Here is a 55,089-nt window from a genome sequence, read left to right on the forward strand (position 1 = left end):
CGTCCCCGTCCGTGTCGCTGAACCACCAGATCCACTCGCCGTCGGGCGTCAGCACCCCGTCCGTGGTCCCGTTCGGCCGGTCGGTGGCCTGCCGCTGCGCTCCGGTCGCCCGGTCCCAGGCGTACAGCTCGTACGTCCCCGTCGCGTTGGACACGAACAACGCGCGGTCCGGCGCGTCCTCGGCCCAGTCGGGCAGCGAGACGCGCGGCGCCCTGAAGCGCTTCTCCCAGTCGGGTATGGACATGGCCTGTGCGGACCCGGTGCTCTCAGTCATCCCCCCATTCTGCGCCGCCCCAGAACAGGTACACACAACGCATCAGGGCCACCTACTCTGTGAGTAGATGACCCTGATGCTCAGCTGTCGGGGTGGCGGGATTTGAACCCACGACCTCTTCGTCCCGAACTAGGTACGGAAAGATCGTTGACCTGCGTCCTCTAGCTTCAACGCAGGTCAGGGCCTTGGTATGAGTTGGTCTCGCGAGGCGTTGGAAGGCTCGCCTCCCAAGATCCACTCCCCGTTCACTCCCAGCGCTCCCCACGGTTGCCCGCCAGTCCTAGCACGGCTGTCCCTCTCGATGCGAACTCCGGGCGGGCGGTCGCTGAGGTCTGCTGGGCTGGAGACTCGGCTCTACAGGCGTGCTTTCAGTCGGTTACGGCCGCCGTGGTTGCTGTACTCCGCTGCTGTACAGCACGGCCGTTGAAGCGTCGGAGTCTTCTGAACGCCAGGACCGTTCAGTGGCTGGCCGCTACCTTGAGAACTGCATGGGGAGAACCCACGAATCGGAGGGGCTGTGAACAGCGCACACCGGGCGGACCATCAACTGATCGCTGAGGCAATCGAGGAAGATTGGTTGGACAGGGATCGGCTCCTTGTGCACCTTGCTCGCGAGCACGGCTTCAAGGTGGGTGATGTCGCGAACTACGGCATGGTTCCGCTCACCGAGATGCACAACGGAGCGCACATTGCCGAGGATGCCATCCCGTATGTGCCTCCGCTGCAACGCATCTCCGACGCTCTGGCTGCCCGCATTGACGGTGGCGAGATCGCCCCAGGCTCCACGCTTACTGTGGAAGTGGTCTCGGAAACCTACGAGATCGACCGCCGGCGGGCCAAGCATGTCCTCGGGAACCTGAGGGCAGATGGGTTCTTGCGGAGCGACAGCGACGTAGTGGAGCTTCCGTCTGCCTCCCACTAAGCCGGACAGCCCGTCGAGGGGCGAGCGTGACGACAGGGGAACCGACCTGGATAGCTTCGTCAGTCGCCCTGCTCATAGGCTGCTCACACCCCTCCGGAGGCCCCGTGCACCCCACGTATTGCTGTTGACCGTGGCTTACCGACCTCACGGGTCGGGCACGGCCGGCGGATGAGCACCGTCTTATAAGTTCGGCCCGTTAAACCTTACTTGCAGCACCGACGCTTAGCGCCATCCGATACCGCAAAAACTGGCGCAATGAACGTATGTTGACCTGTGTGGCAAAACCATTCACACCGCAAATTACTCTTGAGGCGCAAATTTTCTGGGGTGCGACTTGCGTCCTTAAGGCACTGAATGAACCTAGCAGCTATGTGCGGCCGAAGATCTGCCAATGATTCATGGGGCGACGCCATGGAACGGGCAACGTTATTGTCGTTAACGCCTTGCCGATGGCAAGCGTGGCAGCCGGAACCGTTGCTCCTGTTGCGTATCATCGTTTGCCATACGTGTTGACACTTGCTGCACTGCCATTCTGCTACGTCAAACGAGGATGGCGAGCACAGCGTCAGGTCATAATCGAGGCGGGTAAGGTTTCTCTTAAACTCGGGGATAAGGTCGGGGTACTTTTGAGCAGTGGACTCAAACCTTACCCGCCCCTTGACTGAGGCCCAGGTGTCCGCAGCTTGCGCGAGAGCGTCCTTCCTTTGTGCTGCATTGAGAAGTTTGAAGTTCAGTCCGCGAGCAACCATGGCAGACTGGAGAGAGGCTGTCCACGTCCATGGGTCTATACCGTCCTTGGTATTGTCGCTTACCTCTATGTGTTCGCCGGGAATGCCGGGGAGTCCTTTAGCGCGAAGCCGCACGTAATCCAGATCCTTCAGGGACGTGCTTTTTCTGGCGTCCTTTTCTTGGTGGCGAGCTGCGTTGTGGGTGTAGAACGGATCTAGATCGACATGAAGCTTAACTGATGGCACGAAAAGGTCGACTCTGAATAGGCGCCCAGACTTGCCGCGTGCATTCTCTACAACGTAGTCGCATATGACGTCTACCCCTGTCGCAGCTGTAAGCAGAGATTGCACCTCAAGCTCGAAACGTGACCTGCCTGCTGAGGTGCATTTGGGGCACCCGGAACCATAGGTTCGGGATAGGACATTAGTCTCCCACTCATGTCCGTTTTTACATCTCCACAAGCAGCGGTCATTGCTGCGAACCCTCAAAATGAGGGGCCCTGCTCCTGGCGTTGTCAGGTTTCGCACGAAGGATTGACTTATTTGCGGATAGCGCTCTGCGAGTGATTCACCTTCCTTGGGAGCTCTGCGACGCGCGGAGATTCGACGGTCGTAACACTTGCGACATCCGGACCCATCTCGATTTCTGTGAGAACGCACGCGTGAGTTGACTGTAGCTATCCAAGTGTGCCCGCACTTCGAACACTTCCAAGTACATCTGTCGCTAGAACCAGGCCGCAGCATGGTCAAATCGAATCCCGGCGACGTCTCATTGCGCACAAAATCAATTGCAACGCTTCCAAGTGCCTCATGGGCAGTTTGTGACCCTCGGCGGGGTCGTCGCTTTCCTTCGCCACGCCGAGCCTCGAAGCAAGCTGGACAGCCTGTCTCTCCGGACGTGCGATTGTTCAAAGCCGCCACCCATTCGTTGCCGCATCTGTGGCAACGCCATCTGCATTTATAGCTGCTGTGCGGCCTTAGTTGCGATGGAAGCAAATCGTTATCCAGATTCTCGACGAATTCCGCCGCTACTTCTGGATGCATGTCGGCTAGTGACTCGCCGGCGCGAGCCGTTCGGCGGGCGTTGATGGTGCGCTGGCGTGCACACTTTGGGCAGCCGCTTCCTGAATTGGTTCTCGCATTTGGGGTTGTCCGCCATTGATTACCGCAGTGGAGGCACTGCCAAAGGCACATCTTATTTGAGCTAGCGTGCAATTCGGCTGCGGTGCGACCTGGCTGTCCGTCTACTGCGACAAGCTCGCTTGCAACATCAGTAAAAAGGTCCTGAAGGGACCTACCGGGATCCGGTTTCTTCCACGTGTTACCCATCGAAGTGTTCGAATTTCGCTGCATTCGCCCCCCTGCCCATTCGCCCCATAAGGCGAACACCATCGTATGGCCAATGTGCCGTTTTCACCCACCACTCACCTCAGCTCCCATCCCGTCTGCCGTCGACCCACACACCGTGGAGCGGGCGTGGTCCCTGGCGTCCAGATGGAGCACGCCACCGTACGAACGATCTGGACGCCAGGGACTGCGTCTGCTCGGCTCTGCCTGGGTCGACGGCAGACGGGATGGGAGCTCCCTCCCCACGCACGTCATCACTTACCGGCACTCGTCTACGGCGCCCCGTCCATCCTGGAGCCTGAGCGCCCCCCGCCGGAGGCATCCTTTCGAGGTCTGGTGGCTGATCGCTGTAAGCGCGGGGCGGCCCTCGGCCGGGCTGAGCGGGGCGAAGACAGGAACTGCAGCCCGGCCGGGGGCGCGGGGCGCGCGGCAGCGAGCCGCACTTGTTTGAAGTGGGGAGGCTCTGTTCGTGTTGAGTGGGCCCGCTCAAAGGGGGCACGAGCCGAAGGCAACCCAATGACGCGAGGGGCCCGGACATACCGTCCGGGTCTCTTTGTTTGGGATCGCCCATCCTCGTTCTAGGCCGGTGCGCACGGCGAGACCACCTGTCCGCCCTGTGACCGGCTCGATACCGTGAGATTGGCTCCAACTCCCAGGAGGGCAACACGTATGCGTGGTCTTGGAGATCACCTCAGCATTGGGGAACGGATCGCCTTCTACCGCAAGCGACGGGGCTACACCCAAGAGGTGCTTGCCGGTCTCGTGGGGCGTAGCACGGACTGGCTCGCGAAGGCGGAGACTGGCCGGCGGCAGCCGCCCCGAATCGACATGCTCGCCGAACTGGCGCGCGTCATGCGCGTCCCGCTCGGGGACTTGATCGGTCAGACGGTCCTCATGGAGGACGACAAACAGCAGGATGACGTACCTGCTGTTCGTGACGCCCTCATGAGCCCCCGCCGCCTCTCCCGACTGCTCTTCGGACCGCAGGCAGAGGCACAACTCCCCATGCCCGGTACGGTCCGGCCGATGGTGGAGCGGAGTTGGGCCGACTACCAGGGCGGGCGGCTCGGCAACGTAGTGGCTGCGCTTCCCGGATTGCTCCAGTCCGCCCAGGAACTGGAGGACCGTGCGGCGCGCTCAGTACAGCAGCGAATGGACTGCTGGGCAGTCTCCGCCCGGACGCATCACCTCGCCGCTACCACGCTCGCGAAGGTGGGCGAATCGGATATCTCGTGGCTGGCCGCTGAGCGCGCGATGCGGGCGGCGGATGAGTCAGGTGATCCGCTGGTACTGGCTTCCGCCGCCCGCTCCGGCACGCATGCGCTACTCGCCAACGGGCGGTACGACGACGCAATGGAGCTGGGCGAGACTACGGCGGCGTGGCTGGCTTCCCGCATCGAGGAGGACGATCCCGAAGCGCTGAGCCTGCTCGGCATGATTCACCTGCGCGCCGCTATCGCGGCGGCTCGCCATCAGGACCGGCCCACCGCGACGAATCTGCTTGGTCGGGCCGAAACGCTGGCCAACCGCCTCGGCTCGGACGCGAACCACTGGCAGACCAGCTTCGGCCCGACGAACGTCATGCTGCACAAGCTGTCGGCTGAACTTGACCTGGACAACGTCTCGTACGTCGTCGAGAACGGGCAGGTCGACGTGGACCACATGCAGCCCGAGCGCGGCGTCTCCCATCGCATTGACTACGCTCGCGCGCTCACCCTGGCAGGCCGTGGAGATGACGCCTTTACCGAGCTGCGTACGGCCGAGCGCACGTCCCCACAGCTTGTACGCAACAATCCCCGTGTGCGGGAGACGCTGCGGGATCTCATCAAGCAGTCACCCGTGAGCGGCGGCACCCGATCGTCCGAGATGTTCATCATGGCGCAGCGATGCAAGGCGGTGCAGTAAGTCGGTGATGACGAATACGCGCGGAGTGCTCGGCGTTGTTGGCACAGGGGCCGGCGGAGTGGAGAGCCTGCGGACCGGCCTGGTGGGGCCCGCCGTCCAACGCGGTTGGAGGGTCGCGGTGACCCTGACGCCGACGGCTGGCGAGTGGCTGCGGTCCATCGGGGAGGCCGAGGAGTTGGAGAAGCTGACAGGGTTGCCCGTACGGGACACCCCTCGGCTTCCGGGCGAAACGCGGCCACACCCTCCCGTGGATTGCTTTGTCGTCGCCCCGGCGAGCGCGAACACTGTGGCCAAGCTGGCTGCGGGTATCGCAGACAACCAGGCACTCACCCAGGTGGGCGAAGCGATCGGCATCCTGGACTTGCCGGTCATCGTCTTCCCGAGGGTCAACGCTGCCCACGCCCGCCATCCCGCGTGGCGGCGACACATCGAAACGCTTCGCGAGGCGGATGTACGGCTCGTGTACGGGCCGGACGTCTGGCCGCTGTACGAGCCACGCGAGGGGGCTCCTGGGCGCGGGCTTCCCTGGGATGCCGTTCTCGCCGCCGTCGACTCATTGACTTCCTGATGGGTCGTCAAGATGCCTGACCTGCAAGGAAAGAGGACCCGGACACTCTGTCCGGGTCCTTCGTGTTTCTCGGCCACATGCTCGTTCGCATGCCAAGGATCAACGAGCGATCGAACGAGTGGGACGGCCTCACGCCCGCTGAACTCGCGCTGATCAAAGCGAGTCTGAGCGAGGCGCGCGCCACGGCCACACGGTTACTGCGCCGCGCGGATGACCTCACTGCGAGGGCGGAGTCTCACGCCCGACAAGCTGCTCCAAGCGGTCGAGCCGGTCGCCGAGCTGCCGGAGCGTCTCGTGAATCACGCTGAGTTCCGAGGCGAGCGCGGTGAAGGCTGGACTGCTGCCGGCCTCCGTGCCGAGTGGCATGGCGGGGTCGCGGACGAACGTCCCGCGTCCCTGCTGGGTAACGACCAGGCCCTCGTCCCGGAGCTGTCGGATAGCGCTCTGCACGGTCATGAGCTGCACACCAAACTCCTTGGCCAGCTTGCGGGCTGGCGGGAGTTGGGCGTTGGGCCCGTAGGTGCCGTCTGCGATCTGCTCGCGCAGGTTCGTGGCGATCTCTTTGGCCGTCGGCTTGGGCGCTTCGGGGCTGGAATCCATGCCTCGAGCGTAGCTGTACTAGGTCAATTTCGGATTCTGCCTGAGTCTCCCTTGACAGTCAGATTGACCTAGGTCAATCTGAAGTCATCGCCCGGAGGGCCCCGTGAAACGGGTTCGAAGGAAGCGACCGTTCGTTGAGAACTGAACAGCGTGCCAATCGACGGGGTGAAAGTCCCTGTCCCCGTGACGACCGGGTGACGTCGTCGGCGGCCCCTTCTTTGCGTGCTGGCTCTGGAGAACACCCCTCGGGGTGCCACCCCGCGTGCGCCGCCCTGCTGGCGTCAGAGCAGTGACGATGACGCGCCCGATTCCCAGGCTCGGGACTGGAGCGCCGTGGCAACGGCCCGCCAGTGAAGCCCTTACCGCAGGACCGCCGCGCCAGAGGGCCCCGGCCCTAGTCCGGTGCAGCTCTCGCGCCACAGCCCATTCGTAGCGCTTTCACCGCTGCGGCCGGTTGCCTCCTCCGCCCGTCTCGTACGGGCGGGGCTGAGGGGAGCCGGATAGCTCGCGCTCTACCTATGGGGCTGGCTGCACGTTCAGCCCTTTCGACCTGCCGGAGCGGTGGCACTCCCGTGCAAAGGACATCGCCGCCGCTCCGGATCTCCCCGCCCGCTTGAGATCAGGAGAGCAATCCCATGAAGTCTTTCATCGCTGGCCATCAGGTCGTCACCGACGACGACCGCCTTGAACTGGCTCTCGGTACCCCGCTGGAGCTGTGGCTCGGGGTGGAGGGTGAGAGCGAGATGGAGCGCGCGGCCCGTCTGGACGCGGCCCGCGATATCCTCGCCGACGACCCGAGCCTGTTCGACACCGTGACGCGCCTCGCCGTGGAGACGATCGAGGCCCAGGCGCCGAACCTGCTGAACGTCATCCCGCTTACGCCGCCGCCCGCCCGTCGCCGTAGCGGCTCGCGCGCTTCGGGGGTTGCGGCATGAGTCACACCATGACGGCACTGGCCGCAGCGCTTCCGCTCACGGCCGGATGGTCTGTGCACAGCCTGTGGATGCGTCGCCGGATCGAGGCTGCCCGGCGCGATCCGCTGACCGGTCTGCTGACCCGCGACGCGTTCACCGAGCGCGCTGGCCGGGCCGTGGCGCGTGGCCAGAGTGCGGTCTACATGATCGACCTGGACGGCTTCAAGCAGGTCAACGACACCCACGGGCATGCCGCCGGTGATGCGGTCCTGACCGCGACCGCTGAGCGGCTGCGGAGCTGGGGGCTCATCAACAACCGGATCGTGGCCCGGTTCGGCGGGGATGAGTTCGCCGCCGCCACCAAGGTCCGTGATCGCGCGGAGCTGGAGCGGCTCACCGATGACCTGGCCCGGTCGCTGACGCGGCCCGTCCCGTTCGAGGGCGGCTCGCTCGCGGTGGGCGCGTCCGTCGGTGCGGTCGCTGTCTACGCCAACGAGGGCCCGGAGCTGACGGCGCTGCTGCGGCGGGCGGATGAGGCCATGTACACGGCCAAGCGCAACGGCGGTGGCTGCTCCCTCACCGAACACCTCAGCCCGATCCGGGCAACGGTCAACGGCCGACGCGCCGGCCGACGCGGCACCCACCACACCACCGGCCCGGAAGGGAGCATGCCGTGACCACCACAGCCGAAGGGGCCCCGCCGCTGAAGCGGGGCGAGATGGGGCTGATGGGCATCGGCGCGCTGGCCGCCGCCGGGGTCGGTGCGCTGGGGCTGGCGTCGTCGTTCGACGCGGTGTCGTCGGCTGCTGAACGGTGGGGCTTCGGTCAGCCGTGGATGCTGCCAGTCGGCATCGACGCGGCGATTCCCGCGTTCACCGTGGCCAACCTGATGTTGATCCGGATGAACATGCCGCTCGCCTGGGTGCGCTTCGTGCCGTGGATTCTCACGGGCGTGACGTGCTGGCTCAACATCGCGGCCGGACATGGCATGTCGGCGAAGCTCGCGCACGGCACGATGCCGCTGCTATGGGTGGTGTTCTCCGAGATCGCCGCCCACATCTACGCCGTCCGCATCGGGGCAGTGACGGGGACGCGGATGGAGAAGATCCGCCGCTCCCGCTGGCTGCTCGCCCCGGTATCGACGTTCGCGCTGTGGCGGCGGATGACGCTGTGGGAAATCACCTCCTACAGCGAAGCCCTTCAGCGCGAACAGCAGCGGCAGTTGGCCCGCGCGGAGCTCCGGGAAGTGCACGGCCGTCAGTGGCGCCGCCGCACCCCGCACCGCACCCGGGTCCTCTTGAAGATGGGCGACCTCACCCCGGCCACTGCGCCTGATGAGGAGCCGCTACGGGAGCTGCCGCCCGCCGATGCACAGCCGCCCAAGGCGCCGGAGCGCAAGCCGCGGGCCCCGCGCAAGACCGCGAAGGCGAAGGCGGTCCGCACGCCGGAGGAACTGCTCGCGGACGCACGCACCGCCACCGCTGGCTGGGCCGATGCGGACCTGAACGCGGACGCGATCCGCAAGGCCGTTCACACCTCCCAGGCCAACGCCCGGATGCTGCGCGACGCACTCAAGGCGGAACGCGCTGAGGCGGCCCGCTTCCGCCCCGAACCCCCCACCGACGACCAGAGCGATAGCGATGGACTCGACCAGTCCGAGAGTGACCAGAAAGAGGGAGAAGCAGCATGAGCGCTGAGAATCTGAGCCGACTGGAGTCCGCCGTTCACACCCTCGCTGAGATGTCCGGGGGGTTCGGGTACCTCCCCGTCACGGATGTGATGGTCCGGACCACTTACCGGCCGGACGAGTTCGGCCCCGTGATCGTGATCAGCGTGCACGAGGGGCTGGCCGACTTCGAGGCATGGCGCGAAGCCCTGGGCATCCTCCCCGAGGACGTGACGCACGCGCTGCTGCCCACGGCCGCCTCGCTCCGCGCCGAGACGGAGTGGGACGGGGTGTAGATCGAGGTCCACGGCTACGGCCCGCTGCCGGTCACCGACCCGGAGCCCGCGACGGCGGTGGCGGCATGATCGGCCCCATCACGCACTTCCCGTACCTGCTGGCGGCGTGAGCCGTGCGCTCCCCGATCGCAGGCGCGGAGCTGTTCAACGCGGTGATGGATGCGGCCGACTGGCGCTGCCAGTGCGAGGGCGCCTGTGGCCGTACGCACACCCGGGGCGGGATGTGCCGCGAGAGCCACAACCACCTCACCCGCCTGGTGATCGCGCCGAAGCAGCCGACCGGCACCACCGCCGACGCGGACGTGAGCGAGGCGAAGCACCTGCGGGCCTGGTGCCCTCGCTGCGTCGACCGGGTCAACGCCGCCGCGAGGGCGGCGGCCCTTGAGGAACAGAGCGAAGAACCACCGTCCCTTTTCTGAGCGCGCGGGGCCCGGTCACGACCGGCCAAGGACAGCGTCCGGGCCCCGCCGCTCCTCCCGTATCCGGAAGGAATCGTCAGTGAATCACGACGACGAAAGCGAACTGTTCAACCGACTCGAAGCCGACATGGCCGCCACCCCCGGACCCGACTCCGGGGCGGATGTGGTCGACCTCGACAAGGCACGGTCGGCCCGTACCCAGTCGGCCGACTCCAACGCGAGCGAGTCGGCCGACGTGACCCCGAAGGAGTCGGCTGGCGAGTCGGGCGACCCGGCCCCGACGCGGTCGGCTGCTGGGTCGGCTCGGGTGGTGGTGGATGGACCGGCCCCGGCGGGGCCCGGATTCATGGACCGCATCAAGGGCGCCAAGCGCCGCCCGGTCGTCCCGATGTGGCTGAAGTCCACGGCCGAGCTCAAGGCCGCCACCGGTTGGGTGGCTGGGCACTACGGCCACAAGGCTGGGTATCACGCCTTCCGCTCCCCGGTCTACGCGGCCCGTCTCGCGCTGCTGTCGCCGCGTGGGGGCGCCAAGTTCGTCGGTGGCACCCTGCGGTGGGTTGCCGACAAGGAGGGTGAGCCGGTTCGGCTGGCGGCGGTGGAGAAGGAGGACGCCGCCACCTACCTCAAGCTGTCCCGGCAGCGTGACGCGCGGGTGCGGCTGCGGACCCTGGTTGCCGTACTCGCCTCGCTGATCGGTATGGGCGCTGCCCTTGCCCTGTATGTGCTGGCCCCCGGGTGGCTTCAGGCCGTGTCGGTCAGCGCGCTGCTGCTGGCTCTGGGGCATGTGGGGCGGCCGGAGGATGCGCCGGTCATCACGCGTGCGGTGGACCTGCCGCAGGTGCAGCGCCTGACCTCGGACATCGTGGCCCGGGCGTTCGCCGCTCTCGGTATCGCGGAGATCAACAAGCAGGCGGCCAAGGGCAAGCCGGGTATCGAGTTCAAGGCCCCGATCCAGCGGGACGGCAAGGGCTGGCGCGCCGACCTCGATCTCCCGTACGGGGTGACCGTGTCCGATGTGCTGGACCGGCGGGAACGGCTCGCCTCGGGTCTGCGCAAGTCGCTGGGCTGCGTGTGGCCTGAGCCCGTGCCCGGGGAGCACCCGGGGCGGGTGATGCTGTGGGTGGGGGATCAGGACATGGCCCGCGCCCCGCAGCCTTCGTGGCCGCTGCTCAAGACCGGTACCGCTTCGCTGTTCAAGCCCGTCCCGTACGGAACGGACCCGCGCGGCCGGCAGGTCGGCTTCGACCTGATGTACGCGAACTTCCTGACCGGCGCCATGCCGGGCCGCGGCAAGACGTTCGCCCTGCGCATCCTGCTGCTGGCTGCAGCCATGGACCCGACCGCTGAGCTGCACACCTGGGAGTTCAAGGGCACCGGCGACTTCTCCTCCTTCCAGCCCATCTCTCACTCGTATGGGTCGGGCCCTGGAGATGACGCCACGGTCGAGGGCTGCGTGGAGGCCATGGAGTACGTCTACGGCGAGCTGGACCGACGGGCTCGGGTCATCAACAAGCTGCCCAAGGACATCTGCCCGGAGAACAAGGTCACCCCAGCCCTCGCCGCGAAGAAGTCGCTGGGCCTGCACCCGCTGGTGATGTCCATCGACGAGTGCCAGGAAGTCTTCACCCACGAGAAGTTTGGCAAGAAGGCCGCCGAACTGGCCACCGCCATCATCAAGCGGGGCCGCGCACTGGGCGTGATCCTGCTGCTCGGCACCCAGCGCCCGGACGCCGACAGCCTGCCCAAGGCCATCAGCGCCAACGTCGGCATCCGCTTCTGCCTTCAGGTCATGGGCCAGCCCGAGAACGACATGGTCCTGGGGACCTCGATGTACAAGAACGGCATCCGCGCCACCTCGTTCACCGCCGAAGACCTGGGCATCGGCTACCTGGTCGGGGCGGGGCCGAACCCGCAGATCGTCCGCTCCTACTACATCGACAACGCCACCGCCGACAAGATCTGCGAGCGCGCCAAGGCCGCCCGCGCGGCGGCCGGCACACTTCCCGACCTCGACGCGCCGAAAAAGGAGAAGGTCGCGGACACCCTGCTGGCCGACATCCTCGCGGTCATGCCCGCCGATGAGGCCAAGGTGTGGAACGAGACGATCGTGGAGCGCCTCGCGGAGCTGCGGCCCGAGCGCTACGGCGACTGGGCGCGCATGAGCGGCGAGGAGCAGACTGCGCACCTGACCGCAGCCCTCAAGCCCTACGGCATCGCCACCGGGCAGGTCGGGCGCCGCATCGACGGCAAGTTCGTCAACAAGCGCGGAATCAAGCGTGACGACATCACCACCGCAGTAGCGGAGCGTAACCGAAACCGGGACGCGAGCTGACCGCCCGGGGCTGCTATCGATAGCGGGCCGACCCGCTATCGATAGCAGCCCCGATAGCGGCCCATACGGGCCCTGATCAGGTAGCTAGCGCATAGCGGCCCACCTGCGGAAACCCCTGAAAGCCGCCCCTGGAGGCCCTTCATGCCCCCTGTCCTCCTCGCTATCGCCTGCTTGCTCGCCATCACGCTCTGTTATGGCGGGCTGTGTGCGGCCAGCCCGTTCGGCAACTGCCGCAAGTGCCGTGGCTTCGGCTACGCGCTCAAGAAGGACCGGCGCGGCAAGCTCCGGCCCGGCAAGACCTGCCGCCGCTGCCGTGGCGACCGCAAGCGCATACGCGTCGGCCGCCATCTGTTCAACGTCGCCGCCCGCATCCACCGCGACGGCACCCGCTGACCACGCAAACACAGAACGACCGGCGACCGCCCGTCATGAGACGGACCCCGCTCCGTGCAGGAGCTAGGCGGGCGCGGTCGCCGGTCAAGTCCCCAAACTGGCCAGCGCCCGGGGACCTGCGGATCTTAACCAGCCCTCCTCGCCCACCGAAAGCGAGATTCCACCGTGGCCATCACCATCTCCCTCGTCGCCCTGTTCGGACTCGTCCTGTTCTTCCTCCTCCGCTCCAAGTCCCTCGGCTACGGCTCCGCGTTCGTCGCCATGATGTTCGGCTTCTACCTCGCCTCCACCGGAGCGTCCGAGCCGATGAACGAACTCACCACCGCCGTCGTCAACGCCCTCAGCGACCTGTAGGGGAGGCCGTGATGAGCGAACCGATCGTCGCCCGCCACTGGCTCGTCCTCGCCGCACCCAAAGCGGCACCCGCCGTCGCCACCTCCACTGTGCTGATCCTCGGCAGGATCTGGAACGCCAACGGCGCCGAACACTCCGTGGGCAACGCGGCCTTGATGGTCGTGCTCGCTGCCGGGGCCGCAACGGCCGGCGCTTTCGCCTCCGCCGGACGAGCCGGGGACTCCGTCATCGCCGGTACCGCGTTCGCCGCCTCCGGTGGCCTCGCCCTCGCCGGGGTCGCCGGATACGCCGATGGCCTGCCGCTGCCGCTGCTGCTGTGGGCACTGGCCACCACCGTCGCGTACGCCATCACGGGCCGGTACTGGCGCACCGACCGACGCGAGAGCCTCGCCCACGAGCGGCAGACCGCCGTGCGGCGCGAGGAACACGGCCACGTCGAGCGCGTCGAAGCCCTGCGCGCCGGAGCACAGATCGAAGTCGCCCGCGAAGGCGCCGCCTACGCCCAGGCCCTCGCCCAGGCCCTCATCCACCGCGAAGCGCTCCCCGGCTTCGACCCCAGCGCACTCACCCGCGCCGGACTGCCCGAACTCCCCGCCATCGAGATCACCAAGGAGAACTGAGATGGACATCAACCCCGACGAGGTCGTGACCGTACGGCTGGGCTGCGGACGCTGGTCCATGCCCTACACCCGCGAGATCACCCTCCAGCACCTCGGCGAACTGCTCTTGCAGCTCGATGACATGGCCGCCGCGACGGCCGCAGAGAAGGAGGACGCCGCGTGAGTCGCCGCAGCCTGCCCCGGCTGCGATTCCGGCTGGTGCATGACCTGACCCGATGAACGCCCGAGGGCGGCGGCACTCCCGTGCAAGGACACACCGCCGCCCCCGGTCTCCCCGCCCTGCCCGAAGACAGAACAGGAGACCCCCAGCATGACACCTGAACCCGCCCCGGAGCAGTACGGCACCGTGGTGCCCCTGCGCGGCCCCGCCGCCACCGGCATGGAGCGCGTGCCGCCTCACGACCTGGAAGCCGAACAGGCCGTCGTCGGCTCCCTGATGCTCGCCCCCGACGTCATCGCCGAGGTGAGCGCCGCGATGGACCCCGCCGACCACTACCGCCCGGCCCACGAGACGATCCACCGCGCGATCCTCACCCAGCACGGGCAGGGCCAGCCCGTGGACCCGATCACCCTTGGCCACTACCTCGACCAGGTCGGCGACCTCAGCAGGGTCGGCGGCAGGCAGTACCTGTTCACCCTCGTGCAGGCGGTCCCCACCACCGCCAACGCCGCCTACTACGCCGAGATCGTCCACGGCAAGGCTCAGCGCCGCCGCAGCATCGAAGCGGGCACCCGCATCGTGCAGGCCGGAATGTCGCCGGACGCCACGGACGACGACCTGCGCGAAGCGCTGGCGCTCGGGGCGGAAACCGTGCCCGGGGTATGGCCGGAGCCGATCCCGCTCAACGCCCAGCCCGAGCTCCCGCCCTTCCCCGTCCGTGCTCTGCCGGGCTGGCTCGCGGACTACGTCGCCGCCGTCGCCGAGGAAACCCAGACTCCGCCTGACATGGCCGGGGCCCTGGCGCTCTCGGTCCTGGCGACAGCGGCCGGCGGTCGTGCGGTCGTGCAGGTGCGCGGACGCTGGCGCGAGCCCACGAACCTATTCGTCGTCGTCGCGCTCGGTCCGGCCAACCGGAAGTCGGCAGTGTTCGTGGCGATGACGAACCCGCTCTACCACTCCGAAGCGCTCATGGTCGCCGAGGCGTCCGGGCGGATCGTGGAAGCCGAACTCACCGCGAAGATGGCCCAGGAAGCCGCCGACAAGGCCGCAACCAAGGCAGCGTCTGCCGAAGGCCCCGAGAAAGACGGGCTGGTGGCCGAAGCCATCGGGCTGGCCCAAGCTGCCGAATCCCTCAAAGTGCCCGCTCGCCCCCGCCTCTTGGCCGACGACGCCACCCCCGAGGTCATCGCCACACTGCTGGCCGACCAGGGCGGCAGGCTCGCGGTCATGTCGGCCGAGGGCGGCATCTTCGACATCATCGCCGGACGCTACTCCGGCACCCCCAACATGGAGGTCTTCCTCAAGGGCCACGCAGGCGACCGGCTGCGCGTGGACCGCCGCAGCCGAGAGGAGTACATCGAAGCCCCCGCGCTCACGATGGGCCTCGCCGTTCAGCCCGCTGTGCTCGAAGACATCGGCAAGAACCGCGGATTCGACGGACGCGGACTGCTGGCCCGCTTCCTGTACTCGCTGCCCGAATCCCTGGTCGGCTACCGCAAGATCAACCCTGACCCGGTACCCGAAGAGGTCGCAGCCCGCTACGAGAACAGCGTCACCGCGCTGACGCTGTCGCTGGCCGACTGGACCGACCCCGCCGTCATCCAGCTCACACCCCAGGCTGACGCGGCCCTCATCGCGTTCGACAAGCGCCTTGAGCCGCAGCTCCGCGCCAGGGGCGGGCGCCTGGGACACGTCGGCAAGTGGGCGGGCAAGCTCATCGGCGCCACCGCCCGCATCGCCGGACTCCTCCACCTCGCCGACCACCTCGAAGACGGCTACGGCAAGCCCATCAGCGAAGCGACCATGGCCGCCGCAATCGAGGTCGCCGACTACTTCACCGCCCACGCCCTGACCGTCTTCGACCTCATGGGCGCCGACGCCACCCAGGCCCGCGCCCGCAGCCTGCTCGACGTCCTCGCGGCCAACCAATGGGAGAGCGTCACCCGCCGCGACCTGTTCGCCAAGCTGTCCCGCTCCGAATTCCCCACCGTCGCCGACCTCGAACCGACCGTCGCACTGCTGGAGGAACACGGCTACATCCGCAGCGACACCCCGCCCCGCACCGGCAAACGCGGACGCCCCCCGGCCCCCCGCTACCTCGTCCACCCCCACCTGAGGGAGGGCCGGACATGAGCACCTCCAAGGCCCCGCGCACAGGAATCCGCCCGCAGAAACCGCAGAATACGCAAAAATCCCCGGGCACCGCCGCTGACCAGCGGCGAAGCCCCAACCAGCTCCCTGCGCGGGGGCTGCCGCAAAAATCGCCGAAAGTCCCGCACAAATCCCAGCGGTCCTCAGGCCCCACCCCGGCACGGCCCACGACGCCTATTTCTGCGGCGATTCTCGCGATTTTTGCGGCACCCAGCCGTGCGCTGCATCGCCGCAGTTCAAACCCGCAATCCCGGGTTTCTGCGGATTCTGCGGTTTCTGCGGCGGCTAACCGTCCCGCGAACGGGAGGCGGGCATGACCAGTCACAGCCGTCGCGGCGCCGCTCCGGTCGCGCTGCCGCACCTGTTCCGTCCCGCAGAGGTCGCCGAAGCTCTCGGCTGTTCCGAGTGGTGGGTGAAGGAGCAGGCGCGTCGTCGCCGGATCCCGTTCGTAAGGAGCGGCGGTGGCTACCGCTTCACGGCGGAGCACTTCGCAGAGATCATCTGCGTCCTTGAGGAGCGCCCGCTCCGGAACCAGGGGCCAGCGACTGAAGAGGGGGCCGCCCCGCAACGCCGCCGTACGAAGCAGCCTGCGCCGACTGCCGGCCTCCGAGCGAAGCGCCCGCGTCGGGCAGTCCGCTCAGACTCTTCGGCGTCAGCGGCGTGAACCAACAAGAGGGAAGGAAGTAATGGGCTTCGGAGAGAAACGCGGCGACTACTACCGCGCTCGGTACTGGATCGCGCCCGGTGTACTCCGCACCGTCGTTGACCCCAATGGCGCCACGGTGCGCTACAGCACCAAGCGCGACGCTGCGAAGGCGGCGAACGACCACGAAGCCAAGGTCAGGCAGGTTGGCTGGCGCGACCCGAACGCCGGAAAGGAGACCTTCGGCGAGTACGTGAACCGTTGGTACGCGGCGCAGGACCTGGCCGCGTCCACCATGCAGAACTACAAGCGGCACATCGAGGAGCACCTTCTCCCTGAGTTCGAAGCGAAGGCCATTGCCGATATCCAATCCACGGACATCGGTGCCTGGGAGAAGAAGGAGAGGGCGCTCTACGCAGCGTCCAGTGTGAAGACCTGGCGCGGCACGCTGCATCTCATCCTCGCTGATGCGGTGGATGAGGGGCTTCGGGATGCCAACCCTGCAAGCAAGCGGCGGGGCCGGGGCAAGCGCGCCGGACGCTCTCGGAACCGAGGCCCCGAAAAGGTGGTGACCGACGCCCTCGGCATCCTGCTTGTTGCCGAGCGGGCATCGCTGCTGTCCGGCCGCGACGACGAGTTCGTGGCCACGGTCCTAAAGGGCTACACCGGTAAGCGCTGGGGTGAAATCGTCGGCCTGGAAACCGAGTTCGTACGCCCCGCATCGGTGCGGGTGGAATGGCAGCTCTACGAGCTGGACACGGGCGAGCTGCACCGCTGCCCGCCAAAGGACGACTCGTATCGGACCGTTGACACCCCCGCGTGGCTGTCTGGCTTGGTCGCTGGCCAGATCGCACGGACCAAGCCGAAGCCTTGCCAGTGCCACGGACTCACGTACGTGTTCCGTGGCCTGGGCCCGGCCAACGACGCGGCCCGGCAAGTGGGCGCGAAGCTGGTCGACGTCGCTCGCCGCGCTGGTGTCTCGACGGGAACGGTCTCGAACGTGCTGAACCGGCCGGCCTCCGTCGCCGAGCCGACGCGCATCAGAGTCGAGATCGCGATAGCGGAACTCGGCTACGTCCGTGGCGGCTCGTCGGGGGAGACTGCGGCGCACTGGCGCCGGAATGGATTCGCGACCTGGTTGTTCCAGCCCGCTGCGACGGGCTGGTACCCGAAGAAGGCACCGCAGGAAGCGCGGCCCGTGCCCGTGCTCGCCGACCCGTGGCCCGGTGTCCCGGCTCGGGGGAGAGGGGCACAAGCGCGGGCAGAGGCGTGCTGGGTGCCCATCGCGAAGGGGCTGACGCCTCACGGGCTGCGTCACACGCACAAGACGCTGATGGAGGGGTTCCGTACTCCGCCGAAGCTGATGGATGAGCGCATGGGGCACATCGACGGATCGGTGCAGGCCCGCTACTCGCACATCACTCGGCAGATGCGCGAGGACCTGATGGCGAACCTCACCGCCGTGTGGGAAGCATCGCTCGATGCTCGGCTGGCGATGTGCCCGACGTCTCCGGTGGCGGTGCTCAACCACCTCTTGCAGGAGCGTCTGCGAGCACGTCGGTAGGCGGTCTCCGGGGAGCGAATTTCCTTGATCCACTCCCCAGCCACTCCCCAGGCGCTCAGAAAAACAAATCAGACCCGGTCTCCGATGAAGGAGACCGGGCCTGACCTGGTGTTTCAGCTGTCGGGGTGGCGGGATTTGAACCCACGACCTCTTCGTCCCGAACGAAGCGCGCTGCCAAGCTGCGCTACACCCCGATTGTCGCGCGCGTTGCGGCGACATCGATTACTTTAGCGGACGCACGCCCGGAGGCGAAATCCGGTTTTGCGGCCTCGCAGGCCGGGCCGCAGGCCGGTGATCATGCGGGTGGTGCCGTCCGGCGTCGCCCCGCGGCGGGTCCGCTCCCTCAGGGGCGCGCCACGAGCGTCAGCAGGGTCGCCTCCGGCGGGCACGCGAAGCGGACCGGGGTGTAGCGGTTGGTGCCGCAGCCCGCCGAGACGTGGAGGTAGGCGCGCCGGCCCTCGGCGGAGTGCGTCGAGAGGCCCTTCGCCCGGTCCGTGTCGATGTCGCAGTTGGTGACCAGGGCCCCGTAGAAGGGGATGCAGAGCTGGCCGCCGTGCGTGTGGCCGGCCAGGATCAGCGGGTAGCCGTCGCCGGTGAAGGAGTCGAGCGAGCGCAGGTACGGGGCGTGGACCACGCCGATGGAGAGGTCGGCCGAGCGGTCCGGGCCGCCGGCGACCTCGGTGTACCTGTCCCGCTTGATGTGCGGGTCGTCGACGCCGGTGAAGGCGATCTCCATGCCGTCGAGCCCGCCGAGCTTGAGCCGGCCCCGGGTGTTGGTGAGGTTCACCCAGCCCGCCGCGTCGAAGCCGTCGCGCAGCCGCTCCCACGGGTTGTGCACGACGCCGACGGCCGGTGCGTTGCCGTTCAGGCCGTGCTTGCCCTGGACCTTCTCGATGAGGTAGCGCGCGGGGTTGCGGAGCTTGGGGCCGTAGTAGTCGTTGGAACCGAAGACGTAGACCCCCGGGAACTCCATCAGCGGGCCGAGCGCGTCCAGCACCTCCGGCACGCCCTCCGGGTCGGAGAGGTTGTCGCCCGTGTTGACGACGAAGTCGGGACGCAGGCCGGCCAGCGACTGGAGCCAGCGCTGCTTCTTGCGCTGCCCGCTCACCATGTGGATGTCCGAGACCTGGAGTACGCGCAGGGGCGGGGCCCCCGGCGGGAGTACGGGCACGGTCACCCGGCGGAGCCGGAACGAGCGGGCCTCGAATCCGGCGGCGTAGGCGAGGCCGGCCGCGCCAACGGCCGTGATTCCTGCGGTGACTTTCAGGGGTACCCCGTAACGTGCGCGCATGTGTCCATCGTCGCAGACGGCCCGGGCGCGCGAAATCGGTGGGCGTCAGCCGGTGCGTACCTGCCACACTTGGCCCATGACCACGCTCAAGTCCAAGCTCCAGGAAGACCTCACCGCCGCCATCAGGGCGCGCGACGAGCTGACCTCGTCCACGCTCCGGCTGACCCTCACCGCGATCACCAAGGAAGAGGTCGGCGGCAAGACGGCGCGCGAGCTCTCCGACGACGAGGTGCAGAAGGTGATCGCCAGGGAGGCGAAGAAGCGCCGCGAGGCGGCCGATGCCTTCACCCAGGGCGGCCGGACCGAGTCGGCCGAGCGTGAGCTGGCGGAGGGCAAGATCCTCGACGCGTACCTGCCGCAGCAGCTGAGCGACGACGAGCTGGACGCCGTCGTCGGGCAGGCGGTCGAAGAGGCGAAGGCCGCGGGCGCCGAGGGGCCGCGCGCGATGGGCGCGGTCATGAAGATCGTGAACCCGAAGGTGGCGGGCCGCGCCGAGGGCGGCCGGGTCGCGGCCGCGGTCAAGAAGCTCCTGGCGGGCTGAGCACGCCGTACGCACCCGTACACAGGCGCGGTACGGCGGAAGGGGCGCCCGGTGAAGACCACCGGGCGCCCCTTCCGCCGTATGTGACGCCGCTGTCTACGGCCCGTTCCCGCCCCGGCCGCCACCGTTGCCCCGGCCACCGTCGCCGTCGCCGTCGCCGGGCCTGCTGTCGCCGGGCTTGTTGTCGTCGTCGCCCTCGTCCCGCTCGTCCTTGTCCTTGCCCTTGTCGGGCTTCGGGATGTGGACGGTGTTGAAACCGGGCGCCGGCTTGCCGTCCAGCGCGCCGCTCATCGCGTCCTTCCAGATCGGACCCGGGACCTGGCCGCCGTAGACCTTCGGGTGGTAGACGCCGCCGATGGTGATGTTCTCCATCGAGACCTGCTCGGCGCCGGCCGCGCCGACCCAGACCGCGCCGGACAGGTTCGGCGTGTAGCCGACGAACCAGGCGTTGTGGCGGCTGTCCGTCGTACCCGTCTTGCCGGCGTTGTCGCGGCTGGTGAGCCCGGCCTCCTGGCCGGTGCCGGAGTCGACCACGCCCTGGAGCAGGGTGTTGATGGTGTCGGCGGTCTTCTCGGACATCGCCCGCGAGCAGGACGACTTGGGCACCGGCAGGCTCTTGCCCTGCGCGGTGGTGACCGCCTCGATGAAGACCGGAGTGCAGTACGTGCCGCGGTTGGCGAAGGTCGCGTACGCGTTCGCCATCGTCAGCGGGGACATGCCCTCCGTACCCAGCGAGATCGCGGGCACTTCCTTCAGCTTCTGTCCGTCGGCCGTGACGACGCCGAGCTTGCCGGCCATCTTCGTCACCGGACAGATGCCGATGTCCTCGATCATCTGGATGAAGTAGGTGTTGACCGAGAGGGCCATCGCCTCCTGCAACGGGTACGGGCCCACCTCGGACTCGGACTCGTTCGGCACCCGCTCGCCGTTGACGTTGACCCAGGGCCTGCTGTCGCAGGTCTGCACCGTCGGGTAGTCCATCTCGAACGGCGACGAGTAGGTCTTCGTCGGCGGGATGCCCTGCTCCAGGGCCGCGGCCGCCACGAACGGCTTGAAGGTCGAGCCGGTCGGGAAGCCGTAGGCCGATCCGCCCATTTTGCTGTCGGCGGAGAAGTTGATCGTCGTCTCGTTGCTGCCGAATCCGTACGGCCTGGACTGGCCCATGCCGAGGACCTTGCCGCTGCCGGGCTCGACGAGCGTGACGGCCGTCGCGACCTTGTCGGACTGGTAGACGTGGTTCTTGATCGACGCCTGCACCGACTGCTGTGCCTGCGGGTCCAGCGTCGTACGGATCTTCAGGCCGCCCTTGTTCCAGACCTTGATCCGGTCCTCCTTGGTCTTCCCGAAGACCGGGTCGGACAGGAAGACCTGGCGCACGTAGTCGCAGAAGAAGCCCGCGCCGCTGACGGCGGTGATGCAGCCGTTCTTGGGCCGGCTGACGTTCAGCTCGAGCGGGGTGGCCATCGCCCGGTCGATCTCGGCCTGCGGGACGGCGCGGACGTCGGCCATGCGCTGGAGCACGGTGTTGCGCCGCCTGGTCGCCTCTTCGGAGTCGTTGACCGGGTCGTAGCGGGCCGGCGACTGCACGATGCCGGCCAGCAGTGCGGCCTCCTCCAGCTTGAGGTCCTTGGCGGACTTGCTGAAGTAGCGCTTGGACGCGGACTCGACGCCGTACGCCTGCTGCCCGAAGAAGGTGATGTTGAGGTAGTTCTCGAGGATCTTGTTCTTGCCCAGCTCCTCCTCGACCTGGATCGCGTACTTGAGTTCGCGGACCTTGCGGCCGATCGTCTGCTGGGTGGCCTGGAGGACCTTGGAGCGGTCGTCACCGGCCTCCTCGACGAAGACGTTCTTGACGTACTGCTGGGTGAGGGTCGACGCCCCCTCCGAGACGCCGCCCGTCTGGGCGTTGCGGTTGGCCGCGCGCAGCACACCCTTGAGGTCGATCGCCCCGTGCTCGTAGAAGCGCGCGTCCTCGATCGCGATGATCGCCTTCTGCATGTACGGGGAGATGTCCTTCAGGTCCACGACGGTGCGGTCACGCGAGTAGACCGTGGCGATGGGTCCGCCCTGCGCGTCGAGGATGGTGGTGCGCTGGCTCAGCGGCGGCGTCTTGAGGTTCGCGGGAATCTCGTCGAATCCCTCGACCGTCCCCTTGGCCGCGAGACCCAGCGCTCCGGCCGCCGGCAGCGCGATGCCCGCCAGCACGGCTCCGGAGAGCGCGGCGACACCGATGAATTTGGCGGCCTGCTGGGCCTTGGTGAGACCCCCGCCCGAGCGCTTTTTTGGCATGGGGGCAGCCTACGTTCTCATTCGCCGGACACGCGTATAGGCCTTGGCCTAAGCTGCTCCCAACTGTCACAGCAGTGCGGTTTCGCATCAAGCCCCCTGACATCGCCGGTGTCAAATTCCGTCAGCTCCGGAATGAGGCACACACATGTCCGATTCCGCCTCATGCGTCACGTGGTTTCCGCTGTGGCAGGGCCGAACTCCCCCGCTTTGCCGGGTTGGTTACGTATGCCCTCGCATCACTCCGTCGGGTGATCTGTCGCTTACGCATAGTCCGTTCGGGCCATTCAAGATTGGGCCCGAAGGGGGTGTTGCGCTGTGCCTACCTTCCGTAACGTCCTCAACTGGCAGCGGTGAATATGCCGCTGTCGCCGTGGGGGAGCCTCGATTCGGGAGAGGACGGCGCCGGTATGGGCTGGGTAACCGACTGGAGTGCGCAGGCAGCCTGCCGCACTACCGATCCGGATGAACTGTTCGTACAAGGAGCAGCACAGAACAGAGCCAAGGCGGTGTGCACCGGATGTCCGGTGCGGACCGAGTGCCTGGCCGACGCGCTGGACAACCGCGTCGAGTTCGGCGTGTGGGGCGGCATGACGGAACGGGAGCGGCGCGCACTTCTGCGCCGGCGCCCCACCGTCACTTCCTGGCGCCGGCTCCTTGAGACCGCTCGTACTGAGTACGAGCGCAGTACGGGCATCCTGGTCGAGGACGACGAGACCGGGGCGTACATCGAGTACGCGGCTGTGGGTTAGTCCGACCGGACGGCCCCAGCAGGCTCGGCGGCCTCACCGGCGGCGAGCCGGTCAGCGATGGCCCGGAGTCCCACCAGGTCATGCACGTCGCCCGGGAGGGCGGCCACTTCGGCCACCGCCACCTCGGGGTGGAGTGCGGTGAAGCGGTCACGCGTGCGTTGTTCGCGCGCGAGGACGTGCATGCGCTCGGCATGCAGGCGCAGCAGACCCGCCGTCAACTGCTCCACGGCGCGGTGGGTGTCGCCACTGAGGGTGTCACTGCTGGGGGTGTCACTGCTGGAGGTGTCGCCGGGGCCGTGGTCCTGGGTGGGGTCCGGTGCGATTCCGGGATGGGTTTCGTCATCGACTTCCGCGTCGGGAGAGGTGGCCGAGGAGTCACGAGTACCAGCCTTCCCGGCCTCCTGATCCACAATGCGGCCCTCGTCAAGATTTTCCGCGGCGGCAAGCGCCCGCTCGGCCGAGAGCTGAGAAGCGCCGCTGCCGTGAACCCGGTTGAGTACGAGTCCGGCGAGCGGCATCTCCTCCGCCGCCAGCCGTTCGACGAAGTACGCGGCCTCGCGCAGGGCGTCCCGTTCCGGCGCGGCGACCACCAGGAACGCCGTGCCGGGCGCCTGGAGCAGCCGGTACGTCGCGTCCGCACGCGTGCGGAAGCCGCCGAACATGGTGTCCATGGCGGCCACGAACGTCTGCACGTCGCCCAGCAGCTGGCCACCCATCAGCTTGCTGAGAGTGCCCGTCATCATCGACATGCCGACGTTGAGGAACTTCATCCCGGCCCGGCCGCCCACCTTCGCGGGCGCCATCAGCACCCGGATGAACTTGCCGTCCAGGAACGACCCGAGCCGCTTCGGCGCGTCGAGGAAGTCGAGGGCGGACCGGCTCGGCGGGGTGTCGACGACGATCAGGTCCCACTCGTCGCGCGCCCGCAGCTGGCCCAGCTTCTCCATCGCCATGTACTCCTGCGTGCCCGCGAAACCGGCCGACAGGGACTGGTAGAAGGGGTTCTCCAGGATCGCGCGGGACCGCTCCGCGTCCGCGTGCGCCTCGACGATCTCGTCGAAGGTCCGCTTCATGTCGAGCATCATCGCGGAGAGCTCGCCGCCGGCCGACTCGTCTATGCCCTTCACCCGGCGCGGGGTGTTGTCCAGCGCGTCGATGCCCATGGACTGGGCGAGCCTGCGGGCCGGGTCGATGGTGAGGACGACGACCTTCCGGCCGCGCTCGGCCGCCCGTACCCCCAGGGCCGCCGCGGTCGTCGTCTTGCCGACGCCGCCCGACCCGCAGCACACGATGATGCGGGTGGCCGGGTCGTCGAGCAGCGGGTCGATGGCCAGCACGGGCGCCGCGTCCATCGCGTCCCTCGTGTCCGTCGCGTTCGCGGTCATGCAGTTCCCCCAGGGGCGATCCGGTTCCGCAGTTCCTTCGCCAGCCGGTAGAGCCCGGCGAGGTCCATGCCCCCGCCGAGCAGCGGCAGTTCGTACGCCGTCAGATCCAGCCGGGCCAGTACGGCGCGCTGCTCGCGCTCCAGCTCGACGCGTTGCGCGTGCTCCGCGGCCTGTTCGAGGAGCGGGTCGACGAGGCGCTCGGCGAGACCGCCGCGGCGCGCGCCGCCCAGTCCGGCCCGTGAGAGCGCCCTGGCGACGTCGGTGCGCCGCTCACCGGCCGCGGCGTGCAGCGCGTCCTCGTCGAGGTGGTGGGGCCGGACCATGTTCACGATGACGTTGCCGACGGGCAGCTCGGCGGCGCGCAGCTCGGCGATGCCGTCGGCGGTCTCCTGGACCGGCATCTCCTCCAGCAGCGTCACCAAGTGGACCGCGGTCTCCGGTGACTTGAGGACGCGCATGACGGCCTGGGCCTGGTTGTGTATCGGGCCGAACCTGGCCAGTCCCGCCACCTCGTCGTTCACGTTGAGGAAGCGCGTGATGCGGCCGGTGGGCGGTGCGTCCATCACGACGTAGTCGTACGCGTAACGGTTCTGCTTGTCCCGGCGGCGGACCGCCTCGCACGCCTTGCCGGTCAGCAGCACGTCCCTGAGGCCCGGTGCGATGGTGGTCGCGAAGTCGATCGCGCCGAGCTTCCTGAGCGCCCGGCCGGCTCCTCCGAGTTTGTAGAACATCTGGAGGTAGTCGAGAAGCGCGCGTTCGGCGTCTATCGCGAGGGCGTACACCTCCCCGCCGCCCGGTGCGACAGCGATCTTGCGCTCTTCGTACGGAAGCGCTTCCGTCTCGAAGAGCTGCGCGATTCCCTGCCTGCCCTCGACCTCCACGAGGAGGGCGCGTTTGCCCTCCGTCGCGAGGGCGAGCGCGAGTGCCGCGGCCACCGTGGTCTTTCCGGTACCGCCTTTGCCGCTGACGACCTGGAGCCTGCTCACGTCCTGGAGCCTAACCAGTCGGGGTCCGGCCTACGCAGGAGGCTGCCTGTGGCAGGCACTACAGTCGCCGTATGACCAAGTGGGAATACTCGACCGTGCCCCTTCTCGTGCACGCGACCAAGCAGATTCTGGACACCTGGGGCGAGGACGGCTGGGAGCTCGTCCAGGTCGTGCCCGGACCGAACAACCCCGAGCAGCTGGTGGCCTACCTGAAGCGGGAGAAGCAGGCATGACAGCCATGTCCGGTGTGGTGGAGGCGAAGCTCGCGGAGCTCGGCCTGACGCTTCCGGAGGTCGTTCCGCCGCTCGCCGCGTACCAGCCGGCCGTGCGGTCGGGCGTGTACGTCTACACCTCGGGCCAGCTCCCGATGGTGGAGGGCAAGCTTCCGTGCACCGGCAAGGTCGGCGCGGAGGTCACCCCGGAGGAGGCCAAGAACCTGGCGCGTACGTGCGCGCTGAACGCCCTGGCCGCCGTCAAGTCGGTCACCGGCGACCTGGACCGCATCGCGCGTGTCGTGAAGGTCGTCGGCTTCGTCGCCTCCGCCGCGGACTTCACCGGCCAGCCGGCCGTGATCAACGGCGCGAGCGAGCTGCTGGGCTCGGTGCTCGGCGACAAGGGCGTGCACGCGCGCAGCGCGGTGGGCGTGGCGGTGCTGCCGCTCGACGCGCCGGTCGAGATCGAGGTCCAGGTCGAGCTCACCTCCGCCTGAGGGCCCGTGTCCGTCTGAGGGCCCGTGTCCGTCTGAGGGGCCGGGTCTGCCTGAGGATCCGGGTCCCCTCGAACATCCAACCGGGAGCGGATAGCCTCCGGCCATGTCCAATGGTCAGTGGTACCCGCCCGAGTGGCCGGACCGGATCCGCGCCCTCGCCGGCGGTGAGCTCACCGTCGCGTCCCCCAGGCGGGCCGCCACCGTTATGCTGCTGCGGGACACGGCGGGCGGCCCTGTCGTGCACATGCTGCGCAGACGCGCCTCCATGGCCTTCGCCGGAGGCGCGTACGCGTATCCGGGCGGCGGGGTGGACCCGCGCGACGACGACCACCACGTGGGCTGGGCGGGCCCGTCGCTGGACGACTGGGCCGTGCGGCTGGGCGTGGACCCGGCGTCGGCGCAGGCCATCGTGTGCGCGGCGGTGCGCGAGACGTACGAGGAGGCCGGCGTGCTGCTCGCGGGCCCGACGGCCGGCACCGTGGTCGGCGACACCACGGGCGACGACTGGGAGGCGGACCGCCGGGCGCTGGTCGCCCGGGAACTGTCCTTCGCGGACTTCCTCCGGCGGCGGTCGCTGGTGCTGCGCTCCGACCTGCTGGGCGCGTGGGCGCGCTGGATCACCCCCGAGTTCGAGCCGAAGCGGTACGACACGTGGTTCTTCGTGGCCGCGCTGCCGGCCGGTCAGCGGACCCGCAACGCCTCCACGGAGGCGGACCGCACGGTGTGGATCAGCCCGGTGGAGGCCGCCGAGCGCTATGACAAGGGCGAGCTGCTGATGATGCCGCCGACGATCTCGACGCTGCGTACGCTCCAGCCGTACGCCACGGCCGCCGGGGCCCTCGCGGGCGCGGCGGACCAGGACCTGACGCCGGTGCTCGCACGGGCCCGCCTGGAGGGTGACGAGCTGGTGCTGAGCTGGCCGGGCCACGAGGAGTTCACGAAGCGCATCGGGAACACCGGGAACACCGGGAACATGGAGAGTGCCGAGCGGAACGAGAGCACGGGAGGCACCGCATGACCGACGCAGCAGCTCTTCCCGGACAGCCCCGCGGCGGTGTGCTCTCCGGGCCCGCCACCGCACGCGCCGTCAACGTCCTGGCTCCGAACGCCTCCGCGATGACCCTCGACGGCACCAACACCTGGATCGTCTCCGAGCCCGGCTCCGACCTGGCGGTCGTCGTCGACCCGGGGCCGCTCGACGACGTACACCTGCGGGCGGTGATCGCCACCGCGGAGGAGGCGGGCAAGCGGGTCGCGCTGACCCTCCTCACCCACGGGCACCCCGACCACGCGGAGGGCGCGGCGCGCTTCGCCGAGCTGACGCGTACGTCCGTACGGGCCCTGGACCCCGCGCTGCGGCTCGGGGACGAGGGGCTCGCGGCGGGGGACGTCGTCACCACCGGGGGGCTGGAGATGCGCGTGGTGGCGACGCCGGGGCACACCGCCGACTCGCTCTGCTTCCACCTGCCCGCCGACCGGGCCGTGTTGACGGGCGACACCGTCCTCGGGCGCGGTACGACGGTCGTGGCGCACCCGGACGGGCGGCTCGGCGACTACCTCGACTCGCTGCGGCGGCTGCGGTCGCTGGCGGTCGACGACGGGGTGCGGGTCGTGCTGCCCGGGCACGGGCCCGTCCTGGAAGACGCGCAGGGCGTGGTCGAGTACTACCTGGCCCACCGCGCGAACCGGCTCGCGCAGGTCGAGACGGCCGTCGAGGACGGGTACGTCAGCGCGTCCGAGGTCGTCGCCCATGTGTACGCGGACGTGGACCGGTCACTGTGGCCGGCGGCCGAGCTCTCGGTGCGGGCGCAGCTGGAGTACCTGCGGGACCACGGCCTGATCTGACCAGGGCTCCTCGCGCTTGAATCGGTGGGCGGGGAGAGGGGGACCGTTGCCCCGTCCGCCGGGCGCAGGATGACGGTCTCACCGTGTGCGAAGGGCTCACGCGCCGCGCAGTCGCTGCCACGGGCGCGGGTGAGCAGGGTGCGCCCGCTCCCGAAGGGGCCGACGATCAAGCAGGCCGGTACGCCGCGGCCACTGACACCCGGGCCGGGAACGCGGAAGGGCCGCCCCACCGAGGGGCGGCCCTTCCGGCAGTCGTACGGGCGCCTACTAGCGCGAGCGCTTCGCCAGGCGCTCCACGTCCAGCAGGATCACGGCCCGCGCCTCCAGGCGCAGCCAGCCGCGGCCCGCGAAGTCGGCGAGGGCCTTGTTGACCGTCTCGCGGGACGCGCCGACCAGCTGGGCCAGCTCTTCCTGCGTCAGGTCGTGCACGACGTGGATGCCCTCCTCCGACTGCACGCCGAAGCGGCGCGACAGGTCGAGGAGCGCACGGGCGACCCGGCCCGGCACGTCGGAGAAGACCAGGTCCGACATCTGGTCGTTGGTCTTGCGCAGCCGGCGGGCGACGGCCCGCAGGAGCGCCGTGGCCACCTCCGGGCGGGCGTTCAGCCAGGGCTGGAGGTCGCCGTGGCCGAGACCGAGCAGCTTGACCTCCGTCAGGGCGGTCGCGGTGGCGGTGCGCGGGCCCGGGTCGAAGAGCGACAGCTCACCGATCAGCTCGCCGGGGCCGAGGACGGCCAGCATGTTCTCGCGGCCGTCGGGGGAGGTGCGGTGCAGCTTCACCTTGCCCTCGGTCACCACGTACAGGCGGTCGCCGGGGTCGCCCTCGTGAAAGAGGGCGTCGCCGCGAGCGAGCGTCACCTCACTCATCGAGGCGCGGAGCTCCGCGGCCTGCTCGTCATCGAGCGCCGCGAAGAGCGGGGCGCGCCGCAGAACGTCGTCCACGAGTTCTCTCCTTGTCGACCTGCTCACAGGAACCGTGGTCACCATGATGCCGGACGGTAAAACAGTGCGATCAATCACAAGTTTGACGTACCGGCGTGCCTGACCGTGCGGCAGGGGGCCGATTGGGTTGGCAATTGGCTGTGACCGGGGCGGATGTCAGTGCCGGGCTTTAGGCTGGCCGGGTGTCCAAATCGCCGGTGAGAGTGCAGGCCAAGGGGGCCGGACAGGTGACTGAAGCCCATAATTCCGCTGTGGGCGAACAAGTTCCGGTCCAGCCCAAAAAAGCTAAAAAAGAGGACAAAACGCCCCATCCTGTCAAAGCTGCCAAGCCAGTGAAGGCCGCCGGGCCGGAGTCGCGCCTGGCCATGGTCCGCCGCGCCCGCCGGACCAACCGCGAGCTGGCCGAGGTCTACCCGTACGCCCATCCCGAGCTCGACTTCGAGAACCCGTTCGAGCTGCTGGTCGCCACGGTCCTCTCCGCCCAGACCACCGACCTGCGGGTCAACCAGACCACCCCGGCCCTCTTCGCCAAGTACCCGACGCCCGAGGACATGGCGGCCGCGGTCCCCGAGGAGCTGGAGCAGATCATCCGGCCGACGGGTTTCTTCCGCGCCAAGGCCCGCTCCCTGCTCGGCCTGTCCGCGGCCCTGCGGGACAACTTCGGCAGCGAGGTCCCCGGCCGTCTGGAGGACCTGGTCACGCTGCCCGGTGTCGGCCGCAAGACCGCCAATGTCGTGCTGGGCAACGCGTTCGGCGTGCCGGGAATCACGGTCGACACCCACTTCGGACGGCTCGTGCGCCGCTGGAAATGGACCGGGCACGAGGACCCGGAGAAGGTCGAGGCGGACATCGCCGCGATCTTCCCGAAGAGCGAGTGGACGATGCTCTCGCACCGGATCATCTTCCACGGCCGCCGTGTCTGCCACTCCCGCAAGCCGGCCTGCGGCGCCTGCCCGATCGCGCACCTGTGCCCGTCCTACGGCGAGGGCGAGACGGATCCGGAGAAGGCGAAGAAGCTCCTCAAGTACGAGATGGGCGGCCACCCCGGGCAGCGGCTGAAGCCCCCGCCGGGCTTCCCGGGAGAGCCGGCGCCCCCCCTGGGGGCCGCCGAGTGACGGGCGTACGAAATGGCGCGGAACGAACAGGCCCGTTTCGGGCGTTGTAACGACGGGGGTGCCCATGGCGCGTAGGAGCGAGACGTACGACAGCGGGACGGCCGGGGCGGCCGGGACCGTGGAGGCGGGCGGCCTGCCCGAAGCCGCCGTGACGAGCACCGGACTGCCCGCGTGGCTCGATCCGGTGGCCGAGGCCGCCCGGTCCGTGCGCCCCGAGCAGCTCAGCCGCTTCCTGCCGCCCGAGAACGGCGCCGGGCGCCAGTCGGCCGTACTGATCCTCTTCGGCGAGGGCGAGGAGGGCCCCGAGCTGCTGCTCATGGAGCGGGCGGGCAGCCTGCGCTCGCACGCGGGACAGCTGTGCTTTCCCGGCGGCGCCCTCGACCCCGCCGACGGTGACCCGGAATCGGCAGGTCCGCTGCGTGCCGCGCTCCGCGAGGCCGAGGAGGAAACCGGACTCGACCCCTCGGGCGTCCAGATCTTCGGCGTACTGCCCCGCCTCTACATCCCCGTCAGCGACTTCGTCGTGACGCCCGTCCTCGGCTGGTGGCGCGAGCCGAGCCCGGTCGGCGCCGTCGATCCCGCCGAGACCGCGAGCGTGTTCACGGTCTCCGTGGCGGATCTCACGGACCCGGCCAACCGCGTGACGAGCGTGCACCCGCGCGGTCACAGCGGTCCGGCGTTCCTGGTCGGACCGGCGCTGGTCTGGGGTTTCACGGCGGGCGTGATCGACAAGATCCTTCACTACGCGGGCTGGGAGCGGCCCTGGGACCGCTCCCGGCAGGTCCCGCTCGACTGGCACGCGTGACAGGGTGGCCATGTGAACGTCCTGGACATCTTGTTGCTGGTCGCGGCGGTGTGGTTCGCGATCGTCGGGTACCGGCAGGGATTCGTCGTCGGCATTCTGTCGGTGATCGGCTTCCTCGGCGGTGGCCTCGTCGCGGTCTACCTGCTGCCCCTCGCGTGGGACCAGCTGACCGACGGATCGGAAGTCGGCTCGACGGCCGCCGTCGTCGCGGTCGTCGTCGTGATCGTCTTCGCCTCGGTGGGCCAGGCCCTCACCACCCACCTCGGCAACAAGCTCCGCAGATACATCACCTGGTCGCCCGCGCGCGTCCTGGACGCCTCGGGCGGCGCGCTGGTCAACGTCGTCGCGATGCTCCTGGTCGCCTGGCTGATCGGCTCCATGCTCGCGCAGACCTCGCTGCCCACGCTGGGCAAGGAGGTCCGTAACTCCAAGGTGCTCCTCGGCGTCTCGCGCGTGATGCCCGATCAGGCGAACATGTGGTTCACGGACTTCAGATCCGTCCTCGCGCAGAACGGCTTCCCCCAGGTCTTCAGCCCCTTCTCCGACGAGCCCATCACCGAGGTCGAGGCCCCGGACCCGGCACTCGCGGGAAGCCCGGTCGCCGCCCGCGCGAAGAAGTCCATCGTCAAGGTCGTCGGTACGGCCCCGAGCTGCGGCAAGGTCCTCGAAGGCACCGGCTTCGTCTTCGACGAACGCCGCGTCATGACCAACGCCCACGTCGTGGGAGGTGTCGAGGAGCCGACCGTGCAGATAGGCGGAGAGGGCCGCCGGTACGACGCCACGGTGGTGCTCTACGACTGGGAGCGCGACATCGCCGTACTGGACGTCCCGAACCTCGATGCCCCGGCGCTGGAGTTCACGGGCCCGGACGACGACGCGCGCAGCGGCGACAGCGCGATCGTCGCGGGCTTCCCGGAGAACGGCGCCTACGACGTCCGCTCCGCCCGCGTCCGCGGCCGGATCAACGCCGACGGCCCGGACATCTACCACCACGGCACGGTCCAGCGCGACGTCTACTCGCTCTTCGCGACCGTCCGCCAGGGCAACTCGGGCGGCCCGCTGCTGACGCCCGACGGCAAGGTCTACGGCGTCGTCTTCGCCAAGTCCCTCGACGACGCCGACACGGGGTACGCCCTGACCGCCGACGAGGTCCGCGAGGACATCCGCCTCGGCGGCGCCGCCAACCAGCAGGTCGACAGCCGGGGATGCGCGCTCTGACGGTTCCGACACGCTGACGATCACGAGAGGCCGGTTCACCCTCACATGCGTCTGACGATCCTCGGTGGCGGCGGTTTCCGCGTCCCCCTCGTGTACGGAGCGCTCCTGCGCGACCGCGCCGAGGGCCGCGTCACCCACGTCACCCTGCACGACCTGGACCGCGCCCGCCTGGCCGCCGTCGCCCATGTCCTCGCCGACCAGGCCGCCGGCGTCCCGGACGCGCCGGCCGTGGCCGTCACCACCGACCTCGACGAGGCCCTGCGCCGCGCCGACTTCGTCTTCTCCGCCATCCGGGTCGGCGGCCTGGAGGGCAGAGCCGCCGACGAGCGCGTCGCTCTCGCCGAGGGCGTCCTGGGCCAGGAGACGGTCGGCGCGGGCGGCATCGCCTACGGACTGCGTACGGTCCCGGTGGCCGTCGACATCGCGCGGCGGGTGGCGCGGCTCGCCCCCGACGCGTGGGTCATCAACTTCACCAACCCCGCCGGCCTCGTCACCGAGGCCATGTCCCGCCACCTCGGCGAGCGCGTCATCGGCATCTGCGACTCGCCCGTGGGTCTCGGGCGCCGCGTCGCCCGCGCGCTCGGCGTCACCGACCCGGCGCGGGTGCGGCTCGACTACACCGGCCTCAACCACCTCGGCTGGCTGCGCGGGGTGTACGCCGACGACGAGCCCGGCCGGAACCTGCTCCCGGCCCTGTTCGACGACGAGCGCGCCCTGACCTCCTTCGAGGAGGGCAGGCTCTTCGGAGCCGAGTGGCTGCGCTCGCTCGGCTCCGTCCCCAACGAGTACCTGCACTACTACTACTTCAACCGCGAGACGGTCACCGCCTACCGCGAGGCGAAGCAGACCCGTGGCGCGTTCCTGCGCGATCAGCAGGCACGCTTCTACGACGACATGGCGGACCGCACGTCGGCGTCGGGCGCCCTGGCCGCGTGGGACCGTACCCGGGCCGAGCGTGAAGCCACGTACATGGCGGAGAACCGGGAGGCGGCGGGCGCGGGGGAGCGCGCCGCCGACGACCTGGAGTCCGGCGGGTACGAGTACGTCGCGCTCGCGCTGATGCGGGCCATCGCCCGCGACGAACGCGCAACGCTCATCCTCAACGTCCGCAACCGGGGCACGCTGCCGCTGCTCGACGACGCGGCCGTCGTCGAAGTCCCGTGCCGGGTCGACGCCGCCGGCGCCCACCCCCTCGCCGTATCACCGCTGTCCGGCCACGAGGCGGGCCTGGTGGCCGCGGTCAAGGCGGTGGAGCGGTGCGTACTTCAGGCGGGGGAGAGCGGGTCGGCGCGGGCGGCGGTGAAGGCGTTCGCCCTGCATCCGCTCGTCGACTCGGTCACGGTGGCGCGAAGGCTGCTCGACGGCTACCGGAGCGCGCACCCCGGACTCGCCTATCTCAAGTCCGGGGTGCAGTAGCTCCAGTGACTTCGGCAGCTCCGGCAGCGTCAGGTGCGTGCCGGCGTGCCAGATGTGTCGTCGCGTCAGTCGCGGGGATGACGCAGCCGCGCCGAGACCCAACGGGCCCGGCGGCGGAGAATGCGGGGAATTCCGATCGTGCGGGAAGGCGGGCCGTGGCCGTGGCTCTGGTCCTGCGGACCGCCCCTTTCCTGGGTGCTCAGCGCGGTGGCCGAGCGGCGATTGCGTGCTGCGTCACCGTAGTCGTGCGTCCAGCCCATACCCGACCTGTGCCCGTGCCTCATGGTCCGTAATCGCGCCGGGGGCAGCCAATTGGCCTATGCGTCGGGCAATTGGCTGTTCTTAGGACAAGCGTTCCGGTGGCTCGGCGGCCGGTCAGCGGTCCGGCTCGGGATCCTTCAGCCAGTTGACCAGCTCGGTCGAGAAAGCCGCCGGGTCCTCCTCGTGCGGAAAGTGCCCCAGCCCGTCGAACAGCCGCCACCGGTACGGGGCTTCGACGTACTCGCCGGACCCCGCCGCGCTGCGCGTGCGCATCACCGGGTCCAGCGAGCCGTGCAGATGCAGCGTCGGCACCTGCACCGGCCGCTTCATGCGCCGGTTGAACTGGATGCCGTCCGGCCGCGCCATCGACCGCACCATCCACCGGTACGGCTCGATCGAGCAGTGCGCCGTCGACGGGATCGACATGGCCCGCCGGTACACGTCGATGTCCTTGTCGTCCGGCAGCCGCGGCCCCGACCAGTCGCGGATCAGCCGCCCCACCAACGCCGCGTCGTCCGCGACCAGCTGACGCTCGGGCAGCCACGGGCGCTGGAATCCCCAGACGTACGATCCGGCCCGTGTCTGGGACACGTCGGAGAGCATCGCCGAGCGCCAGCGGCGCGGATGCGGCATCGAGGAGACCACGAGCCGGCGCACCAGCTTGGGCCGCATCACGGCCGCCGTCCACGCCAGGTACCCGCCGAGGTCATGCCCGACGAGCGCCGCGTCCGGCTCGCCGAGCGAACGCACCACGCCGGTGATGTCGAGCGCGAGGTTCGCCGGGTCGTAACCCCGCGGCGTACGGTCGCTGCCGCCCACGCCCCGCAGGTCCATCGCGACGGCCCGGAACCCGGCGTCGGCGAGCGCGGTCATCTGGTGCCGCCACGTCCACCAGAACTGCGGGAAACCGTGCAGCAGCAGTACGAGCGGCCCGTCCCCGACTTCCGCGATGTGGAAGCGCGCGCCGTTCGCCGCGACCTCGCGGTGGGTCCACGGGCCGTCGGGGCGTACGGCTGAAGCGGGGGTCGGCGCGGGCACGGACGCGGGTGCGGGTGCGGGCGCGGGAGCGCCGGAGTCGGAATCAGGGGCCGTCATGTGGACGAGCGTGCCACAGCCACTGCCTTGTCACCGACCTGGCGGGGATGAGGCTTGGCACCCTGGAGCACGGCTGCCGTCTGCTTGGCCGAGGCGATGCTCTTCTCCGGCGGCTTGACCTTCTTGAACTTCGACACGGCGATCAGCGCCAGCAGGCCCGCCAGCAGCAGAAACGCTCCGCCGACGATCAGGAAGGACCAGGCGAGACCCAGCCCCAGGTTGTGGATGCCGTACGCCGCGGCGAAGCTCAGCACCGGCAGGGAGAAGAGCGCGAACACCCCCGCGACACCGATGGCGCTGCCGCCGATGCCGACGCGCCTGACGTCCTGCCGCAGCTCGGCCTTGGCCAGCGCGATCTCGTCGTGCACGAGCGCGGACATCTCGGCGGTCGCCGAGGCGACCAACTGGCCGAGGCTGCGGTCGACGGTGTCGGCGGTGCGGACGGTGTCGGCGGTGCGGACGGTGTCAGCGGTACGGACGGTGTCAGCGGTGCGGACGCTGTCAGCGGTGCGGGCGGGGTCACTCATCGCTCTCTCCCTCTTCTACGTCTGCTGTTTCGATGGATCTGATGTCAGATCATGCCGGACCGTCGCCCTTACTGCCGGATGCCCCCGCGAGTTCCGCGAGCTTGCGGTGGGCCGCGGCCTTCTCCTCGTAGATCGCGGCCATCCGCAGGTGGTACTCGGGCTGGTCGAGCTCGTAGACGTCCGGGATGCCGTCGTGGTCGTCGTCGCGCTCCTCGTTCTCGACCATCGCGCGGTACTTGCGTACCCGGAGCTTGAGCAGGATTCCGGAGACCACGGCAGCGATCAGCGACCCGATGAGCACGGAGGCCTTGACCTCGTCGGTCAGCGCGGCGTTCCCGGTGAAGGCGAGTTCGCCGATGAGCAGCGAGACGGTGAAGCCGATGCCGGCCAACGAGGCGACGGCGAAGATGTCGGGCCAGGCCAGGTCGTCGTTGAGTTCGGCCTTGGTGAAGCGGGCCGCCAGCCAGGTGCCGCCGAAGATGCCGACGGCCTTGCCGACCACCAGGCCGAGGACGACGCCGAGGGTTTCGGGCCGGGTGAACACGTCGCCGGCCGTCTTGCCGGAGACGGAGACACCGGCGGAGAAGAGGGCGAACAACGGCACGGCGACCCCCGCCGAAAGGGGACGCACGAGGTGCTCGATCCGCTCGCCGGGGGAGTGCGCCTCGCCGTTCTCGTCCCGGGTGCAGCGCAGCATCAGGCCCATCGCGACACCGGCGATGGTGGCGTGCACGCCGCTGTTGTACATCAGGCCCCAGATCACCAGGGCGAGCGGTACGTAGACGTACCAGCCGCGCACGCGCCCCCGCAGCAGCAGCCAGAACACGACGAGACCCACGGCCGCGCCGCCGAGGGCGACGAAGTCGAGGTCGCTGGTGAAGAAGACCGCGATGATCAGGATCGCGAACAGGTCGTCGACGACGGCCAGGGTGAGCAGGAAGGCGCGCAGTGCGGACGGCAGCGAGGTGCCGATCACCGCGAGGACGGCGAGCGCGAAGGCGATGTCGGTGGCGGTCGGGACGGCCCAGCCGCCCAGGGACCCGTCCCCGAGGACGTTGACCAGGACGTACACCAGGGCCGGCATCACCATGCCGCTGAGGGCGGCTATGACGGGCAGTGCGGCGGCCTTGGGATCGCGCAGTTCACCGGCGACCAGCTCGCGCTTGAGCTCGATGCCGGCGACGAAGAAGAAGACGGCGAGCAGGCCGTCGGCCGCCCAGTGCTGGACGGAGAGGTCGAGGCCGAGCGAGGCGGGCCCCAGATGGAAGTTGCGTATCGACGCGTAGCTGTCGCTGAGCCCGGTGTTCGCCCATACCAGTGCGGCTATCGCGGCTATGAGGAGCAGTACGCCGCCAACGGTTTCGGTCCGCAGGGCATCCGCCACGAACGTACGTTCGGGGAGCGGGAGCCGTCCGAGGAACTGGCGGGGGCCGGACGGGGTGGGCGAGCTGGGCGGGGGGGTTGAGGTGGACGTGGCCACGAGTGAAAACCTCCGGTCGGTGGGCAGCACGGAGCACATTGCCGACCAGACTTCCCGGCACACCTGTGGACTATTGACGCGTTCCTGACGCGGGCACCCACTCTACCGGGGGTGTGCAAGGGCGGCATCCGGTGATCATCACTTTACGAGCAGAACGGGCACCCGGCGCGGGGAGCCGGGTGCCCGTTCCAGGGACGTACTCACCTGGTCGGGACCAGGGGCCGACGGACCGGCGGGTCAATGGACCGGCGGGCCGAAGTGGTCCCGGGCCGTCGGACCGGTGGACCGGCATGGCTCGGGAACTCCGGACCGGCATGGCTCCGGACCGCCGGTGCCCGCTCTCAGTCCTCGCTGGAGGCGCTCGGCAGCTTGGTCTGGATCAGGTCCATCACCGAGGAGTCGGTGAGCGTGCTGACGTCTCCCAGCTGCCGGTTCTCGGCGACGTCACGCAGCAGTCGACGCATGATCTTGCCGGAGCGGGTCTTGGGCAGCTCGGCCACCGGGAGGATCCGCTTGGGCTTGGCGATCGGACCGAGGGTGGCGCCGACGTGGCTGCGCAGCTCGGCGACGAGGGTGTCCGTCTCGGACGCCGTACCGCGCAGGATCACGAAGGCGACGATGGCCTGGCCGGTCGTCTCGTCGTTCGCGCCGACGACCGCCGCCTCGGCGACGGACGGATGCGAGACGAGCGCCGACTCGACCTCGGTGGTCGAGATGTTGTGGCCGGAGACCAGCATCACGTCGTCGACCCGGCCGAGCAGCCAGATGTCGCCGTCGTCGTCCTTCTTGGCGCCGTCGCCCGCGAAGTACTTGCCCGGGAAGCGGGACCAGTAGGTGTCGATGAAGCGCTGGTCGTCGCCCCAGATCGTACGGAGCATGGACGGCCACGGCTCGGTCAGGACCAGGTAGCCGCCGCCCCCGTCGGGCACCTCGTTCGCCTCGTCGTCGACGACGGTCGCGCTGATGCCGGGCAGCGCGCGCTGGGCGGATCCGGGCTTGGTCGCGGTGGCGCCGGGCAGTGGCGAGATCATCATCGCGCCGGTCTCGGTCTGCCACCAGGTGTCCACGATCGGGCACGTGTCGGCGCCGATGTGCTTGCGGTACCACATCCAGGCCTCGGGGTTGATCGGCTCACCGACCGAGCCGAGGACGCGCAGCGAGGACAGGTCGAACTTGGCGGGGATGTCGTCCCCCCACTTCATGAACGTGCGGATCGCGGTCGGCGCGGTGTAGAGGATCGTGACGCCGTACTTCTGCACGATCTCCCAGAAGCGCCCCTGGTGCGGGGTGTCGGGCGTGCCCTCGTACATGACCTGCGTCGCGCCGTTGGCCAGCGGGCCGTACACGATGTACGAGTGGCCGGTCACCCAGCCGATGTCGGCCGTGCACCAGTAGACGTCGGTCTCCGGCTTGAGGTCGAAGACGGCGTGGTGGGTGTAGGCGGCCTGGGTGAGGTACCCGCCGGAGGTGTGCAGGATGCCCTTCGGCTTACCCGTCGTACCGGACGTGTAGAGGATGAAGAGCGGGTGCTCCGCGTCGAAGGCCTCGGGGGTGTGCTCGACGGACTGACGGGCGACGATCTCGTCCCACCAGACGTCCTTGCTGTCGTCCCACGCGGTGTCCTGGCCCGTGCGGCGTACGACCAGAACGTGCTCCACCTGCGGGCACTTGGCGACGGCCTCGTCGATGGCGGGCTTGAGGGCGGAGGGCTTGCCCCGCCGGTAGCCGCCGTCCGAGGTGATGACGAGCTTGGCGTCCGCGTCCTGGATGCGGGAGGCGATGGCGTCGGCCGAGAAACCGCCGAAGACGACCGAGTGCGCGGCGCCGATGCGGGCGCAGGCCAGCATCGCCACGGCGGCCTCGGGGATCATCGGCAGGTAGACGGCGACCCGGTCGCCCTTGCGTACGCCCAGCTCGGTGAGGGCGTTGGCGGCGCGCGAGACCTCGTCCTTGAGCTCGGCGTAGGTGATCGCACGGCCGTCGCCGGGCTCGCCCTCGAAGTGGATGGCGACGCGGTCGCCGTGGCCGGCCTCGACGTGGCGGTCCACGCAGTTGTACGCGACGTTGAGCCTGCCGTCGGCGAACCACTTCGCGAAGGGTGGGTTCGACCAGTCGAGTGTCTCGGCCGGCTCGGTGGCCCAGGTGAGCCGCCGGGCCTGCTCGGCCCAGAAGCCCAGCCTGTCCGCCTTGGCCTGTTCGTACGCCTCCGCCGTGACATTGGCGTGCGCTGCCAGCTCGGCGGGCGGCGCGAAACGGCGCTCCTCCTTCAAGAGGTTGGCCAGGCTTTCGTTGCTCACGACATCTCCCATTCCCAGGGCGTCCGATGTGTCCCGTGCCCTAGCTCATCAGTCTCGTGCCCGGGTGACAAGAGCTCTCCGGAAATTGGTTTAGACCTGTGAGCCGGGACGGACCGCATCCGGCCGGTGTTTGTGGCGGCGTGCGGCCCCTCCCCGCAGGCAGTGCGGGGAGGGGCCATACGGTCTCACGGACGCGGAGACGGATCGGTTCAGGCGCGCGACTCCTCAAGCGTGCCTTCTGCCCCGCCTTCCACTCCTCCTTCCGCCCCGCCTTCCGCCTCCGAGGGGCCGACCCGGTCGAAGACTTCTCCGGTCCCGTCGGCCCGGACACCGCCCTTCAGCAGATACGCCTGGGCCTCGCCGACATGGAAGTACATGCCGTGCAGTTCGAGCGTGCCCTCGGCGAGCCGTCGGCGTACCGCCTCGTGCGTGCGCAGATGCTCCAACTGCTGGATCACATTGGTCAGGCAGAGCTGCTCGATCGCGTCGGCCGGCATCCGTCCCGAGATCCTCGCCCAGGAGTGGCGCCTGCTCCTCATCCGCTCCAGGCTGGGCGCGCCGTGCCGCAGCCAGCGCCGCAACGGCGTCTGGGCCCCGTCCTGCGGTGCAGTGAGCAGAGCCTGCATCGCACCGCAACCGGAGTGCCCGCAGACGGTGATGGACTGCACCTCCAGTACGTCCACGGCGTACTCGATGGCCGCCGCGACCGAGTCGTCCGCGTTCTCCACACCGGGCGGCGGAACCAGGTTGCCCACATTCCGTACGGTGAAGAGGTCACCGGGGCCGCTGGACGTGATCATGCTGGTGACCAGCCGGGAGTCCGCGCAGGTGATGAAGAGCTGAGAGGGCGTCTGCCCCTCGCGGGCAAGCCGGGCCAGCTCCTCGCGCACCAGCGGCGCCGTGTTCCGCTGGAAGGCGCTGACCCCGGTGGCCAGTTGGCCGGCACCGACGCCGGCGCTCGCCCGGCCCGGCGTGAGGGGCGGCGCGGCGGCGTGGTCGTCGCAGTGGTGGTTGCGCCAGGGGGTCCACGGCCGACAGCAGGTGTGGGCGGAGCGGGTGGAGCGGGCGGGATGCGTGGAGTCGGCGGAGCCGGGGAGGCCGGCGGAGTCGGTGCCGGGGGCCGGCTCGGCGAACCGGTGGCCCGAACGCCCGGTGATCTCGACCCGGCCCCCCTGTGCGACATGCGAGTCCCGCCAGTGCTGGAGCGTTTCGTACGCCGCGTGGTCCATGAAGGACCCCTCCAGCTCGACGACCGCGCCCTCCCCCGGAGGCACCTGGTTCAGCGCACGGCTCAGCCGGGGCACCGCGAGGAAGGTCAACTGGCCCCGCACCCTGATGTGGTGGACGCCGCCCGCCGTCACCTCCGTGGTGACATGGGTCTTGGCCAGCCGGTGCAGTGCGACCGCGACCGCGACCGCGATCCCCATCGCCACACCTTCCAGTACGCCGATGAGAACCACCCCGGTGACCGTCACCACGTACACCAGCATCTCCCGGTGGCGGGAGGCACTGCGGATGTGCGTGATGTTCACCATCTGGAAACCGATGACCATCACCAGTGCGGCGAGCGCGGGCAGCGGGATCAGGTCGAGGACCGGGACGAGGAAGAGCGAGGCCAGCACGATCCACAGGCCGTGCAGCATGGTGGAGTGCCGGCTGACCGCGCCCGCCGACACATTGGCGACGCTCCGTACGGCGACACCGGCGACCGGCAGCCCGCCGAGCGCCCCGGACACGATGTTCGCGGCTCCCTGCCCCGCCAGTTCGCGATCGAGGTCCGAGCGCATCCCCTCGGTGCGCGGCTCCTTGCGTGCGGACACCAGCTTGTCGACGGCTACGGCCGAAAGCAGTGACTGCACGCTCGTGACCAGCGTGACCGTGAGTACGGCCGCGGCGATTCCGAGCACCGGCCCTTCCGGGAGTCCGGGCAGCGCATGGCTGCTCCAGGACGGCAGGTCGACGCGCGGCACCTTCATCCCGGTCAGTGCCGCGAGCGCGGCGGCGGTCGCCACCGCGACGAGGGCTGCCGGGACCGTGCGGGCGATCCGGCCCGTACGCCCCGGAATGTGCGGCCAGAAGAGGAGCACGGCGACGGTGAGGGCGCTCACCAGGATGGCCGGGCCATGGAGGTCGGCCAACTGGGCCGGCAGGCCGAGCGCGTTGTCGACGGCGGAGCTCTGCGGTGTGCCGCCGAGGACGATGTGAAGCTGGGACAGGGCGATGGTGGCGCCGATGCCGGCCAGCATGCCGTGCACGACCGCCGGGCTGACGGCGAGCGCGGAACGGGCCACACGTACGACTGACAGCGCCAGTTGGGCGGCGCCGGCGAGGACGGTGATGGCGCAGGTGGTGCGCCAGCCGTACTGCAGGATCAGCTCGGCCGTAACCACCGTGAGTCCGGCGGCCGGTCCGCTGACCTGGAGCGGCGCTCCGCCCAGCCGGCCGGCGACGATGCCGCCGACGGCGGCGGCGACGAGGCCGGCCTGGAGCGGGGCACCGGTGGCCAGGGCGATTCCCAGGGAGAGCGGCAGCGCGATCAGGAAGACGCAGATCGAGGCTGAGAAGTCGGCTCCCGCGATACGGAATCGGCGGGGGCGGTTGCCACCGTCCCCGGGTGGGGGGCTGTGGGGACGGCGGAATCGGGATGGGCGCGGGGTGCGCGAAGAGTGGTCGGTGCGGGTGGGGACGCAAGCGGACATGGTTCCCGTCTCCTCCGGGGCAGCGCGGTCGCGGAATGGGGGACGCGGCCGTGGGTCACGGCGTGCAGCAGCGGGACTTTCAACTCTCAGTAAACGAATGGTAATGCAGAGTAAAGAATCGAAGGGGTCATTAGGGGCAAATAGCTTAAGATTTCACCTGTTCCAGTGAATAAAGAATTTAAGCGGCTTGTCATACTTTTCTCTTCGGCGGGGCGTGCGAGGTTTGCCGCGCAGTGTCGGCACTTCAACGCAGGGAACCTGAGGGAAGAGGGTGGGCGGATGATGGCCGCCACGAAGAGGATCGCCTTCGGCGTCGCCGCAATGACCATGGCCGGCGCACTCGCCGCCTGTTCCGGACCCGCCGGCCCGGAACCTCCCGAAGCCGCCGGAGCCGGGGGAGGCGCCCATGGGGAGAAGAAGGGCTCCCCCGCCGCGGCGCCCGAGAACGCGGTACGCCTGATCGGCGACGGCTCCACGGCGTACACGGGCAGGCAGCCGCATCTGCCCGGGCCCCAGCGGCTGAAGGCGGGTCAAGAGCCCCCGCAGTTCGTGGTGTTCTCCTGGGACGGGGCGGGGGAGGACGGCCAGCGGCTCTTCTCCCACTTCCGCGAGGTCGGCAAGAAGTACGACGCGACGATGACGTACTTCCTCAGCGGTGTGTACCTGCTGCCGGAGGACAAGCGGCACCTCTACGACCCGCCTCAGCACTCACCGGGCCGTTCCGACATCGGCTTCAACGACGTCGCGGGAATCAGCGACACCGTGGACCAGCTGCGCGGCGCGTGGCTGGACGGCAACGAGATCGGCACGCACTTCAACGGCCACTTCTGCGGCAAGGACGGCGGTGTCGGGACCTGGTCCGAGGAGGAGTGGAGGAGCGAGATCGCGCAGGCCAAGGCGTTCGTGAAGCGCTGGAAGACCAACTCGGGCCTGAAGAAGGCGAAGCCGCTGCCCTTCGACTACGACAAGGAGCTCATCGGCGCCCGCACGCCCTGCCTGGAAGGGCAGAAGAACATGATGCGGGCCGGAAAGGAGCTGGGCTTCCGCTACGACTCGAGCGGTGTCGGCAAGCAGGTGTGGCCGAAGAAGACCCTGGGCCTGTGGGACATTCCGCTCCAGTTGGTCCCGGTGCCGGGACGGGCCTTCGAAACGCTCTCGATGGACTACAACTTCATGGTCAACCAGTCGGGAACGGTCAAGGGCGACCCGTCCCAGCACGAGTTCTGGGGCAACCAGATGCGTGACGGCTTGCTGGAGGCCTTCGACCGCTCGTACAATGGAAACCGCGCCCCGCTGATCATCGGCAACCACTTCGAGTCCTGGAACGGCGGCACGTACATGCGTGCCGTCGAGGAGACGATCAAGACGGTCTGTGTGCAGCGGGACGTGCGCTGCGTCTCCTTCAGGCAGCTCGTCGACTGGCTGGACGCGCAGGACCCGAAGGTGCTGGCGAAGATGCGCACCCTGGGGGTCGGTGAGGCCCCGAAGGGAGGCTGGGCGCCATTCCTGGCCGCCCGGCCCGCAGCCGCCCGGTCCGCGGCCACCCCGAGCGGTGCCCGGCCGGGCACCGCCCACCCGGACGGCCGCCCGCCCGAGCGCCGGGGCGACCTCCCCGCTCACGCCGGCTGAGTGGCACCGGCTTCCGCGAGACGCTCATCGAGTACGAAGGCGGGGTCGACCTGGGCAGCCAGGTCGGCGCCCGTCTTCGCGTTGCCCCAGCTCTCCGCGTTCTTCAGGTGGAAGTGCACCATCTGGCGCGTGTAGCGCTCCCAGTCGCGGTGCGCGTACGAGTCCTCCGCGGCGTTCTGCAGGGTCTGGAGGGCGAGGCGGTTGGCCGCCTCCAGCAGCTCGAAGCGGGAGGGGCGGCCCTTCTCCATCGCGCGGACCCAGTCGGACGCACGGACGGTCACCAGGAGGTCGTCGCCCACCTGCTCGCGCAGGAAGTCGATGTCGTCCTGGCCCTGCACCTTGTTGCCGACGACCTTGAGGGACACGCCGTAGTCCCGGGCGTACTCCTTGTACTGGCGGTAGACGGAGACCCCCTTGCGGGTCGGTTCGGCCACCAGGAAGGTCATGTCGAACCGGGTGAACAGGCCGGAGGCGAAGGAGTCCGAACCGGCCGTCATGTCGACCACGACGTACTCGTCCGAACCGTCGACGAGGTGGTTGAGGCACAGCTCGACCGCGCCGACCTTGGAGTGGTAGCAGGCGACGCCCAGATCGGACTCGGTGAAGGGGCCGGTGGCCATGAGCCGGATCTCGCCGTCGTCGAGCCGCACGGTACGGGCGCACGCGTCGTACACCGGGTTGTCCTCGCTCACCCGCAGGAGGCGGGACCCCTCGCCCGGCGGCGTCGTCTTGATCATCGTCTCGGCGGAGGCGATACGGGGGTTGGTGCCGCGCAGGTACTCCTTGATGAGGGGGAGGTGCGCGCCCATCGCGGGCAGTGCGGCGGCTTCCGTCTCGTCGAGGCCGAGCGCGGTGCCCAGGTGCTGGTTGATGTCGGCGTCCACGGCGATGACCGGGGCCTCGTTGGCGGTGAGGTGGCGGATGAAGAGCGAGGACAGCGTCGTCTTGCCGCTGCCGCCCTTCCCTACGAAAGCGATCTTCATGTTCACCAAGGGTAATCGCATGATTGCGTGCCGTGTGCATCCCGAGTGAAGAAGACCACTCCAAGGTGGGGCGAGTGCCAGGGATGCGTAGGCTCCTTACTTATGAGTACGAACGCTGATCCCCTCGCGGCGCTCGGCGCGCTGCCCGGTGTGCCCGAGGCCGTGGACTCCGTGCGCAAGGCCGTCGACCGGGTTTACGGACACCGCGTCATGCGGCGCCGCAGCAACGAGATCACCGCGGAGGCGGCGCTGCGCGGGGCGCGCGGTTCGGCGGCGCTCTCGGGCGCGGACTGGGCGCTGGAAGAGGTGCGTCGGCGTACCGACTTCAGCGTCGACGAGGAGTCGCGGACGGTCGGCGCGGCGCTGCGGCTGACCGCGGAGGCCGGACAGCTGCTGTCCATCTGGCGTCAGTCGCCGCTGCGGGTGCTGGCCCGGCTGCATCTGGTGGCGGCGGGCGGTGCGGGTGTGTCGGACGAGCTGGTGGGCCGGCCGCGGCTCGTGGGCGAGCCGGTGGACGAGCCCCTGGTCGAACTTCCGCTGCCGGGCGCCGACGAGGTGGCGGGCCGGCTCGAGGGGCTTTCGGAACTCGTCATCGCGGGCGGTTCCGCGCCGGCGCTGGTGACGGCGGCCGTGGTGCACGGCGAGCTGTTGGCGCTGCGCCCGTTCGGCTCGTACAACGGCCTGGTGGCGCGCACCGCCGAGCGGATCGTCCTGATCGGCAGCGGCCTCGATCCGAAGTCGGTCTGCCCGGCGGAGGTCGGGCACGGGGAGCTGGGGCGCGCGGCGTACGTGGCGGCGCTGGACGGCTACGCGTCGGGGACGCCGGAGGGCATGGCGGCGTGGATCGCGCACTGCGGGCGCGCGGTGGAGCTGGGCGTCAGGGAGTCGACGGCCGTGTGCGAGGCGCTCCAGCGCGGAGCTGCTTGAGTTCGCCCGCCGAACTCGCCCGCGGGCAAACGGAGAGCGGACGGGCGAAGGGTTGCGGCGGTACCGCTGAGCGGTACCGCCGCTGGCATGTCCGCCGGGTTACCAAGCGTCCTCGAATTTTGCCCATCAGGCCGGGAACTTTGCCCGCCACCTGGTGCGGCTGGCCCGTAATCGACGGGTCGACGTCGCGTGGGTGCTCGACTTCCATGCTCGGTCCGTGGGGCCTTCGTGCTTCAAAGGTCATCCTCTCGGATGTCCTTGGTCTCGCGGGCCGTTGAGTCCTTTGTACTCCTGGAGCCCGCGAAGGGAAACCCCTGGGTGTGCTTCTTTACTTTTTGGTCTAAATTCGGGCAAAGTTTTCGTATGGTTGGCCGTGCCGTGGTCGGCGGGCCCGCCGACCGGGTCTGCGGCTGACGTACCAGACCAGACCCGCGGTGGCGGCGGCCGCTCCCACCGCGGCCGCGGCGACGAGCGCGGGCCGGGGCGGCATGGCGAAGGCGGGCAGCCGTTGCTTGAGACGGACGGGCCGGTTGAAGACGAGAACCGGCCATCCGCGGGCGAGTGCCTCACGGCGCAGCGCCCGGTCCGGGTTGACCGCGTGGGGGTGGCCGACGGACTCGAGCATCGGGATGTCGGTCGCCGAATCGCTGTACGCGAAACAGCGCGCCAGGTCGTACCCCTCGGACGCGGCGAGCTCCTTGACCGCCTCGGCCTTGGTGGGGCCGTACGCGTAGTACTCCACCTCGCCCGTGAAGCAGCCGTCGTCGCCGACGACCATCCGGGTCGCCACGACCCGGTCGGCGCCCAGGAGCTCACCGATCGGCTCGACCACCTCGGCGCCGGAGGTGGAGACGATCACGACGTCGCGGCCGGCGGTGTGGTGCTCCTCGATGAGGGAGGCCGCCTCGTCGTAGATGATCGGGTCGATCAGGTCGTGCAGGGTCTCGGCGACGATCTCCTTGACCTGCTGGACGTTCCAGCCCTTGCAGAGCGCGGAGAGGTAGTCGCGCATGCGCTCCATCTGGTCGTGGTCCGCGCCGCCGGCGAGGAAGACGAACTGGGTGTAGGCGGTGCGGAGGGCAGCCCCGCGGCTGATCAGTCCGCCTTGATAGAAGGACTTGCTGAAGGTCAGCGTGCTCGACTTCGCAATGACGGTCTTGTCGAGATCGAAGAAGGCGGCTGTTCGGGGCAAGGAGTGGTTTTCCACGAGGCGAGCATAGGCGCCCGCCATTCGGCGTACGCTGTGGCGTGTGGGTTTGCCTGAGAAGGCTCTCGGGTACACCATGGAAGTCACGGATCGTTCGCGACCGTGCTACCCCGGTCCGACTCCTCCCCCCCCGAGTCGGCCGTGGAGACGACCCCCGTTCTCCCCCCCGACGGGGGTCGTCGCATGTCCGGATGCGTTTTCGCCCTCCGGTTCCGATCATTTCTCTCCCTCCGGACCGCCTTGGCGTCTGCCTCCTGTTCATAAGACTCGTGACGCTGCGTAGTGGTTCCGCCGCTCTCCGGAAGTCACTGGTATAGGTGAGCGGGATATTCACAACCGACGGGTTGTCCCCAGTTTTTTAGCAAGATCCACACGATTTCCCAGATCCCCGCACGGTGATTCCGTCCACGAAGTTCGCGGACCGAAGGAATCACAGTGAGAGGGGGCGGAGATCGTGGCCGGATCCATCACACCCGACCGACCGCCGGCCGCCGGAGCGCGGCAGGGCGGACCGTTGATCGTCACCGAGGACGTCGACCTGCTCGACGATCTGCTGCGGCTGTGTGCCGCGGCCGGCGTCGAACCGGAAGTCCACCACGCGGTGCCCGAGCGCAGGGGCACCTGGGAGAGCGCGCCGCTGATCCTGGTGGGCGACGACGCCGCCGGCCGGGTGCGCGGGGCGGTGCTCGGGCGCGGCGGCGCGCGCAGACCCGGTGTGCTGCTCGTGGGCAAGGATCAGGACGACCCCGGCGTGTGGCGGCGGGCGGTGGAGATCGGCGCCGACCATGTGCTGCGGTTGCCCGACGCCGAGAGCTGGCTCGTCGAGCGCATCGCCGATGTGGCGGAGGGCGTGGGGCGCCAGGCCCTGACCGTGGGGGTGCTCGGCGGACGGGGCGGGGCAGGGGCTTCGACTCTGGCCTGCGCACTGGCGGTGGCCGCCGCCCGGACGGGCCGGCGCACGATGCTCATCGACGGCGATCCACTGGGCGGCGGGCTCGACGTACTGCTCGGCGGGGAGGCGGCGGAAGGCATGCGGTGGCCGGATTTCGCCGAATCCAGAGGGCGGGTCGGCAGTGGCGCGCTCGAGGAATCGCTGCCGGAACTGCATGCGCTGCGTGTGCTGAGCTGGGACCGGGGTGACCGTGTGGTGATCCCGCCGGAAGCGATGCGCGCGGTGCTGGCCGCCGCGCGACGGCGTGGCGGGGTGGTGGTCGTGGATCTGCCGCGCCGGGTCGACGAGGCCGTGGCGGAGGCACTGGCCCAGCTGGATCTCGGACTGCTGGTGGTGCCGGCGGAGCTGCGGGCCGTCGCGGCGGCGAGCCGGGTGGCGTCGACGGCGGGCATGGTGTTGAGGGACCTGCGTGCGGTCGTACGCGGGCCGTACGCCGCGGGACTGGACGAGGAGTCGGTGGCGCGGCTGCTGGGGCTTCCGCTGGCCGGTGAGCTGCCGGTGGAGCCGGGACTGCTGGAGGCGCAGGCGTGCGGAACGCCGCCGGGCGGCAGCGCGCGCGGACCACTGGCCCGTTTCTGCACGGCCTTCTGGGAGCAGGCGCTCGCCGGGGGCGGTGTCTCATGAGCGCGGGACTGCTGGACGCCGTGAGGCAGCGGCTCGCGGAGAGCGGCGCCGAACCGACGCCGGCCCGGGTGGCGGCCGCGCTGCGGGCCCAGGGGCGGCTGCTGGGCGACGCGGAGGTGCTGGGAGCGGCCGAGGAGTTGCGGTGCGAGCTGGTGGGGACGGGGACGCTGGAACCGCTGCTCGCCGATCCCTCGGTGACGGACGTGCTGGTGTCCGCGCCCGACCGGGTGTGGGTGGACCGGGGAGGCGGGCTCGAACTCACCGGTGTCTCCTTCACCGACGCGGCGGCGGTCCGCAGGCTCGCGCAGCGGCTCGCGGCGGTGGCGGGACGCCGGCTCGACGACGCGAGGCCGTGGGTGGACGCCAGGCTGCCCGACGGGACGCGGATGCACGCGGTACTGCCACCGGTGGCGGTCGGATCCACGTGCCTGTCGCTGCGGGTGGTGCGCCCCAAGGCGTTCTCACCGGCGGAGCTGGTCGAAGCGGGGACGGTGCCGCCCGGAGGCGACCGGATGCTGCGGGCGCTCGTCGAGTCCCGGCTCTCGTTCCTGATCAGCGGAGGCACGGGCACGGGAAAGACCACGCTCCTGTCGACCCTCCTCGGCCTGGTCGGGGAGCGGGAGCGGATCGTGCTGGCCGAGGATTCGGCGGAGCTGAGGCCCGATCATCCGCATGTGGTGCGCCTGGAGTCGCGGCCAGCGAACCAGGAGGGCGCCGGGCAGGTCACGCTGCAGGACCTCGTGCGGCAGGCACTGCGGATGCGGCCCGACCGGCTGGTGGTCGGCGAGGTGCGCGGCGCCGAGGTCACCGAACTCCTGGCCGCGCTCAACACCGGGCACGAAGGCGGATGCGGGACCGTCCATGCCAACGCGGCGACGGACGTCCCGGCGCGGCTCGAGGCACTCGGCGCGGCCGCGGGGCTCGACCGGGCGGCACTGCACAGCCAGCTGGCGGCGGCCCTGTCGGTGGTGGTCCATCTCGCGCGTGACCGGGGCGGGCTGCGGCGGGTCGCCGAGGTCCATGTGCTGGAGCGGGACGCGGCGGGGCTCGTGGTGACCGTGCCGGCGCTGCGGTGGGGTGCGCGGGCCTTCTCGTACGAGCGCGGCTGGCCCCGGCTGCGTGAGCTGATCGGGGGTGCGCTGTGACGGGGGCCGGAGCGGGAGCGGTGCCGGTGTACGCGGCGGCGATGTGTGCGGGAGCGGCTGCCTGGCTGCTGGCCGGGCGCGACCGGGACCTGCGGCGGGCGCGGTTGATGCTCGCGGGCGGAGCGGTGGGCCCGGAGGGCGTGGACCCGGAGGGCGCGAGCGCGCTGTGGGAGCGGCTGGCGGCGCCGGTACGGGGGCGGCTGCGGCGGGAGTGGCTGTGCGTGCCGGTGGCGGTGCTCGTGGCCGTACTGGGCGAGTCGGTACTGCCGTTGGCCGCGGGAGCGGTGGCGGTGCCGCTGGTGGGGCGCCGGCTGCGGGCCGGGGAGCGGAGCCGGGAGCGGGAGAGGCGTACGGAGGCGGTCATCGCGCTGTGCGGGGCGGTGGCGGGCGAGCTGCGGGCGGGCAGGCAGCCGGGGCAGGCGCTGTTCGCGGCCGCGGCGGGCACCGGTGGCCTGGGCGGGGCGGAGGCCGACGTGATGGCGGCGGCGCGGTTCGGCGGGGACGTACCGGACGCGCTGAGGAGAGCGGCCCGGGAGCCGGGAGCGGAGGGGCTCGTGGGGGTCGCCGCGTGCTGGCGGGTGGCGGTGGACGGCGGCGCCGGTCTCGCGGCCGGGCTCGACCGGCTGGAGGGCGCGCTGCGGGCCGAGCGGGACCAGCGGGAGAACCTCCGGGCGCAGCTGACGGGCGCCTGGGCGACGGTGGCGCTCCTGGCGCTGCTTCCGGTGGCGGGGCTGCTCATCGGCAGCGCGCTGGGGGCCGGACCGCTGCGCGTGCTGCTGCACACCCCGGCCGGAATGGGGTGCTTGCTGGTCGGAGGGCTGTTGGAGGGCGCGGGTCTCTTCTGGGCCCGGCGGATCGTACGACGAGGGGAGGGCCCGTGTTGAGCGGGGATGTCGTCCACAGGCTGGGGGTGGTGGTGTCGGTCGCGGCCACCGCGGTGTGGCTGGTGCTCACGCTGGCCGGGCGGCGGCGGGAGCGGTTGCTGCGCAGGCGGCTGGCGGCGCTGCTGGCCGTGGAGGCGGCCGGGGAGACCGGGGCGGGCTTCGGGCGGTGGCGGCGGTGGCGGCCCGAGTACGGGGCGCGGGCACTGCGCTGGGGGGCGCCTCTGGGAGCCGCGGTCACCGGCTATGCGCTGGTCGGCGGCGTGAGCGGGTGCGCGGTCGGGGCGGTCGCGGCGTACGGGACCGTGCGATGGCGGCGCGGGCGCAAGCCGCGCGAAGAGGACCCCGTCGATACGCGCCAGCTTCCGCTCGCCGCCGACCTCCTGGCGGCCTGCGTTTCCGCGGGCGCCGGGCCGCGCGAGGCGGCGGAGGCGGTCGGGGACTCGCTCGGTGGGCCGGTGGGCGAGCGGCTGTCGCGGACGGCCGCCGAACTGCGGCTCGGGAGTGAACCTGCGGACGCGTGGGGCCGGCTGGGCGCGATACCGGGCGCCGCGGGGCTGGCCCGCTGTCTGGAACGTGCGGGTGCCACCGGAGCTCCGGCGGCCGATCCCGTGTCCCGGCTGGCCGAGGGCCTCAGGGCGGAGCGGGCGCGGGAGGCGGCGGCCCGCGCCCAGCGGGCGGGCGTGCTGATGGTCGGGCCGGTCGGGCTGTGCTTTCTGCCCGCCTTCCTGGTGGTCGGAGTGGTGCCCGTGGTGATCGGGCTCGCGAGCGGACTGATGAACGGCAACTGACCTTGTGAACGGCAACTGACCTTGGAGGTTGAGATGCGGGTGTGGAAGCGGGTGCGGGAACAGGCGTCGGCGCTGGTGCGCGGGGCGGCCGGCGGCAAGGACGCGGGGATGACGACGTCCGAGTACGCGATGGGGACGATCGCGGCATGCGCCTTCGCGGCGGTGCTCTACAAGGTCGTCACGAGCGGCATGGTGTCGTCGGCCCTGGAAGCGGCCGTCGGGAGGGCTCTCCATGTGCCGTTCTGAGACCGGGGGAAGCGGTGACCGGGGCTATGTCACGGCGGAGGCGGCCGTGGTGGTGCCTGCCCTGGTGCTCCTCACCATGGCGCTGGTCTGGGCACTGATGGCGACTTCCGCGCAGATCCAGTGTGTGGACGCGGCGAGGGCGGGTGCCAGGGCCGTCGCGCGCCAGGAGCCGGAGGGCGCCTCGGTGGCGGCGGCCCGGCAGGCGGCGCCGCGCGGGGCGCGCGTCACCCTCGGCAGGGAGGGCGATCTGGTGCGGGTGGCCGTCGAGGCGCCCGCACCGGGGCTCGGCGCGCTGTCCCTGACGCTGCGGGCCGAGGCGGTCGCGCGGGCCGAAGAGAGCGTGGGGGCGGTTGCATGAGCGGGCGGGGGGACGGAGGGGGCGACCGGGGATCGGCCACGGTGTGGGCTGTCGTGGCTGTGGCCGTGCTCGGGGTGGTGTTCGCGGGAGCGCTGGCCACGGGGCAGGCGGTCTTGGCCCGGCACCGGGCCGGCGGCGCGGCGGACCTGGCGGCCCTCGCGGCGGCGGCGCACTGGATGCGGGGGCAGGCCGCCGCCTGTGACGAGGCGGCCGAGGTGGCGGCGGCCCAGCAGACGCGGCTGCTCAGCTGTTCCGTGTACGGCGAGGTCTCCGACGTCACGGCAGAGGCCGATGCCGGGCCGTACAGCGTGGCGGTGAGGGCCCGGGCCGGCCCCGCCGGACCCATGGCCTCCGGGCTCACTCCCCGGGCCGCTCAGCGGCGGCAGGGGGCTCCGGGGGAGCAGAGAGCCTCGGGGCATCCGGGGCCTCCGGAGCGTCCGGAGCGTCCGACACGACTGGGGCGTCCGACACGACTGGGGCGTCCGGGTCGTCCGGGGCTTCCCTGAGGAGGACGGTCAGGAGGCGGACGGCGGCCCGTTTGTCGAGGGGGTCGTTGCCGTTGCCGCACTTGGGCGACTGGATGCAGGAGGGACAACCCGCCTCGCACTCGCAGGAGGCGATGGCCTCACGGGTGGCGGTCAGCCACTGACGGGCCGTGTGGAAGGCCCGCTCGGCGAAGCCCGCGCCGCCCGGATGGCCGTCGTACACGAAGACCGTCGGCAGCAGGGTGTCCGGGTGGAGCGGGACCGAGACGCCGCCGATGTCCCACCGGTCACAGGTGGCGAAGAGCGGGAGCATCCCGATGGAGGCGTGCTCGGCGGCGTGCAGGGCGCCGCCCAGCTGTTCCGGACCGACGCGGGCGGCGTCGAGCTGGTCCTCGGTCACCGTCCACCACACGGCGCGGGTCCGGAGCGTGCGGACAGGGAGGTCGAGCTTGGTCTCACCGAGCACTTCACCGGTGATGAGTTTGCGACGGAGGAAGGAGACGACCTGGTTGGTGACTTCGACGGAGCCGAAGCAGAGGCGACCTTCGCCCCAGGGGATCTCGGTGTCGGTCTCCAGGACGGAGATGGCGGTGGTGTCGCGGGCGGTGGTGGAGTACGGCGGATTCGCCTCCTCGACCAGGGCGACGGCTCCGTACGGGTCGTCCAGGTCCAGGCGCTTCACCAGGTACGTACGGCCCTGGTGGAGGTGGACGGCGCCGTCGTGGACGGAGGTGTGGGCGGCGGACGCGTCGACCGTGCCGAGCAGCCGGCCGGTGTCCGCCTCGACGATCTGCACGGGCCGGCCGCCCTCGCCCCGGATGTCGGTGAGGTCGGCGGCCCGCTCCCGGCGGGTCCAGTACCAGGACCTGCCCCGGCGGCGGAGCAGGCCGGCTGCCTCCAGCTGCGGCATCAGCCCGGGGGCCGCGGGACCGAAAAGCTCCATGTCGGCATCGGTGAGCGGGAGCTCGGCGGCGGCGGCGCACAGATGGGGGGCGAGGACGTACGGATTGGAGGGATCGAGGACGGTGGACTCCACCGGCTGCCGGAAGAGCGCATCGGGATGGTGGACCAGGTACGTGTCCAGAGGGTCGTCCCGGGCCACAAGGATCGCCAGGGCGCCCTCGCCCGACCGCCCGGCCCGCCCCGCCTGCTGCCAGAGGGAGGCGCGGGTGCCGGGGTAACCGGCGATGACCACGGCGTCCAGGCCCGACACGTCGATGCCGAGTTCGAGCGCGGTGGTCGCGGCGAGACCGAGGAGTTCGCCGGAGTGCAGGGCGCGTTCCAGGGCGCGGCGCTCCTCGGGGAGGTAGCCGCCGCGGTAGGCGGCGACCCGGTGCGGGAGCGAAGGGTCGACGGCGGCCAGGCGTTCCTGGGCGATGAGGGCGATCAGCTCGGCGCCGCGCCGGGAGCGTACGAAAGCGACCGAGCGGACGCCCTGCACGGTCAGACCGGTGAGGAGGTCGGCGGTTTCGGCGGTGGCGGTACGGCGTACGGGCGCGCCCTTCTCGCCGTGCAGTTCGGTGAGCGGCGGCTCCCAGAGCGCGAACACCAGTTCGCCGCGCGGGGAGGCGTCGTCGGCGACCTCCTGGACGGGGAGGCCGGTGAGGCGGGCCGCGGCCACGGCGGGCTGCGCGGAAGTGGCGGAGGCGAGCAGGAAGACGGGGTCCGCGCCGTAACGGGCGCACAGGCGGCGCAGGCGCCGGAGCACCTGGGCGACGTGCGAGCCGAACACGCCGCGGTAGGTGTGGCACTCGTCGACGACGACGTAGCGCAGGGCGCGCAGGAAGGAGGCCCAGCGGGGGTGGGAAGGAAGGATTCCGCGGTGCAGCATGTCCGGGTTGGTCAGGACGTAGTTGGCGTACTGACGTACCCATTCGCGCTCTTCGACCGGCGTGTCGCCGTCGTAGACCGCGGGCCTGACGGCGTTGCCCAGCGGTGCGGCCAGCGCCTTCACCGCACGGCGCTGGTCGGCCGCGAGGGCCTTGGTGGGGGCGAGGTAGAGGGCCGTCGTGCCGCGTCCGTTCGGTGCCTCGGAGCCGTCGAGGAGGGCGGTGAGGACGGGGGCGAGGTAGGCGAGCGACTTGCCGGACGCGGTACCGGTGGCGATGACGACGGAATCCCCGTCCAGGGCGTGTTCCGCGGCCTGCGCCTGGTGGGTCCACGGATGCTCGATCCCGGCGGACTGGATGGCCGCGATCACCTCCGTACGGATGCGGTCGGGCCAGACTGCATGGGACCCCGCACGTGGGGGCAAGTGCTCCGTATGAGTGATGCGCGAGGACCGGCTCCCCCCTGCGGTGAGCCGGTCGAGGACCGTACCGGGAGAGGGGCGCGCACCCGCGTTCTCCGGAGGTCGGCTGGGACGGTGATTCTTGGCCATCGGCACCGAGTGTGTCACTGGCGTGACGGACAATGCTCCCAAGGCGTCGTGCATGCATGCTGGTAAGTGATTGAATGCCATTGCGGCTGGCGTTCCGTCCTCTGGCTCCGCCGGGGAGACCTCAGGGGGGCGGCCGCTCGATAGCAAGGTGCTGGAGGATCCGTGGACCTGTCCCTGTCGACTCGCAATGTGTCCGGACCTGGTGGCGACCGTACGGTCGTCGAGGTCGGTGGCGAGATTGATGTGTATACCGCGCCCAAGCTGCGCGAGCAGTTGGTCGAGTTGGTGAACGACGGCAGCTATCACCTGGTCGTCGACATGGAGGGCGTGGATTTCCTCGACTCCACCGGACTCGGCGTGCTCGTGGGCGGACTCAAGCGCGTCCGGGCCCATGAGGGCTCGCTGCGACTGGTCTGCAACCAGGAGCGCATTCTCAAGATCTTCCGGATCACCGGACTGACCAAGGTGTTCCCCATTCACACCTCGGTCGACGAAGCCGTCGCGGCCACCGACTGACGGCTTCCGGGAACCGGAAGGAAGAGCAGGGGCTCCGGGCTGTCGGCCCGGGCCCCTGAGAAGCACGCCCGAACGTCCGAGGGGGACCGCACATGGCCACCGTTGAACTCCGCTTCAGCGCCCAGCCCGAGCACGTCAGGACGGCCCGTCTGGTGGCGGCCGCCGTGGCGCGCAGGGCCGGGGTCGACGAGGCGGTGCTGGACGAAGTCCGACTCGCGGTCGGCGAGGCGTGCTCCCGTGCGGTGGGGCTCCACCGCAGCCATGGCATCTCCGCCCCGGTCCGGGTCGCCCTGACCGAGGAGGAGAAGGTTTTCTCCATCGAGGTCGGGGACGAGGTCCCCGGTTCGGGCGGTACGGCCGGATCGGTTCCCGGGGTGCGTGGCACCGCGGGGCCCGACTCCGTGTCCGGGCCCCCGTCCGCGGTACCCGGTGCGGATTCCGACGCCGACTCCGACGACG

Annotated in this window: 53 protein-coding genes, 1 tRNA gene and 2 pseudogenes (2 of these 56 running past the window's edge); 38 read left to right on the forward strand and 18 right to left on the reverse strand. The window is 69.9% G+C overall.

Annotated elements, in window-relative coordinates:
• Nucleotides 1–274 carry the 5' end (the start) of a prolyl oligopeptidase family serine peptidase gene (locus ACWDZ4_RS04760; RefSeq protein WP_451507005.1) on the reverse strand. 1,529 nt of this gene lie to the left of the window's left edge, so only the first 274 of its 1,803 coding nucleotides appear in the window; it begins with the start codon at nt 272–274; its stop codon lies off the left edge, out of view.
• A gap of 517 nt (nt 275–791) precedes the next feature.
• On the opposite strand from ACWDZ4_RS04760, the gene ACWDZ4_RS04765 reads away from it, so the two are divergent.
• The gene (locus ACWDZ4_RS04765) at nt 792–1,196 is read left to right on the forward strand and encodes a hypothetical protein (RefSeq protein WP_451507006.1); all 405 of its coding nucleotides are present in this window, start codon (nt 792–794) and stop codon (nt 1,194–1,196) included.
• Between the two features lie 203 nt (nt 1,197–1,399).
• Here the strand turns inward: ACWDZ4_RS04765 and ACWDZ4_RS04770 are convergent, their stop codons facing one another.
• Nucleotides 1,400–3,316, reverse strand: coding sequence for a zinc-ribbon domain-containing protein (locus tag ACWDZ4_RS04770; protein WP_451507007.1), 1,917 nt, complete (start codon nt 3,314–3,316; stop codon nt 1,400–1,402).
• A 624-nt stretch (nt 3,317–3,940) separates the two neighbouring features.
• On the opposite strand from ACWDZ4_RS04770, the gene ACWDZ4_RS04775 reads away from it, so the two are divergent.
• Nucleotides 3,941–5,176 (forward strand): helix-turn-helix domain-containing protein, encoded by a 1,236-nt coding sequence (locus ACWDZ4_RS04775; RefSeq protein ID WP_451507008.1) that lies wholly within the window; start codon nt 3,941–3,943, stop codon nt 5,174–5,176.
• 7 nt (nt 5,177–5,183) lie between these two features.
• Complete coding sequence (locus ACWDZ4_RS04780; RefSeq protein ID WP_451507009.1) at nt 5,184–5,744, forward strand: flavoprotein; 561 nt, start codon at nt 5,184–5,186, stop codon at nt 5,742–5,744.
• Nucleotides 5,745–5,960: 216 nt separating this feature from the next.
• On the opposite strand, the gene ACWDZ4_RS04785 is transcribed toward ACWDZ4_RS04780, so the two are convergent.
• Nucleotides 5,961–6,344, reverse strand: a complete 384-nt coding sequence (locus ACWDZ4_RS04785) for a GntR family transcriptional regulator (RefSeq protein WP_451507010.1) — start codon at nt 6,342–6,344, stop codon at nt 5,961–5,963.
• A gap of 635 nt (nt 6,345–6,979) precedes the next feature.
• On the opposite strand from ACWDZ4_RS04785, the gene ACWDZ4_RS04790 reads away from it, so the two are divergent.
• The 14 genes and pseudogenes from ACWDZ4_RS04790 to ACWDZ4_RS04855 all read left to right on the forward strand — a co-directional run bounded on the left by ACWDZ4_RS04790 (nt 6,980) and on the right by ACWDZ4_RS04855 (nt 17,856).
• Nucleotides 6,980–7,279 (forward strand): hypothetical protein, encoded by a 300-nt coding sequence (locus tag ACWDZ4_RS04790; protein ID WP_355253313.1) that lies wholly within the window; start codon nt 6,980–6,982, stop codon nt 7,277–7,279.
• On the forward strand, nt 7,276–7,935 hold the full coding sequence (locus ACWDZ4_RS04795) for a GGDEF domain-containing protein (protein WP_451507011.1): 660 nt from the start codon (nt 7,276–7,278) through the stop codon (nt 7,933–7,935). The genes ACWDZ4_RS04790 and ACWDZ4_RS04795 overlap by 4 nt, the downstream gene beginning before the upstream one ends.
• Nucleotides 7,932–8,948 carry a DUF2637 domain-containing protein gene (locus tag ACWDZ4_RS04800; protein ID WP_451507012.1) on the forward strand — a complete coding sequence of 339 codons (1,017 nt, stop codon included), beginning with the start codon at nt 7,932–7,934 and terminating at the stop codon, nt 8,946–8,948. Before ACWDZ4_RS04795 ends, ACWDZ4_RS04800 begins: the two co-directional genes overlap by 4 nt.
• Nucleotides 8,945–9,220, forward strand: a complete 276-nt coding sequence (locus ACWDZ4_RS04805; RefSeq protein ID WP_451507013.1) for a hypothetical protein — start codon at nt 8,945–8,947, stop codon at nt 9,218–9,220. The genes ACWDZ4_RS04800 and ACWDZ4_RS04805 overlap by 4 nt, the downstream gene beginning before the upstream one ends.
• Before the next feature lie 113 nt (nt 9,221–9,333).
• Nucleotides 9,334–9,639, forward strand: a complete 306-nt coding sequence (locus ACWDZ4_RS04810; RefSeq protein ID WP_451507014.1) for a hypothetical protein — start codon at nt 9,334–9,336, stop codon at nt 9,637–9,639.
• A gap of 79 nt (nt 9,640–9,718) precedes the next feature.
• Nucleotides 9,719–11,971, forward strand: coding sequence for a cell division protein FtsK (locus tag ACWDZ4_RS04815; protein WP_451507015.1), 2,253 nt, complete (start codon nt 9,719–9,721; stop codon nt 11,969–11,971).
• Between the two features lie 141 nt (nt 11,972–12,112).
• The gene (locus tag ACWDZ4_RS04820; RefSeq protein WP_451507016.1) at nt 12,113–12,364 is read left to right on the forward strand and encodes a hypothetical protein; all 252 of its coding nucleotides are present in this window, start codon (nt 12,113–12,115) and stop codon (nt 12,362–12,364) included.
• Between the two features lie 165 nt (nt 12,365–12,529).
• Nucleotides 12,530–12,718, forward strand: coding sequence for a hypothetical protein (locus ACWDZ4_RS04825; protein WP_451507017.1), 189 nt, complete (start codon nt 12,530–12,532; stop codon nt 12,716–12,718).
• A gap of 11 nt (nt 12,719–12,729) precedes the next feature.
• Nucleotides 12,730–13,338 carry a hypothetical protein gene (locus ACWDZ4_RS04830; RefSeq protein WP_451507018.1) on the forward strand — a complete coding sequence of 203 codons (609 nt, stop codon included), beginning with the start codon at nt 12,730–12,732 and terminating at the stop codon, nt 13,336–13,338.
• A 1-nt stretch (nt 13,339) separates the two neighbouring features.
• Entirely contained in the window at nt 13,340–13,501 is a 162-nt protein-coding gene (locus ACWDZ4_RS04835) for a hypothetical protein (protein ID WP_451507019.1), read from the forward strand.
• Nucleotides 13,502–13,717: 216 nt separating this feature from the next.
• Nucleotides 13,718–14,020 (forward strand): annotated as a pseudogene (locus tag ACWDZ4_RS04840) (DnaB-like helicase N-terminal domain-containing protein); the annotation flags it as partial.
• Between the two features lie 69 nt (nt 14,021–14,089).
• Nucleotides 14,090–15,631, forward strand: a complete 1,542-nt coding sequence (locus tag ACWDZ4_RS04845) for a YfjI family protein (RefSeq protein WP_451507100.1) — start codon at nt 14,090–14,092, stop codon at nt 15,629–15,631.
• 331 nt (nt 15,632–15,962) lie between these two features.
• Nucleotides 15,963–16,313 (forward strand): helix-turn-helix domain-containing protein, encoded by a 351-nt coding sequence (locus ACWDZ4_RS04850; protein WP_451507020.1) that lies wholly within the window; start codon nt 15,963–15,965, stop codon nt 16,311–16,313.
• A gap of 22 nt (nt 16,314–16,335) precedes the next feature.
• Complete coding sequence (locus ACWDZ4_RS04855) at nt 16,336–17,856, forward strand: LacI family DNA-binding transcriptional regulator (RefSeq protein WP_451507021.1); 1,521 nt, start codon at nt 16,336–16,338, stop codon at nt 17,854–17,856.
• A 120-nt stretch (nt 17,857–17,976) separates the two neighbouring features.
• Here ACWDZ4_RS04855 and ACWDZ4_RS04860 read toward each other — a convergent pair.
• Both ACWDZ4_RS04860 and ACWDZ4_RS04865 read right to left on the reverse strand, forming a co-directional pair.
• Nucleotides 17,977–18,050, reverse strand: a tRNA-Pro gene (locus ACWDZ4_RS04860).
• A gap of 149 nt (nt 18,051–18,199) precedes the next feature.
• On the reverse strand, nt 18,200–19,147 hold the full coding sequence (locus ACWDZ4_RS04865; protein ID WP_451507022.1) for a metallophosphoesterase: 948 nt from the start codon (nt 19,145–19,147) through the stop codon (nt 18,200–18,202).
• 76 nt (nt 19,148–19,223) lie between these two features.
• Here ACWDZ4_RS04865 and ACWDZ4_RS04870 point away from each other — a divergent pair, with 76 nt between their 5' ends.
• Complete coding sequence (locus tag ACWDZ4_RS04870) at nt 19,224–19,688, forward strand: GatB/YqeY domain-containing protein (RefSeq protein ID WP_451507023.1); 465 nt, start codon at nt 19,224–19,226, stop codon at nt 19,686–19,688.
• Nucleotides 19,689–19,784: 96 nt separating this feature from the next.
• Here the strand turns inward: ACWDZ4_RS04870 and ACWDZ4_RS04875 are convergent, their stop codons facing one another.
• Entirely contained in the window at nt 19,785–21,977 is a 2,193-nt protein-coding gene (locus ACWDZ4_RS04875) for a transglycosylase domain-containing protein (RefSeq protein WP_451507024.1), read from the reverse strand.
• Nucleotides 21,978–22,384: 407 nt separating this feature from the next.
• Between ACWDZ4_RS04875 and ACWDZ4_RS04880 the strand changes: the two genes are divergently transcribed.
• Nucleotides 22,385–22,726: a WhiB family transcriptional regulator gene (locus ACWDZ4_RS04880; protein ID WP_344489015.1), complete on the forward strand. Its 342-nt coding sequence runs from the start codon at nt 22,385–22,387 to the stop codon at nt 22,724–22,726.
• Here the strand turns inward: ACWDZ4_RS04880 and ACWDZ4_RS04885 are convergent.
• Nucleotides 22,723–24,111: an ArsA family ATPase gene (locus ACWDZ4_RS04885; RefSeq protein WP_451507025.1), complete on the reverse strand. Its 1,389-nt coding sequence runs from the start codon at nt 24,109–24,111 to the stop codon at nt 22,723–22,725. The genes ACWDZ4_RS04880 and ACWDZ4_RS04885 overlap by 4 nt on opposite strands.
• Complete coding sequence (locus ACWDZ4_RS04890; RefSeq protein WP_451507026.1) at nt 24,108–25,097, reverse strand: ArsA family ATPase; 990 nt, start codon at nt 25,095–25,097, stop codon at nt 24,108–24,110. The genes ACWDZ4_RS04885 and ACWDZ4_RS04890 overlap by 4 nt, the downstream gene beginning before the upstream one ends.
• 71 nt (nt 25,098–25,168) lie before the next feature.
• Between ACWDZ4_RS04890 and ACWDZ4_RS04895 the strand changes: the two genes are divergently transcribed.
• From ACWDZ4_RS04895 to ACWDZ4_RS04910, 4 genes are all read left to right on the forward strand, one after another.
• Nucleotides 25,169–25,330, forward strand: coding sequence for a DUF4177 domain-containing protein (locus ACWDZ4_RS04895; RefSeq protein WP_019355547.1), 162 nt, complete (start codon nt 25,169–25,171; stop codon nt 25,328–25,330).
• Between the two features lie 5 nt (nt 25,331–25,335).
• Entirely contained in the window at nt 25,336–25,806 is a 471-nt protein-coding gene (locus tag ACWDZ4_RS04900; RefSeq protein WP_451507101.1) for a RidA family protein, read from the forward strand.
• Between the two features lie 103 nt (nt 25,807–25,909).
• The gene (locus ACWDZ4_RS04905) at nt 25,910–26,824 is read left to right on the forward strand and encodes an NUDIX hydrolase (RefSeq protein WP_451507027.1); all 915 of its coding nucleotides are present in this window, start codon (nt 25,910–25,912) and stop codon (nt 26,822–26,824) included.
• Nucleotides 26,821–27,651, forward strand: coding sequence for an MBL fold metallo-hydrolase (locus ACWDZ4_RS04910; protein WP_451507028.1), 831 nt, complete (start codon nt 26,821–26,823; stop codon nt 27,649–27,651). The genes ACWDZ4_RS04905 and ACWDZ4_RS04910 overlap by 4 nt, the downstream gene beginning before the upstream one ends.
• 267 nt (nt 27,652–27,918) lie before the next feature.
• Here ACWDZ4_RS04910 and ACWDZ4_RS04915 read toward each other — a convergent pair whose 3' ends face one another.
• On the reverse strand, nt 27,919–28,593 hold the full coding sequence (locus tag ACWDZ4_RS04915; RefSeq protein WP_014046869.1) for a Crp/Fnr family transcriptional regulator: 675 nt from the start codon (nt 28,591–28,593) through the stop codon (nt 27,919–27,921).
• 227 nt (nt 28,594–28,820) lie between these two features.
• Between ACWDZ4_RS04915 and nth the strand changes: the two genes are divergently transcribed.
• The 4 genes from nth to ACWDZ4_RS04935 all read left to right on the forward strand — a co-directional run bounded on the left by nth (nt 28,821) and on the right by ACWDZ4_RS04935 (nt 33,147).
• Nucleotides 28,821–29,708, forward strand: a complete 888-nt coding sequence (gene nth / locus ACWDZ4_RS04920; RefSeq protein ID WP_451507102.1) for an endonuclease III — start codon at nt 28,821–28,823, stop codon at nt 29,706–29,708.
• Nucleotides 29,709–29,772: 64 nt separating this feature from the next.
• Entirely contained in the window at nt 29,773–30,513 is a 741-nt protein-coding gene (locus ACWDZ4_RS04925; RefSeq protein ID WP_451507029.1) for an NUDIX hydrolase, read from the forward strand.
• A gap of 12 nt (nt 30,514–30,525) precedes the next feature.
• The gene (locus ACWDZ4_RS04930; RefSeq protein WP_451507030.1) at nt 30,526–31,731 is read left to right on the forward strand and encodes a MarP family serine protease; all 1,206 of its coding nucleotides are present in this window, start codon (nt 30,526–30,528) and stop codon (nt 31,729–31,731) included.
• A 45-nt stretch (nt 31,732–31,776) separates the two neighbouring features.
• Nucleotides 31,777–33,147, forward strand: coding sequence for a 6-phospho-beta-glucosidase (locus ACWDZ4_RS04935; RefSeq protein WP_451507031.1), 1,371 nt, complete (start codon nt 31,777–31,779; stop codon nt 33,145–33,147).
• A gap of 65 nt (nt 33,148–33,212) precedes the next feature.
• Here ACWDZ4_RS04935 and ACWDZ4_RS04940 read toward each other — a convergent pair whose 3' ends face one another.
• From ACWDZ4_RS04940 to ACWDZ4_RS04965, 6 genes are all read right to left on the reverse strand, one after another.
• On the reverse strand, nt 33,213–33,407 hold the full coding sequence (locus ACWDZ4_RS04940) for a hypothetical protein (RefSeq protein ID WP_093799825.1): 195 nt from the start codon (nt 33,405–33,407) through the stop codon (nt 33,213–33,215).
• Between the two features lie 115 nt (nt 33,408–33,522).
• Nucleotides 33,523–34,503: an alpha/beta fold hydrolase gene (locus ACWDZ4_RS04945; protein WP_451507032.1), complete on the reverse strand. Its 981-nt coding sequence runs from the start codon at nt 34,501–34,503 to the stop codon at nt 33,523–33,525.
• Nucleotides 34,500–35,030: a phage holin family protein gene (locus ACWDZ4_RS04950; RefSeq protein WP_451507033.1), complete on the reverse strand. Its 531-nt coding sequence runs from the start codon at nt 35,028–35,030 to the stop codon at nt 34,500–34,502. Before ACWDZ4_RS04950 ends, ACWDZ4_RS04945 begins: the two co-directional genes overlap by 4 nt.
• Before the next feature lie 49 nt (nt 35,031–35,079).
• Entirely contained in the window at nt 35,080–36,549 is a 1,470-nt protein-coding gene (gene nhaA, locus ACWDZ4_RS04955) for a Na+/H+ antiporter NhaA (protein ID WP_451507034.1), read from the reverse strand.
• A gap of 302 nt (nt 36,550–36,851) precedes the next feature.
• Nucleotides 36,852–38,819 carry an acetate--CoA ligase gene (gene acs / locus ACWDZ4_RS04960; RefSeq protein ID WP_451507035.1) on the reverse strand — a complete coding sequence of 656 codons (1,968 nt, stop codon included), beginning with the start codon at nt 38,817–38,819 and terminating at the stop codon, nt 36,852–36,854.
• 197 nt (nt 38,820–39,016) lie between these two features.
• Entirely contained in the window at nt 39,017–41,506 is a 2,490-nt protein-coding gene (locus tag ACWDZ4_RS04965) for a bifunctional SulP family inorganic anion transporter/carbonic anhydrase (RefSeq protein ID WP_451507036.1), read from the reverse strand.
• 279 nt (nt 41,507–41,785) lie between these two features.
• Between ACWDZ4_RS04965 and ACWDZ4_RS04970 the strand changes: the two genes are divergently transcribed.
• The gene (locus ACWDZ4_RS04970) at nt 41,786–43,135 is read left to right on the forward strand and encodes a hypothetical protein (RefSeq protein ID WP_451507037.1); all 1,350 of its coding nucleotides are present in this window, start codon (nt 41,786–41,788) and stop codon (nt 43,133–43,135) included.
• On the opposite strand, the gene ACWDZ4_RS04975 is transcribed toward ACWDZ4_RS04970, so the two are convergent.
• Nucleotides 43,123–44,118, reverse strand: coding sequence for an ATP-binding protein (locus tag ACWDZ4_RS04975; protein WP_451507038.1), 996 nt, complete (start codon nt 44,116–44,118; stop codon nt 43,123–43,125). The two genes, ACWDZ4_RS04970 and ACWDZ4_RS04975, sit on opposite strands and share 13 nt — an antisense overlap.
• A gap of 102 nt (nt 44,119–44,220) precedes the next feature.
• Here ACWDZ4_RS04975 and ACWDZ4_RS04980 point away from each other — a divergent pair, with 102 nt between their 5' ends.
• Nucleotides 44,221–45,045 carry an oxidoreductase gene (locus ACWDZ4_RS04980; RefSeq protein ID WP_451507039.1) on the forward strand — a complete coding sequence of 275 codons (825 nt, stop codon included), beginning with the start codon at nt 44,221–44,223 and terminating at the stop codon, nt 45,043–45,045.
• 340 nt (nt 45,046–45,385) lie between these two features.
• On the opposite strand, the gene ACWDZ4_RS04985 is transcribed toward ACWDZ4_RS04980, so the two are convergent.
• Nucleotides 45,386–46,276, reverse strand: coding sequence for an HAD family hydrolase (locus ACWDZ4_RS04985; RefSeq protein WP_451507040.1), 891 nt, complete (start codon nt 46,274–46,276; stop codon nt 45,386–45,388).
• 430 nt (nt 46,277–46,706) lie between these two features.
• Between ACWDZ4_RS04985 and ssd the strand changes: the two genes are divergently transcribed.
• From ssd to ACWDZ4_RS05020, 7 genes and pseudogenes are all read left to right on the forward strand, one after another.
• Nucleotides 46,707–47,828 (forward strand): septum site-determining protein Ssd, encoded by a 1,122-nt coding sequence (ssd, locus tag ACWDZ4_RS04990; RefSeq protein WP_451507041.1) that lies wholly within the window; start codon nt 46,707–46,709, stop codon nt 47,826–47,828.
• A complete protein-coding gene (locus ACWDZ4_RS04995) occupies nt 47,825–48,973 on the forward strand; it encodes a TadA family conjugal transfer-associated ATPase (RefSeq protein WP_451507042.1) in 1,149 nt (382 codons plus the stop codon). The genes ssd and ACWDZ4_RS04995 overlap by 4 nt, the downstream gene beginning before the upstream one ends.
• Nucleotides 48,974–49,014: 41 nt before the next feature.
• Nucleotides 49,015–49,857, forward strand: coding sequence for a type II secretion system F family protein (locus tag ACWDZ4_RS05000; protein ID WP_451507103.1), 843 nt, complete (start codon nt 49,015–49,017; stop codon nt 49,855–49,857).
• The gene (locus tag ACWDZ4_RS05005; RefSeq protein ID WP_451507104.1) at nt 49,854–50,645 is read left to right on the forward strand and encodes a type II secretion system F family protein; all 792 of its coding nucleotides are present in this window, start codon (nt 49,854–49,856) and stop codon (nt 50,643–50,645) included. The genes ACWDZ4_RS05000 and ACWDZ4_RS05005 overlap by 4 nt, the downstream gene beginning before the upstream one ends.
• A gap of 33 nt (nt 50,646–50,678) precedes the next feature.
• Nucleotides 50,679–50,891: a DUF4244 domain-containing protein gene (locus tag ACWDZ4_RS05010; protein WP_451507043.1), complete on the forward strand. Its 213-nt coding sequence runs from the start codon at nt 50,679–50,681 to the stop codon at nt 50,889–50,891.
• A complete protein-coding gene (locus tag ACWDZ4_RS05015) occupies nt 50,878–51,249 on the forward strand; it encodes a TadE family type IV pilus minor pilin (protein ID WP_451507044.1) in 372 nt (123 codons plus the stop codon). The genes ACWDZ4_RS05010 and ACWDZ4_RS05015 overlap by 14 nt, the downstream gene beginning before the upstream one ends.
• A pseudogene (locus ACWDZ4_RS05020) lies at nt 51,246–51,524 on the forward strand (Rv3654c family TadE-like protein); the annotation flags it as partial. The gene ACWDZ4_RS05015 and the pseudogene ACWDZ4_RS05020, both read left to right, overlap by 4 nt.
• An 82-nt stretch (nt 51,525–51,606) precedes the next feature.
• Here the strand turns inward: ACWDZ4_RS05020 and ACWDZ4_RS05025 are convergent.
• Nucleotides 51,607–54,195 (reverse strand): DEAD/DEAH box helicase, encoded by a 2,589-nt coding sequence (locus ACWDZ4_RS05025; RefSeq protein WP_451507045.1) that lies wholly within the window; start codon nt 54,193–54,195, stop codon nt 51,607–51,609.
• 81 nt (nt 54,196–54,276) lie between these two features.
• Between ACWDZ4_RS05025 and bldG the strand changes: the two genes are divergently transcribed.
• Together bldG and ACWDZ4_RS05035 are read left to right on the forward strand one after the other, a co-directional pair.
• The gene (bldG, locus tag ACWDZ4_RS05030; RefSeq protein WP_093799810.1) at nt 54,277–54,630 is read left to right on the forward strand and encodes an anti-sigma factor antagonist BldG; all 354 of its coding nucleotides are present in this window, start codon (nt 54,277–54,279) and stop codon (nt 54,628–54,630) included.
• A 92-nt stretch (nt 54,631–54,722) separates the two neighbouring features.
• Nucleotides 54,723–55,089: the 5' portion of an ATP-binding protein gene (locus ACWDZ4_RS05035; RefSeq protein ID WP_451507046.1), read on the forward strand. Its footprint extends 122 nt past the window's final position; the window shows 367 of its 489 coding nt (coding positions 1–367); its start codon is at nt 54,723–54,725; its stop codon lies beyond the right edge, outside the window.

This window comes from Streptomyces sp. NPDC003016 (assembly GCF_053591455.1).

What these genes read in the sequence shown, in the direction of transcription:
- ACWDZ4_RS04770 (WP_451507007.1), bottom strand. Translation starts at nt 3,316, where the DNA reads ATGGTGTTCGCCTTATGGGGCGAATGGGCAGGGGGGCGAATGCAGCGA.
- ACWDZ4_RS04795 (WP_451507011.1), top strand. Translation starts at nt 7,276, where the DNA reads ATGAGTCACACCATGACGGCACTGGCCGCAGCGCTTCCGCTCACGGCC.
- ACWDZ4_RS04845 (WP_451507100.1), top strand. Translation starts at nt 14,090, where the DNA reads ATGTCGCCGGACGCCACGGACGACGACCTGCGCGAAGCGCTGGCGCTC.
- ACWDZ4_RS04950 (WP_451507033.1), bottom strand. Translation starts at nt 35,030, where the DNA reads ATGAGTGACCCCGCCCGCACCGCTGACAGCGTCCGCACCGCTGACACC.
- ACWDZ4_RS04850 (WP_451507020.1), top strand. Translation starts at nt 15,963, where the DNA reads ATGACCAGTCACAGCCGTCGCGGCGCCGCTCCGGTCGCGCTGCCGCAC.
- ACWDZ4_RS04880 (WP_344489015.1), top strand. Translation starts at nt 22,385, where the DNA reads ATGGGCTGGGTAACCGACTGGAGTGCGCAGGCAGCCTGCCGCACTACC.
- ACWDZ4_RS04865 (WP_451507022.1), bottom strand. Translation starts at nt 19,147, where the DNA reads ATGCGCGCACGTTACGGGGTACCCCTGAAAGTCACCGCAGGAATCACG.
- ACWDZ4_RS04805 (WP_451507013.1), top strand. Translation starts at nt 8,945, where the DNA reads ATGAGCGCTGAGAATCTGAGCCGACTGGAGTCCGCCGTTCACACCCTC.
- ACWDZ4_RS04885 (WP_451507025.1), bottom strand. Translation starts at nt 24,111, where the DNA reads ATGACCGCGAACGCGACGGACACGAGGGACGCGATGGACGCGGCGCCC.
- ACWDZ4_RS04790 (WP_355253313.1), top strand. Translation starts at nt 6,980, where the DNA reads ATGAAGTCTTTCATCGCTGGCCATCAGGTCGTCACCGACGACGACCGC.
- ACWDZ4_RS05010 (WP_451507043.1), top strand. Translation starts at nt 50,679, where the DNA reads ATGCGGGTGTGGAAGCGGGTGCGGGAACAGGCGTCGGCGCTGGTGCGC.
- ACWDZ4_RS04910 (WP_451507028.1), top strand. Translation starts at nt 26,821, where the DNA reads ATGACCGACGCAGCAGCTCTTCCCGGACAGCCCCGCGGCGGTGTGCTC.
- ACWDZ4_RS04980 (WP_451507039.1), top strand. Translation starts at nt 44,221, where the DNA reads ATGAGTACGAACGCTGATCCCCTCGCGGCGCTCGGCGCGCTGCCCGGT.
- nhaA (WP_451507034.1), bottom strand. Translation starts at nt 36,549, where the DNA reads ATGTGCTCCGTGCTGCCCACCGACCGGAGGTTTTCACTCGTGGCCACG.
- ACWDZ4_RS04875 (WP_451507024.1), bottom strand. Translation starts at nt 21,977, where the DNA reads ATGCCAAAAAAGCGCTCGGGCGGGGGTCTCACCAAGGCCCAGCAGGCC.
- acs (WP_451507035.1), bottom strand. Translation starts at nt 38,819, where the DNA reads ATGGGAGATGTCGTGAGCAACGAAAGCCTGGCCAACCTCTTGAAGGAG.
- ACWDZ4_RS04965 (WP_451507036.1), bottom strand. Translation starts at nt 41,506, where the DNA reads ATGTCCGCTTGCGTCCCCACCCGCACCGACCACTCTTCGCGCACCCCG.
- ACWDZ4_RS05015 (WP_451507044.1), top strand. Translation starts at nt 50,878, where the DNA reads ATGTGCCGTTCTGAGACCGGGGGAAGCGGTGACCGGGGCTATGTCACG.
- ACWDZ4_RS04975 (WP_451507038.1), bottom strand. Translation starts at nt 44,118, where the DNA reads ATGAAGATCGCTTTCGTAGGGAAGGGCGGCAGCGGCAAGACGACGCTG.
- ACWDZ4_RS04895 (WP_019355547.1), top strand. Translation starts at nt 25,169, where the DNA reads ATGACCAAGTGGGAATACTCGACCGTGCCCCTTCTCGTGCACGCGACC.
- ACWDZ4_RS05000 (WP_451507103.1), top strand. Translation starts at nt 49,015, where the DNA reads ATGTGTGCGGGAGCGGCTGCCTGGCTGCTGGCCGGGCGCGACCGGGAC.
- ACWDZ4_RS04785 (WP_451507010.1), bottom strand. Translation starts at nt 6,344, where the DNA reads ATGGATTCCAGCCCCGAAGCGCCCAAGCCGACGGCCAAAGAGATCGCC.
- ACWDZ4_RS04780 (WP_451507009.1), top strand. Translation starts at nt 5,184, where the DNA reads ATGACGAATACGCGCGGAGTGCTCGGCGTTGTTGGCACAGGGGCCGGC.
- ACWDZ4_RS04900 (WP_451507101.1), top strand. Translation starts at nt 25,336, where the DNA reads ATGTCCGGTGTGGTGGAGGCGAAGCTCGCGGAGCTCGGCCTGACGCTT.
- ACWDZ4_RS04945 (WP_451507032.1), bottom strand. Translation starts at nt 34,503, where the DNA reads ATGACGGCCCCTGATTCCGACTCCGGCGCTCCCGCGCCCGCACCCGCA.
- ACWDZ4_RS04830 (WP_451507018.1), top strand. Translation starts at nt 12,730, where the DNA reads ATGAGCGAACCGATCGTCGCCCGCCACTGGCTCGTCCTCGCCGCACCC.
- ACWDZ4_RS04820 (WP_451507016.1), top strand. Translation starts at nt 12,113, where the DNA reads ATGCCCCCTGTCCTCCTCGCTATCGCCTGCTTGCTCGCCATCACGCTC.
- ACWDZ4_RS04935 (WP_451507031.1), top strand. Translation starts at nt 31,777, where the DNA reads ATGCGTCTGACGATCCTCGGTGGCGGCGGTTTCCGCGTCCCCCTCGTG.
- ACWDZ4_RS04870 (WP_451507023.1), top strand. Translation starts at nt 19,224, where the DNA reads ATGACCACGCTCAAGTCCAAGCTCCAGGAAGACCTCACCGCCGCCATC.
- ACWDZ4_RS04995 (WP_451507042.1), top strand. Translation starts at nt 47,825, where the DNA reads ATGAGCGCGGGACTGCTGGACGCCGTGAGGCAGCGGCTCGCGGAGAGC.
- ACWDZ4_RS04905 (WP_451507027.1), top strand. Translation starts at nt 25,910, where the DNA reads ATGTCCAATGGTCAGTGGTACCCGCCCGAGTGGCCGGACCGGATCCGC.
- ACWDZ4_RS05025 (WP_451507045.1), bottom strand. Translation starts at nt 54,195, where the DNA reads ATGGCATTCAATCACTTACCAGCATGCATGCACGACGCCTTGGGAGCA.
- ACWDZ4_RS04835 (WP_451507019.1), top strand. Translation starts at nt 13,340, where the DNA reads ATGGACATCAACCCCGACGAGGTCGTGACCGTACGGCTGGGCTGCGGA.
- ACWDZ4_RS04855 (WP_451507021.1), top strand. Translation starts at nt 16,336, where the DNA reads ATGGGCTTCGGAGAGAAACGCGGCGACTACTACCGCGCTCGGTACTGG.
- ACWDZ4_RS04775 (WP_451507008.1), top strand. Translation starts at nt 3,941, where the DNA reads ATGCGTGGTCTTGGAGATCACCTCAGCATTGGGGAACGGATCGCCTTC.
- ACWDZ4_RS04940 (WP_093799825.1), bottom strand. Translation starts at nt 33,407, where the DNA reads ATGGGCTGGACGCACGACTACGGTGACGCAGCACGCAATCGCCGCTCG.
- ACWDZ4_RS04970 (WP_451507037.1), top strand. Translation starts at nt 41,786, where the DNA reads ATGATGGCCGCCACGAAGAGGATCGCCTTCGGCGTCGCCGCAATGACC.
- ACWDZ4_RS04925 (WP_451507029.1), top strand. Translation starts at nt 29,773, where the DNA reads ATGGCGCGTAGGAGCGAGACGTACGACAGCGGGACGGCCGGGGCGGCC.
- ACWDZ4_RS04985 (WP_451507040.1), bottom strand. Translation starts at nt 46,276, where the DNA reads ATGGCGGGCGCCTATGCTCGCCTCGTGGAAAACCACTCCTTGCCCCGA.